Annotated in this window: 46 protein-coding genes (1 of these 46 cut by a window edge); 23 read left to right on the plus strand and 23 right to left on the minus strand. The window is 41.6% G+C overall.

Annotation, left to right across the window (positions count from 1 at the left end; genetic code table 11):
• The 3 genes from AAEY87_RS05775 to AAEY87_RS05785 form a co-directional block, all read right to left on the minus strand.
• Window positions 1-168 carry the 5' end (the start) of an FAD-linked oxidase C-terminal domain-containing protein gene (locus AAEY87_RS05775; protein ID WP_350656316.1) on the minus strand. 1314 nt of this gene lie to the left of the window's left edge, so 168 of the gene's 1482 nt are visible here — the first part of the coding sequence; it begins with the start codon at window positions 166-168; its stop codon lies off the left edge, out of view.
• Window positions 169-220: 52 nt separating this feature from the next.
• On the minus strand, window positions 221-2149 hold the full coding sequence (gene ggt / locus AAEY87_RS05780; protein ID WP_350656449.1) for a gamma-glutamyltransferase: 1929 nt from the start codon (window positions 2147-2149) through the stop codon (window positions 221-223).
• Window positions 2150-2579: 430 nt separating this feature from the next.
• A complete protein-coding gene (locus AAEY87_RS05785) occupies window positions 2580-3104 on the minus strand; it encodes a Spy/CpxP family protein refolding chaperone (protein WP_350656318.1) in 525 nt (174 codons plus the stop codon).
• Between the two features lie 272 nt (window positions 3105-3376).
• Here AAEY87_RS05785 and AAEY87_RS05790 point away from each other — a divergent pair, with 272 nt between their 5' ends.
• The gene (locus AAEY87_RS05790; protein ID WP_350656319.1) at window positions 3377-4063 is read left to right on the plus strand and encodes a response regulator transcription factor; all 687 of its coding nucleotides are present in this window, start codon (window positions 3377-3379) and stop codon (window positions 4061-4063) included.
• Entirely contained in the window at window positions 4063-5751 is a 1689-nt protein-coding gene (locus AAEY87_RS05795) for a sensor histidine kinase (protein WP_350656320.1), read from the plus strand. Before AAEY87_RS05790 ends, AAEY87_RS05795 begins: the two co-directional genes overlap by 1 nt.
• 101 nt (window positions 5752-5852) lie before the next feature.
• On the opposite strand, the gene AAEY87_RS05800 is transcribed toward AAEY87_RS05795, so the two are convergent.
• Window positions 5853-6509: a hypothetical protein gene (locus tag AAEY87_RS05800; RefSeq protein WP_350656321.1), complete on the minus strand. Its 657-nt coding sequence runs from the start codon at window positions 6507-6509 to the stop codon at window positions 5853-5855.
• A 343-nt stretch (window positions 6510-6852) separates the two neighbouring features.
• Between AAEY87_RS05800 and AAEY87_RS05805 the strand changes: the two genes are divergently transcribed.
• The 6 genes from AAEY87_RS05805 (at window position 6853) to ppc (ending at window position 17034) form a co-directional block, all read left to right on the plus strand.
• Entirely contained in the window at window positions 6853-8004 is a 1152-nt protein-coding gene (locus tag AAEY87_RS05805) for an acyl-CoA dehydrogenase family protein (protein WP_350656322.1), read from the plus strand.
• A gap of 83 nt (window positions 8005-8087) precedes the next feature.
• Complete coding sequence (locus AAEY87_RS05810) at window positions 8088-9293, plus strand: acetyl-CoA C-acetyltransferase (RefSeq protein ID WP_264753654.1); 1206 nt, start codon at window positions 8088-8090, stop codon at window positions 9291-9293.
• A 57-nt stretch (window positions 9294-9350) separates the two neighbouring features.
• A complete protein-coding gene (locus AAEY87_RS05815; RefSeq protein WP_350656323.1) occupies window positions 9351-11537 on the plus strand; it encodes a 3-hydroxyacyl-CoA dehydrogenase NAD-binding domain-containing protein in 2187 nt (728 codons plus the stop codon).
• On the plus strand, window positions 11530-12639 hold the full coding sequence (locus AAEY87_RS05820; RefSeq protein ID WP_502945451.1) for a CaiB/BaiF CoA transferase family protein: 1110 nt from the start codon (window positions 11530-11532) through the stop codon (window positions 12637-12639). Before AAEY87_RS05815 ends, AAEY87_RS05820 begins: the two co-directional genes overlap by 8 nt.
• A 166-nt stretch (window positions 12640-12805) precedes the next feature.
• Window positions 12806-13873, plus strand: coding sequence for a maleylacetate reductase (locus tag AAEY87_RS05825; RefSeq protein ID WP_350656324.1), 1068 nt, complete (start codon window positions 12806-12808; stop codon window positions 13871-13873).
• 380 nt (window positions 13874-14253) lie between these two features.
• Window positions 14254-17034: a phosphoenolpyruvate carboxylase gene (gene ppc, locus AAEY87_RS05830; protein WP_350656325.1), complete on the plus strand. Its 2781-nt coding sequence runs from the start codon at window positions 14254-14256 to the stop codon at window positions 17032-17034.
• Between the two features lie 182 nt (window positions 17035-17216).
• On the opposite strand, the gene AAEY87_RS05835 is transcribed toward ppc, so the two are convergent.
• The 3 genes from AAEY87_RS05835 to AAEY87_RS05845 all read right to left on the minus strand — a co-directional run bounded on the left by AAEY87_RS05835 (window position 17217) and on the right by AAEY87_RS05845 (window position 20843).
• Complete coding sequence (locus AAEY87_RS05835; protein WP_068327630.1) at window positions 17217-18062, minus strand: IclR family transcriptional regulator; 846 nt, start codon at window positions 18060-18062, stop codon at window positions 17217-17219.
• A 213-nt stretch (window positions 18063-18275) separates the two neighbouring features.
• The gene (locus tag AAEY87_RS05840; protein ID WP_068035728.1) at window positions 18276-19541 is read right to left on the minus strand and encodes an MFS transporter; all 1266 of its coding nucleotides are present in this window, start codon (window positions 19539-19541) and stop codon (window positions 18276-18278) included.
• A 147-nt stretch (window positions 19542-19688) separates the two neighbouring features.
• Window positions 19689-20843: an acyl-CoA dehydrogenase family protein gene (locus AAEY87_RS05845; RefSeq protein ID WP_068035729.1), complete on the minus strand. Its 1155-nt coding sequence runs from the start codon at window positions 20841-20843 to the stop codon at window positions 19689-19691.
• Window positions 20844-21147: 304 nt separating this feature from the next.
• On the opposite strand from AAEY87_RS05845, the gene AAEY87_RS05850 reads away from it, so the two are divergent.
• The 6 genes from AAEY87_RS05850 (at window position 21148) to AAEY87_RS05875 (ending at window position 28424) form a co-directional block, all read left to right on the plus strand.
• Window positions 21148-21924, plus strand: coding sequence for an enoyl-CoA hydratase (locus tag AAEY87_RS05850; protein WP_350656327.1), 777 nt, complete (start codon window positions 21148-21150; stop codon window positions 21922-21924).
• 105 nt (window positions 21925-22029) lie between these two features.
• The gene (locus tag AAEY87_RS05855) at window positions 22030-23628 is read left to right on the plus strand and encodes a 3-hydroxyacyl-CoA dehydrogenase (RefSeq protein ID WP_350656451.1); all 1599 of its coding nucleotides are present in this window, start codon (window positions 22030-22032) and stop codon (window positions 23626-23628) included.
• Window positions 23629-23710: 82 nt separating this feature from the next.
• Window positions 23711-24913, plus strand: coding sequence for a 3-oxoadipyl-CoA thiolase (locus AAEY87_RS05860; RefSeq protein WP_350656328.1), 1203 nt, complete (start codon window positions 23711-23713; stop codon window positions 24911-24913).
• A 48-nt stretch (window positions 24914-24961) separates the two neighbouring features.
• Complete coding sequence (locus AAEY87_RS05865) at window positions 24962-26686, plus strand: fatty acid--CoA ligase (protein WP_350656329.1); 1725 nt, start codon at window positions 24962-24964, stop codon at window positions 26684-26686.
• A gap of 109 nt (window positions 26687-26795) precedes the next feature.
• Window positions 26796-27266 (plus strand): acyl-CoA thioesterase, encoded by a 471-nt coding sequence (locus AAEY87_RS05870; RefSeq protein WP_350656330.1) that lies wholly within the window; start codon window positions 26796-26798, stop codon window positions 27264-27266.
• Between the two features lie 126 nt (window positions 27267-27392).
• Window positions 27393-28424 (plus strand): DcaP family trimeric outer membrane transporter, encoded by a 1032-nt coding sequence (locus AAEY87_RS05875; RefSeq protein WP_350656331.1) that lies wholly within the window; start codon window positions 27393-27395, stop codon window positions 28422-28424.
• Window positions 28425-28613: 189 nt separating this feature from the next.
• On the opposite strand, the gene AAEY87_RS05880 is transcribed toward AAEY87_RS05875, so the two are convergent.
• From AAEY87_RS05880 to AAEY87_RS05905, 6 genes are all read right to left on the minus strand, one after another.
• A complete protein-coding gene (locus AAEY87_RS05880; RefSeq protein ID WP_350656332.1) occupies window positions 28614-29414 on the minus strand; it encodes a COG4705 family protein in 801 nt (266 codons plus the stop codon).
• Window positions 29415-29553: 139 nt separating this feature from the next.
• The gene (locus AAEY87_RS05885) at window positions 29554-31200 is read right to left on the minus strand and encodes a sensor histidine kinase (protein ID WP_350656333.1); all 1647 of its coding nucleotides are present in this window, start codon (window positions 31198-31200) and stop codon (window positions 29554-29556) included.
• A gap of 52 nt (window positions 31201-31252) precedes the next feature.
• Complete coding sequence (locus tag AAEY87_RS05890; RefSeq protein ID WP_350656334.1) at window positions 31253-31912, minus strand: response regulator; 660 nt, start codon at window positions 31910-31912, stop codon at window positions 31253-31255.
• A 295-nt stretch (window positions 31913-32207) separates the two neighbouring features.
• Complete coding sequence (locus tag AAEY87_RS05895) at window positions 32208-32975, minus strand: PAP2 family lipid A phosphatase (RefSeq protein ID WP_350656336.1); 768 nt, start codon at window positions 32973-32975, stop codon at window positions 32208-32210.
• A gap of 47 nt (window positions 32976-33022) precedes the next feature.
• Complete coding sequence (locus tag AAEY87_RS05900; RefSeq protein ID WP_350656452.1) at window positions 33023-33415, minus strand: diacylglycerol kinase; 393 nt, start codon at window positions 33413-33415, stop codon at window positions 33023-33025.
• A 464-nt stretch (window positions 33416-33879) separates the two neighbouring features.
• Window positions 33880-34473, minus strand: a complete 594-nt coding sequence (locus AAEY87_RS05905; protein WP_350656338.1) for a PepSY domain-containing protein — start codon at window positions 34471-34473, stop codon at window positions 33880-33882.
• Between the two features lie 367 nt (window positions 34474-34840).
• Between AAEY87_RS05905 and AAEY87_RS05910 the strand changes: the two genes are divergently transcribed.
• Both AAEY87_RS05910 and AAEY87_RS05915 read left to right on the plus strand, forming a co-directional pair.
• Complete coding sequence (locus tag AAEY87_RS05910) at window positions 34841-35821, plus strand: CorA family divalent cation transporter (RefSeq protein ID WP_068035747.1); 981 nt, start codon at window positions 34841-34843, stop codon at window positions 35819-35821.
• Window positions 35822-35905: 84 nt separating this feature from the next.
• Window positions 35906-36589 carry a DUF1345 domain-containing protein gene (locus AAEY87_RS05915; protein ID WP_350656339.1) on the plus strand — a complete coding sequence of 228 codons (684 nt, stop codon included), beginning with the start codon at window positions 35906-35908 and terminating at the stop codon, window positions 36587-36589.
• 37 nt (window positions 36590-36626) lie between these two features.
• Here the strand turns inward: AAEY87_RS05915 and AAEY87_RS05920 are convergent, their stop codons facing one another.
• From AAEY87_RS05920 to AAEY87_RS05930, 3 genes are all read right to left on the minus strand, one after another.
• The gene (locus AAEY87_RS05920) at window positions 36627-37973 is read right to left on the minus strand and encodes a sensor histidine kinase (RefSeq protein WP_350656340.1); all 1347 of its coding nucleotides are present in this window, start codon (window positions 37971-37973) and stop codon (window positions 36627-36629) included.
• 99 nt (window positions 37974-38072) lie between these two features.
• Window positions 38073-38759 (minus strand): response regulator transcription factor, encoded by a 687-nt coding sequence (locus tag AAEY87_RS05925; protein WP_068035754.1) that lies wholly within the window; start codon window positions 38757-38759, stop codon window positions 38073-38075.
• A gap of 44 nt (window positions 38760-38803) precedes the next feature.
• Complete coding sequence (locus AAEY87_RS05930) at window positions 38804-40501, minus strand: phosphoethanolamine transferase (RefSeq protein WP_350656341.1); 1698 nt, start codon at window positions 40499-40501, stop codon at window positions 38804-38806.
• 321 nt (window positions 40502-40822) lie between these two features.
• On the opposite strand from AAEY87_RS05930, the gene AAEY87_RS05935 reads away from it, so the two are divergent.
• The 5 genes from AAEY87_RS05935 to AAEY87_RS05955 all read left to right on the plus strand — a co-directional run bounded on the left by AAEY87_RS05935 (window position 40823) and on the right by AAEY87_RS05955 (window position 46646).
• Window positions 40823-41710 (plus strand): ABC transporter ATP-binding protein, encoded by an 888-nt coding sequence (locus tag AAEY87_RS05935; protein WP_350656342.1) that lies wholly within the window; start codon window positions 40823-40825, stop codon window positions 41708-41710.
• A gap of 96 nt (window positions 41711-41806) precedes the next feature.
• A complete protein-coding gene (locus AAEY87_RS05940) occupies window positions 41807-43489 on the plus strand; it encodes an ABC transporter permease subunit (protein WP_350656343.1) in 1683 nt (560 codons plus the stop codon).
• 223 nt (window positions 43490-43712) lie between these two features.
• The gene (locus AAEY87_RS05945; protein ID WP_350656344.1) at window positions 43713-44705 is read left to right on the plus strand and encodes an ABC transporter substrate-binding protein; all 993 of its coding nucleotides are present in this window, start codon (window positions 43713-43715) and stop codon (window positions 44703-44705) included.
• A gap of 64 nt (window positions 44706-44769) precedes the next feature.
• Window positions 44770-45912, plus strand: a complete 1143-nt coding sequence (locus AAEY87_RS05950; RefSeq protein ID WP_350656345.1) for a TIGR03364 family FAD-dependent oxidoreductase — start codon at window positions 44770-44772, stop codon at window positions 45910-45912.
• Window positions 45912-46646: an HAD family hydrolase gene (locus AAEY87_RS05955; protein WP_350656346.1), complete on the plus strand. Its 735-nt coding sequence runs from the start codon at window positions 45912-45914 to the stop codon at window positions 46644-46646. The genes AAEY87_RS05950 and AAEY87_RS05955 overlap by 1 nt, the downstream gene beginning before the upstream one ends.
• Window positions 46647-46933: 287 nt before the next feature.
• Here the strand turns inward: AAEY87_RS05955 and AAEY87_RS05960 are convergent, their stop codons facing one another.
• Complete coding sequence (locus AAEY87_RS05960) at window positions 46934-47818, minus strand: LysR family transcriptional regulator (RefSeq protein WP_350656347.1); 885 nt, start codon at window positions 47816-47818, stop codon at window positions 46934-46936.
• A gap of 100 nt (window positions 47819-47918) precedes the next feature.
• On the opposite strand from AAEY87_RS05960, the gene AAEY87_RS05965 reads away from it, so the two are divergent.
• Together AAEY87_RS05965 and AAEY87_RS05970 are read left to right on the plus strand one after the other, a co-directional pair.
• Window positions 47919-48365, plus strand: a complete 447-nt coding sequence (locus tag AAEY87_RS05965; protein WP_350656348.1) for a PACE efflux transporter — start codon at window positions 47919-47921, stop codon at window positions 48363-48365.
• Window positions 48366-48578: 213 nt separating this feature from the next.
• Window positions 48579-49718 carry a M14 family metallopeptidase gene (locus tag AAEY87_RS05970; protein WP_350656350.1) on the plus strand — a complete coding sequence of 380 codons (1140 nt, stop codon included), beginning with the start codon at window positions 48579-48581 and terminating at the stop codon, window positions 49716-49718.
• 239 nt (window positions 49719-49957) lie between these two features.
• On the opposite strand, the gene AAEY87_RS05975 is transcribed toward AAEY87_RS05970, so the two are convergent.
• From AAEY87_RS05975 to AAEY87_RS06000, 6 genes are all read right to left on the minus strand, one after another.
• Complete coding sequence (locus AAEY87_RS05975; protein ID WP_350656351.1) at window positions 49958-50989, minus strand: Csu type fimbrial protein; 1032 nt, start codon at window positions 50987-50989, stop codon at window positions 49958-49960.
• Window positions 50989-53463, minus strand: coding sequence for a fimbria/pilus outer membrane usher protein (locus tag AAEY87_RS05980; RefSeq protein WP_350656353.1), 2475 nt, complete (start codon window positions 53461-53463; stop codon window positions 50989-50991). Before AAEY87_RS05980 ends, AAEY87_RS05975 begins: the two co-directional genes overlap by 1 nt.
• Window positions 53414-54175: a fimbrial biogenesis chaperone gene (locus tag AAEY87_RS05985; protein ID WP_350656354.1), complete on the minus strand. Its 762-nt coding sequence runs from the start codon at window positions 54173-54175 to the stop codon at window positions 53414-53416. Before AAEY87_RS05985 ends, AAEY87_RS05980 begins: the two co-directional genes overlap by 50 nt.
• Window positions 54176-54180: 5 nt before the next feature.
• Window positions 54181-54891 carry a Csu type fimbrial protein gene (locus tag AAEY87_RS05990; protein WP_350656355.1) on the minus strand — a complete coding sequence of 237 codons (711 nt, stop codon included), beginning with the start codon at window positions 54889-54891 and terminating at the stop codon, window positions 54181-54183.
• A 670-nt stretch (window positions 54892-55561) separates the two neighbouring features.
• Window positions 55562-56617: an enoyl-CoA hydratase/isomerase family protein gene (locus AAEY87_RS05995; RefSeq protein WP_350656356.1), complete on the minus strand. Its 1056-nt coding sequence runs from the start codon at window positions 56615-56617 to the stop codon at window positions 55562-55564.
• 222 nt (window positions 56618-56839) lie between these two features.
• Window positions 56840-57631 (minus strand): enoyl-CoA hydratase-related protein, encoded by a 792-nt coding sequence (locus AAEY87_RS06000; protein WP_350656357.1) that lies wholly within the window; start codon window positions 57629-57631, stop codon window positions 56840-56842.
• Window positions 57632-57671: the final 40 nt, after the last annotated feature.

The following is a 57671-nucleotide window of genomic DNA, read 5'->3' on the forward strand; positions in this document are numbered from 1 at the left end:
GACCGTATCTGGCAAGACGACTAACAGCGGCATATCACAATAGACAGACAGCCCATCACACTCAAAAGGCTTTTGGGTTTCCTCATCACTGATCACATATTCAGGCTCAATAAAAGCGCGAAATATAGTCACCAATGTAGCTTTATCAGGTCTTTTGCTCTCAATCATATGGCTCTCCTTAGCGAAATGAATGGATTTTAATACCTAATCTAATACTCAATCAATATCCAACCACTGCCGCATCGACGATACGCGGATCAGAAGAACCGTAAACACCCTTAGGAGTCAACATAATTGATTGTGTTGAGCCCATTGCTGCTTGCGGGCTAACCGTATGTCCCATTGATTCTAGTTTTTTAATCGTATCGACATTGAGCGCCTTTTCAATACGAATCTCATCAGGCAACCATTGGTCATGGATACGCGGAGCATGAGTGGCCTCAGCGATATTCATATCATGGTCGATGACATTTGAGATGATTTGGGTAACGGTAGTAATAATACGACTACCACCCGGGCTACCAGTGACGATAAAAGGTTTATTGTCTTTAAATACCAAGGTAGGACTCATAGAAGATAATGGACGCTTATTGGCTTCAACGGCATTTGCCTCACCGCCTAATAACCCATAACCATTAGGCACGCCAGGCTTGGCAGAAAAATCATCCATCTCATTATTAAGTAAAATGCCTGTACCTTCAGCGACAAGGCCAGTGCCGTAAGAGAAATTAAGCGTATAAGTATTGGCTATTGCATTGCCGTCTTTATCAACAATGGAGAAATGCGTGGTTTGATCGCTCTCGTAGGGGAGTGGATTATTGGCTTTAATTGTGGCTGCTGGCGTGGCTTGGTTTGGATTAATCAATGTACGCAGCTTATCTGCATACGCTTGAGAGGTTAAGCCGCTGGTCGGCACATCGATGAAGTCCGAATCTCCCAGATACTCAGCACGATCTGCATAGGCCAATTGCATGGCCTCAGCCATCAAATGGATAGTTTGCGCGCTATTTTGTCCGTAGTCTTTAAGCGGATAGCCTTCTAAGATGTTTAAAATCTGCACGATATGAATACCACCAGAAGAAGGCGGCGGCATAGAGACAATCTCATAACCACGGTAGTCCCCTTTGACTGGCTCGCGAGCAATCGCTTCATAATTGGCCAAATCCTGCAAGCTCATGCTACCACCAGCGTCATTAACGGCTTTGACTAATTTAGTCGCGGTTTCACCTTTATAAAAGCCATCAGCACCTTGTGCAGCAATTAATTTCAGCGAGCGAGCCAGTTCCGGCTGTTTTAGGCGTTCACCAGGTTGATAAGCGCTACCGTCAGGTTTAAAAAATATCTTTTTGGTGCTTGGCCATTTTTGCAGGCGATCGGTTAATGCGGTGAGCGACTCAGACAAGCCAGCGGTAACTTCTATACCATCTTCTGCTAATGCTATTGCGGGCGCCATCACTTGCCCGCGACTCATCGTGCCATGATCTTCTAACGCTTTTAACAGTCCTGCCACTGTTCCCGGCACCCCAACGGCTAAGCCGTGATAACGGGATAAGTCACTGACCGCATTGCCTTCCTCATCGAGATACATATCACGTGAGGCACTGCTTGGTGCTTTTTCACGGTAATCAAGTGCCACTGTTTTGCCTTGCTTGGCATCATAAATCATCATAAAACCGCCACCGCCGATGTTGCCAGCGCGAGGTAAGGTAACTGCTAAGGCAAAGCCAACAGCGACCCCAGCATCAACAGCATTACCGCCGTCTTTTAGAATCTTTAAGCCAATATCGGAGGCGAGTGCTTCTTGAGTGGCGACCATGCCGTTCTTAGCCCATACAGGATGGTGAATAGCATCTTCAGAGTAGATGGCTTCATCGACTTTGGCATTGCTAGTCGTTGATGTAAGCGCATTGGTTTTCGCTCGTGTAATGCGCTTGGTTTCAGACAGTACGGTAGGATTATCAGCCATAATTGCTAGATTAATCGCACTGGTATTAATTGAGGTGTTATTTATCGAATTGGCATCAGTTGGGGAAACGGGTTCAAGTGCGTGAGCAGATACGGACAACAACAACGTACTGCTAATCAGCAACATAGTGGATTTTAGTGTTGTTTTTACTAATGTTTTATTCTGAGGGTTTTGAGCGCGCATAACATCGTTACAAAATTGAGAAGATAGTTTTGGCATCGCAAAGTCCTTTTTACGAGTGGGTGAGAAATCATACCGAAGTAAGAAAGAGAATGATTAGATAGCTGTATAGATAGTAACGAATATAGCAGCGAGCGCAAAGCTGTTTATCAACTTTTATTTTTTGATATTACTAGGACGTGTCCTCAGTCTGAACGAGTTAACCTCTAATGGGCTAAAAATGGCTATATTTCCGTACCATTCTTACAGAAAGAATTTTTAAAGTTAATTAAAATATCAGATTGATTTGAACGTAAATGTGGAGAACTAAAAAGCGCACCGTTCATACGATGCGCTTTTTTATATTTTTATACCAAGTTTTATGAGACATTAAATATTAATACAAATCTCTCTATTGATGACAACTCAGATCTCTCTTACATGTACATATCTTTTACATGCCTTGGCGTTGCTGTTTGTCATGTCCTTTACGGTTTTGTGAATGCTGACGACCTTTTTCCTGTTTTTCTGACTTGAGTTGTTCCATCTTGGCACGCTGTTCAGCAGTTAAGACCTGTGAGATGGCATGTTGAGTTTGAACGCGTTCAATAAAAAGCTGCTTTGCTTTAGCCGCTTGTTGATCAGCCAAACGATTGACAGCTGCATTATTTAAGGTACTCGCATTGGTTAATGCTTGCATTTGTTGATGCATTTGCGCACGTTCTGCTTTATTTTTTGTACGTTCAGCTTCACGATCGCCGTGCTTTTCTTGCATGATGGCTTTGATTTGCGCCTGCTGTGTGGCGGTCAAATCTAGCTGCGACATTGGGCCTCTCATGCCGCCTTTTTTCATACCATCTTTATGCTGCATTTTGCTGGTCGTTGGTGCTGTATCAGTGGTTGCGTTGACACTTGTACAAGCTGTAACTGCAAATACGCTAGACATTGCTAGTACTGAGCCCATTAATAATTTTTTCATAAAAATATCCTTTATTTAATTCGGTTTGGTTAAATGAATATTAAATTTTTATCTTGCAAGCATGATGTTTAGAGCGTTATAGATAGGTACTGTCAGCCAATCTATAAGTACGCTGTACAAAAGCAATACTTGCTGTTGATATGCGCTATCTTACGACAGTTAAAGGTTGCGAACATTTATGAAGTATTAAGAAAGGTAACGTTTATAGCGTATTGATAAGCACATGCCTGATAATATGGGTGATAACGCTATTAAGGCTCAAGGAGATAGATGTGCCAAATATATTGCTAGGTGATGATGACGAAGAGTTGACCCAGTTATTACAAGAATACTTGCACAATCATGGTATTCAATGTGATTGCGTTCACGATGGTGAGGCAGTCATCCAGAAACTTAAAACCGCATCTAATGATACTTCTGCTTATGATTTGCTGGTGCTCGATATTATGATGCCAAAAATAGATGGGCTTAGTGTGCTACGTCAATTGCCGAATATTAGTGATATTCCAGTCATTATGTTGACGGCAAAAGGTGAAGAGATCGATCGTATTATTGGGCTTGAGCTTGGCGCTGATGATTACATTACTAAACCCTGCAATCCGCGTGAGTTACTGGCACGCATCAATGCCGTTATCAAGCGCACTAATGCGGCGGCATCAGAGCATACTCCGTTACCAGAGAGTCGTTTGCATCTGGATCAAAATCAGCGGCTTTGTCAGATAGATGGCGTAGAGCTACAAGTGACTGGGACAGAATTTGATTTGTTGGTCGCACTACTCAAACAAAAAGGCGAGGTGGTAAGTAAGGCTTGGCTATCAGAGCATGTGTTGCAGCGTGAACTGCAGCCGTTCGATCGTAGCCTTGATGTACATGTCTCGCGCCTGCGCAAAAAACTCCAACCTTTCCACGATGAGCCTATCAAAGCTATCCGTGGTAAAGGCTATCAGCTGGTGCTGTAATGACGGACTCATCAATGAAACCTGCCAAGAAAGCTATTAACAATAAAACTCTTAATCAAGCGCCTAAATTTAAGGTGCGAATCACGCTGTTTTGGCGTTTGTTTCTGAGCCTGTTATTAACGATTCTGATTACCTCTATTTCATCTATCGTAGTGGAGCGCTGGCTGGTCGAAAAAGCGCTGAATGCTCGCATGGATGTACAAATTGATAGTTTATTAATTAAGCGTCAAGAGATGGTTGAAGCGTTACAAATGGGTGATTTAACTACCGTTAGGCAGATGTATCGTGAAGACCGATGGCTTATGAATCAAATCAGAGTCTATGACGAGCAAGGCGCCATTATATTTCCGCGTTATCGTGATAGAGATGAGCGTAGACAAGAACATAGGCAGGAACGGATGCCAGATGAAAGGCAGACAATGAGGCCTTCATCAATGCCACCAATGCAGTCAATGCCTAAGCCTGATAATAAAATGTCTGATAATGAAATGCCTGGTAGCAACGACGATAGAATATTTGATAATGAGCCATCACTTTTAGATAATATCCTGTCACCGATGATACCGAATCGCGCGAATATAGCTAATCCCGATAGTCGTCCTGAGTTGGCTGACGTGACGATCGTCTTACCAGATGAGCAGGCAGTCATTGTACAATTGCGTCCGCATCTGCGTTTTGCCGACGTTGTAGCGCTGCAACGCGGTAATTTTCCGATACGTTTATTACTGATTATCCTCTTTAGCGTCTTAGTTTGTATTTGGCTGAGTCGTACGCTGACCCAACGTATTCGCCGGGTACAAAACACAGTGCACCGTATGATTGATGGCGATTATCAGGCTAATCCAAATCTATCTAAAATGGGAGATGATGAGCTCGGTTTACTCGCGAAAGACGTAGCCAAGCTATCAACACGCCTGGCTGAGAGCGAGCTGGCACGCAAGCAGATGCTCAGTGATATCTCGCATGAGCTGCGCTCGCCATTGGCACGGCTTGACGTTGCGACTGAGCTGACTCGAGACTTTGCGCCGAATGCCAATCGTTACCTTGATCGTATCGATAAAGAATCTGCGCGGATGAATGAGCTGATTGAGCAGATCATTCATATTCAGTCCCTGCAAATGCAGCAATATACTATCGATAATTTGGAGAATGAAGCAGTTGATATTGCTGAGATTATCAGTGAAATTGGACAAGATGTCTGTTTTGAGTTTCAACAGAAAAACGTACACTGGCAATGGCAGCCGGATGATTCATTATTGACAGATTCTTCATTAGTCATGCCTTTATCAGCTACCTCTCCAGAAACTCCTTGGACAGTACTAGGTAACCAAGAACAGCTACACAGTGCACTTGAGAATATCATTCGTAATGCGTTTATGCATACTGCAGCTGATTCAATGGTTATTGCCGAGATTAAGGAAGTGGAGATAGATGGTAAAAGACCTGCTATTCAAGTCAGCATAATAGACGAGGGCGGCGGTGTTGCGAATGAAGATTTGGAGCGTATTTTTCAGCCCTTTGTACGGCTTGATTCTGCCCGCCATCGCGAAACTGGCGGCTATGGATTAGGATTGGCAATTGTCCATGCGGTGGTGATGGCACACAAGGGTCAGATTCATGTCTACAATCGGCAAGATAATATCCAAGGGTTGGTGGTGCAAATAGTGTTGCCTGCCTATTCTACGTAACTTGCACAGCAGTTACCTGCACAGCAATAAAAATTGTCTTACTAGCAGAACTTATGGCCATTTAATTGAATGGCCGTTTTAGACAAGCTATTTTAAAAAAGCTATTTAAGTGCAATCGTATAGCTCTTCGGCTTGTCTTGCAAATTGTAAGCTTCAATGGCTTGTAATTTGAATTCGTTACGATCGTAAAGGCTAGGATCCTCAGCAGCTCTCGATTCAAGCAGATCCATGATGGAGTAATAATCTTCATCTGAGAAATCACCAAAAAGATTTTTGGCGATATAGTTTAAGTACTTTTTATTGTAGCCCCGTATCTCAAACTCCGTATAGTAGCTGTCTTTTTCACGACTGATGACGAGATTATCGGTTATCTCTAGCCGTGATGGACAGTTAAAACATCCTGGAACAAACTGCACATCTTTGATATCGACTTGACTGAGTAAATCCTGTGTTTTGGTTGTTTGACTATTATAATTCACATTGGACTTAGTCGTATATTTGCAGGCCTCATCATCTATTATTCTAATTCGGTTAATCTGATTCTTCTTATTTGTTTCTACATGAAGACTGCAATCCGCAGATTGTTGATTGCTATAACCGCCTAAACTTTGCTTTTTTAATCCTAAGTTATATTTCTTATTTAGGGTGTTTATGCTTTTACCCAAAGAGCTTGGTTTGATAAAGTTTTGATAATCTGCTGCATGGACAGGTATAGAGATAGTAGCGATTAAGCTGGATATTAATAACGTTTTCTTCATAACTTATACCTAAATTTCGAGAGCATTAACTGACTTAACATGACCATCAAAGACGGTCTCTAAGTCAACTCTGTAAGCTTAACGTAATTATAGTCAACTTATTATCTGAATGCTATAACCATAAAAAAGCCCCAATACGGGGTTTTTGCGTAATTATGGCGTTAGAGAACGGGTTAAGATAATGATTAAAAACATAATAACATAACTTGTGATTAACGATATTGACTAGTAATCAGCAAAGTTAATGACCTAGTAGTTCATGAGCTTTGGTTTGGCAGTCATTGTATAAACAAGTATAGTGAATAATCAAACTACCTAGTAACCAAAGACCAAGGATGGATCAATGACTATTGCATGCTTTAAGCCAAAATGGATGGATGAAGAGATCGAAATGCTGCACGAGAGTGCGCTCAAAGTATTTAAAGATTGGGAGGCCCATGATGAGAAGTGGCGTGAAAACGGTATGCTCGATCGTGAGGCTTGGTTAGAAGCGGGCGAGATGGGTTTTTTGTGTGCTTCAATGCCAGAAGAATATGGCGGGGCAGGTGGTGATTTTCGCCATGAAGCCGCGCTGATTTATGCGCAATCTGAAGCCAATCAAGCGGGCTTCGGTGGCTTTTTGCATTCAGGGATTGTCGCCCCTTATATTTTGCATCATGGTACTGAAGAGCAAAAGCAAAAGTGGCTACCCAAAATGGCAACGGGTGAATTAATCGGCGCGATTGCTATGACTGAGCCGGGCACAGGCTCAGATTTGCAAAACATCAAAACCTACGCAGTCAAAGAAGGTGATGATTATATTATCAATGGCTCAAAGACCTTTATCACTAACGGTCAACTGGGTAATTTAATCATTGTTGCCTGCAAAACTGACCGATCTCTTGGTGCTAAAGGCGTATCGCTTATAGTTGTCGAAACCGATAATGCTCCGGGGTTTGAGCGTGGCAAAAAGCTTAAAAAACTTGGTATGGCATCACAAGATACCTCAGAGCTGTTCTTCAATAACATGCGCGTGCCGCAAGCCAATTTATTGGGTACGGTTGAAGGGTTAGGTTTTGCGCAATTAATGCAAGAATTACCGCAAGAGCGTTTGATTGTAGCACTGGTAGCAATTGGGGCGATGAAATTAGCACTGGACTTGACCATTGACTATACCAAAGAGCGCACCGCTTTTGGCAAACCTGTTTGGAGCTTTCAAAATACCCGCTTTAAGCTAGCAGAATGCAACACGCATTATATTGCCTCAAGTGCCCTGTGTGATGCCGCTATTGAAGCGTTGATCGAAAACAATCTCACGGTGCAGCATGCTGCCCTAATCAAATATTGGGTGACAGAAAAACAATGTATCGTGATGGATGAGTGCGTCCAGTTATTTGGTGGTTATGGCTATATGATGGAATATCCGATTGCACGTTTATACGCTGATGCGCGCGTACAGAAAATCTATGGCGGTACCAACGAGATTATGAAAGAGTTGGCGTCACGCTTTATGTAAGCGACTCGTTTATAGACAATCAAAAATGTTACTAAGAAAATTCCATTAAGACCATTTCATTAAGACTATAAGGATATAGCATGATTCAGACGGCTTATATTTACGACGCCATTCGTACTCCTCGCGGTAAAGGCAAAGCAGGCGGCAGCTTAAATCAAGCGACCCCCATTTGGCTGGTACGCACCTTACTTAATGCCATGCAACAGCGCAATGATTTAGACACTAGCTTGGTCGATGATGTGGTGCTCGGCTGTGTGACCCCAATCGGCGAACAGGGTGCAGATATTGCCCGTATTGCGGTGCTTGATGCGGGCTGGCATGAAACCGTCGCTGGCGTGACATTGTCACGTTTTTGCGCCTCTGGCCTTGAATCAATTAACTTGGCAGCGAGTAAAATCATGTCAGGTATGGAGGATATGGTCGTTGCAGGCGGTGTGGAATCAATGAGCCGTGTAAAAATGGGCGCAGATGGTGGTGCTTGGTTTATGGATCCGCGGGTAAATTCTGTGACTGGCTTTGCCCCGCAAGGCGTTGGAGCAGATACCATTGCGACCCTCGAAGGTTTTAGTCGTACAGATGTTGATGCCTTTGCTACCGAGTCGCATAACCGTGCTGCTAACGCATGGGCTGCTGGTTACTATGATAATGCAGTGATACCTGTGCATGATTTGAATGGTCGGTTATTATTAGATAAAGATGAAACCATCCGTCCCGATACTACGGTCGATACCTTAGCAGGGCTCAAACCTTCATTTGCATCGCTTGGTGCTATGGGCTTTGATAGCGTCTTGCTAGACAAATATACCAGTATTGAGCGTATCAATCATGTGCATCATGCTGGTAATTCCTCTGGTATCGTTGATGGCTCTGCGCTTTGCCTTTTAGGAAGCGAGGCTGCGGGTAAAAAAGCAGGATTGCGTCCGCGTGCGAAAGTCATTATGGCGTCGGTTATCGGCTCTGAGCCCTCTATTATGCTGACCGGACCGACACCTGCTTGCCAAAAAGCGCTCAAAAAAGCCGGTATGACGGCAGCCGATATTGATCTATGGGAAATCAATGAAGCGTTCGCCGCGATACCGATGAAGACAGCGAAAGATTTGGGTGTCTCACTGGATAAAGTTAACGTCAATGGTGGCGCTATTGCCATGGGTCATCCGCTAGGAGCTACCGGAGCCATGTTACTCACCACTGTGCTTGAGGAATTAGAGCGCCGTGACCTAAAAACGGCAATGATTACCTTATGTGTCGGCGGCGGTATGGGCATCGCCACTATTATTGAGCGTGTATAAGCTATCTGTAAGACGATGATTAAATAATAAGTTTGAAATTATAAAAAAGGAATAGTAATGAGCATGGATTGCACCCAAACGATTAATGAGTTGGCAGATTTTTCTGCTGAGCGTGACGTTGACAATATCGTAACAGTCACTATCAACCAAACTGACCGTAAGATGAATGTGATTGATGATACTTTTAATCAATCATTTGCGATATTGGTCGATGCTTTTACAAACGATGAGACGGCTAAAGGGCTTATCTTAACGTCAGGTAAAGAGTCTTTTATCGTTGGCGCTGATATTGATCAGCTTGCGAGTATTCAAACCCACGAGCAAGCGTTTAAATTGGTTGAGTCGCTCAAGGCAAGCCTACGTAAACTTGAAAAATCTGGCAAACCTGTCGTTGCAGCGATGACAGGTTCGGCGCTTGGTGGCGGGCTAGAAGTTGCGTTGGGCTGTCATTATCGACTCGCCATCGATTCAGCTAAAACCAAACTTGGATTGCCCGAGGTGAAGTTAGGCTTGCTACCCGGTGGCGGTGGTACTCAGCGTCTCATGCGCCTACTCGGTATGCAAAAGTCGCTTGAGATGATGACCCAAGGTAAAATTGTCAGTGCTATCGCTGCCAAAGAGATTGGGTTTATTGATGCGATAGCTAGTGACAAAGACGATATGTTAAACAAAGCTAAAGCGTGGATTAAGGCCAATCCTGATGCACAGCAACCGTGGGACAAAAAAGGCTTTAGCATTCCTGGTGGCAATGCGAATCATCCAAAGAATGCGCAAATGCTATCTGTTGCGCCAGCTATGGCGTATCAGAAATCTCACGGCAATTATCCTGCTATTATCCATATCATGTCTTGCGTATTTGAAGGTAGCTTACTTGATATCGATGCTGCGCTTGAGGTCGAATCGAGCTACTTTGCTGCTTGTGTGCTCTCGCCTGAATCTGACAATTTAATCACTTCTATGTGGACGCAGCTCAATCAAATTAAAAAAGGACAATCGCGTCCTAATGGCTTTGATCGACAAAAAGTAAATAATGTTGCGGTACTTGGCGCAGGCATGATGGGTGCTGGGATTGCATATGTCGCCGCCAAAGCGGGCATCAATGTGGTGCTATTAGACACCAGTATTGAAAATGCCAATAAAGGTAAACAGTATTCAGAAAAATTATTAGACAAAGCCATCAATCGCGGACGCTCAAACGTTACCAAAAAAGAAGCGTTATTAAGTAAAATTCAAACCACCACCTCCTACGATGATATTGCAGGTTGTGATTTAGTCATCGAAGCGGTATTCGAAAACCGTGATATCAAAGCCAAGTGTACCGAGCAAGCAGAAGCCGTCATTGCTGAAACGGTCGTCTATGCGTCTAATACGTCGACCATTCCCATTACGAGCTTAGCTATTGCAAGTAAACGTCCGTCTCAATTTATCGGGCTGCACTTTTTCTCACCAGTCGATAAGATGCCTTTGGTTGAGATTATCATGGGCGAGCAGACTGATGATGAAACCTTAGCAAAAGCCTTTGATTTCGTTTTACAAATTGGCAAAACGCCTATCGTCGTCAACGACAGTCGCGGCTTTTATACCTCGCGCGTATTTGGTACGTATGTGTCAGAAGGTATTGCGATGTTAGGTGAGGGCGTGCATCCTCGTCGAATTGAAGTTGCTGGCCTCAAAGCTGGTATGCCGATGCCACCGCTCGCTTTGCAAGATGAAGTGTCGCTTGATTTATCTATGCATATCATGGAGCAATCCATAAAAGATACGCTCAGCGAGGGCAAAGAATGGGTCAGTCATCCATCTGCTGCAGTGCTCACTACGCTGGTCAAAGACCACGAGCGCTTAGGTAAAAAAGTCGGCAAAGGCTTTTATGACTATTCAAAAAATGCAGAGGGTAAGAATGATAAGTACTTATGGCCAAAACTTACTGAGCTATTTCCACCCGTTGCTGAGCAGCCAAACATACAAGAGCTGATAGATCGACTGCTCTATATCCAAGCCAACGAATCGGCTCGCTGTTACGAGGAGAACGTCTTGCGCTCTGTTGCGGAAGGTAATGTGGGATCTATCTTTGGTTGGGGTTTCGCACCGCATCAAGGGGGTACGCTACAATTTATCAATGCGACAGGTATAGAACAGTTCGTTGAGCGTAGTCGTGAGCTGTCCGCTAAGTTTGGCACGCGTTTTGAGCCTGCACAGATTCTGATTGAGATGGCAAAAAAAGGCGAGGTGTTTTCAGATGACTGATGATTCAAGACCGAAGAGTTCGATATCAAATATTGCGAAAGACATGATGGCTGACTGTCTAAACGGGCTCAAGGTTGTCGATCTCACGCGTAATCTCCCTGGTCCATTCGCGACGCGCTTACTCGCCGATCTTGGTGCAGAGATCATTAAAGTTGAACCAGAAAATGGCGACCCAGGACGTGCGTTTGGTGAGTTATTTAAAGCTTTAAACCATGGTAAACACTGCGAAAAAGTAGATTTTCGTAGCGAAGCAGGCATTGAAGCAATAAAAACGCACATCAAGGATGCTGATGTGATGCTTGATAGCTTTCGCCCTGAGGTCCTCGTTGGAATGGGTTTAGATGCCGCTACTTTACATGCTATCAATCCAAAACTGGTGATGGTTTCCATCACAGGCTATGGTATTCCAGAGGCGCTTGATGCATCAGCTAAAGCTTGGGCAGCAAAGGCTGGGCATGATATCAACTTTATGGCAATGAGCGGCACCCTTGATCAACTCAAAACAGCTTCAGGCGATCAAGCTATGCCTAATATGCAATTTGCAGATTTGGCTGGCGGTAGTGATACCGCAGTGATTGCCTTATTGGCAGCGGTATTTGCCGCCAAGAATACTGGTCGCGGTCGACACATTGCCGTGAGTATGACGCATAGCTTGTATCATCATCTGGTCATGCCAAAAGCAACGGCTGATATGATGGAAAACATAAATGGACAACGCCCAGAGCCACATCAGGACTTTTTAGGTGGCATGTTGCCATGCTATCGCTTGTATAAAACGCAAGACGGTCGCCATATGGCAGTCGGCTCATTAGAATTTAAATTTTGGCGATTATTATGCGAGACTTTAGATTTATCTGAGTACGTTGATGCTCATTGGCAGCGTGGATCAATGCCCAATACGAAAGAAAGTCGAGCGGCAGAAAAAGCAATGACAGAAAAATTTGCTAGTCAAACGATGACGCATTGGCAAAAGCTATTCGCAGAGGTTGATGCTTGCGTAACCCCTGTACTTAATTTGACAGAAGCTCAAAATCATCCTCTGTTTGCGCATCAAGACGAGCATCAAGCAACGGCAGCATGGCAGGTTATTGCTAGTGTATAAACTCAATTAAACGTCATTGTTACTCCATTTCAAGCAAACGGTTTTAATTATTGGTGTGAAGAATCTAGATGAATTAGGTGATACTTCTCCGTACTAACGATATTCCAGCATATTTTCAGTGAGACTTGTTCTCAGTGAGAGTTGTTTTCTAAATCAGGATGATATTATGAAAGATTTTCATTACCAAGCTTTACCGCTCGACGTTCATTTTGGGAACGGTAAATCAGCTGAAGCCAAAGATATTTTGATACAGCATGGTTATCATAAAGTTTTGGTAATTACGACACCTGGTCAAAAAGAAGCGGGTAAGAAGTTATCGCAGCAATTACAAGAGATTTCAGTAGGCGTGTATCCGCACGCTGTGATGCATGTTCTGGTAGAAGTCGCGGACAAGGCGGTAGCATTCGTCCAATCAAACGATATTGATTGTTGTCTGGCTTTGGGCGGTGGCTCTACGATTGGGCTTGCCAAAGCCATTGCTTTAAAGACGCATTTGCCGATAGTCGCCATACCAACTACCTATGCAGGTAGCGAGATGACGACTATTTATGGCATCACTGAAAACAATCTAAAAACCACTGGTAAGGACATTCACATCCTACCCAAAGTAGTGATTTATGATCCAGAGCTAAATCTAACCTTGCCTGCGCAGATCTCAGCTTGTTCAGGTATGAACGCCATGGCACATGCGGTAGAAGCGCTATATGCTGAGGATAAAAACCCAATCGTCAGTCTCATGGCGATTGAATCTATCAAAGCATTAAAGTCTGCTTTGCCTGTAATTGTAAAGGACTTGACGAATATTTCAGCACGTCAGAGGGCAACCTATGGCGCTTGGTTGGCAGGGGTTTGTCTAGGTTCGGTTGGTATGGCCATTCATCATAAGATTTGCCATACCTTGGGTGGCACATACAATCTTCCACATGCTGAAGCCCATGCTATTACGCTTGCGTATTCGGTGCATTACAACCGTAATGCTGATATTGAAGCCATGGATCGATTGGCAGAGGCTTTAAGTGTTAGTAGCCGTGAAGAGGTCGGTTTAGAAATCTATCGTTTAAATCAATCTTTAGGGATTCCGTTGGCATTAAAAGACATTGGCTTACCCGAAGAGGGGCCAGCTGAAGTAGCGCAAATTATTTGTGATAGTCCTTACTATAATCCTCGTGATTATGACTATGAGGAATTAAAAGATTTGTTAAATAAAGCGTATCAAGGACTGTCTCCTGCTTAGGAGTTGCGTAAGAGTTGTCATTTAAAAGCGCTGTTCTAATGCTGTCAATATCCATGCAAAAGCATTGAATGATTTCTCAAAATTATATTGACTTAACTGGCTGTTGCATTTTATGGAGATAGTCCGTTAGGTTAGTCCTGCTAGCCTAGAGCCTTTTGTATACCATTAAGGTTCGATAGTTTTGCTATGATTAATGTGGTAAATTGCTTGAGCTGCTAAAATAATGAAAGTGGTTGGTTTATGACAGTAAATAACAATAGGTTAAAAAATTAAAATTGTGATTTTTAACGACGATAAACTGTTATGACAGAAAACTGCAGAAAGATTACCCTCAAAGCAGTGTGACTATTTTGCCAATTAATTCTATGAGAAGGTTAAGGATGATGATAGATAACAACGTATTACGTGAACGCATGAGCTTATTGGGTTCATTCTTAGGGGCTGCGATTTCTCGCCAGTCTGGTGAACAGACAGTACATACCATCGAAACACTGCGTAAAGGTTTTATCCAACAACGCCGCGAGCCTAATGAAGCACAGAAGCAGGAGCTTATTGACTTCATTGCCTCTTTAGATAATCAAACCTTAAAAAACGTCATACGTGGCTTTTCTATCTACTTTTTCTTAGCAAATTTAAGTGAAGAAAATTACTTACGTGAGCAACGTCATACCTTGCGTGTCCAATCTGAACAAAGCTGGGAGGGGTCGTTTCGTCGTACCCTACTTGAGTGTCGTGAACGCAATATTGAACCTGCCCAAATGCAAGAGCTGATTGATCAACTCAAATTTATTCCTGTATTTACCGCGCATCCTACTGAAGCTCGCCGCCGTACGACGATGAATATCTTGCAAAGTCTATTTACTCATAGTGATGCCTTAAATAATCTTAATGAAGACAGTTTCGCCTACGAGCAAGCGAAAGAACAAACGGCGCAAACGATTGATTTGTTATGGTCATCTGATGAAGTACGTACACGTAAGCCTTTGGTTTATGACGAGATAAATAATGGTTTACACTATTTTAACGCCAGTTTATTTAATGCCATTCCAAAGGTTTATCGTAATATTAAAAGAGCGATTATCGATATCTATCCAGAGCTAGCAGACAACCCATTACCAGCGTTTATGAGCTTTGGCTCTTGGATCGGTGGTGACAGAGATGGTAATCCCTTTGTCACTCATGAGACCACAGAGCTTGCTGTACTAATGCATGCTGATACGGTGTTGCGTCACTATCAAGTACTGCTCAAAAAACTGCGCCGCCAGCTCATTCATAGCGATACCACTGTAACAGTCTCAGCTGAGGTCTATACCAAAATCAAAAGTTACGATGAGCTCGACAGACGAGTCTTTGATTATAATCTCGATGATTATGGCAATGAGCCTTATCGTAGATTGCTTTCTTTAATCCTTACTAAAGTCAACGCTACTAATCGCCTTATTCAAAGTAAAGGTGGTGATAGTGACGCTAAGAAAGATGCCTACGCCGACCCACAAGAGCTGTTAGAAGACCTGCGTATCATTCGTCAGAGTGTGAATAGCCATGATACTGCTCATGCAGAAGGATTATTGCTCGATATGATTCGTCTGGTAAAAACCTGCGGCTTTCATTTAGCCGCGCTCGATATCCGTCAAGAGTCTTCTTATCATAGTGAAGTGATTGCCGATATTTTTGCCAGTGCCTCTAATTTGCCAGACTATCAAACCCTGAGTGAAAGCGAGCGCCAAGAGTGGCTAACCCGCTTGCTTGCAAAGCCTGGTACACCGCTCATCTATACCGATAACTTGACTGATAAAACACGTGAACAATTGGCATTGATGAACTCAGTGGCGACATTACGTAAGCTGGTAGGGCAAGAGACTTTTGGCAGTTATGTTATTTCAATGACTAATAACGCTAGTCAATTATTAGAAGTACTACTATTAATGCGGTTTGCTGGCCTGTGTAGGGTTGATGATGCAGGTCAACTGTCTGCTGACTTACCAGTTGCGCCGTTGTTTGAGACGATCGAAGACCTTAAAAATATTGACAAGATATTACCTGCTGTGTTGGATAATCCACTCTATCGAGGACTGCTCCAACACTCAGATAACACCCAAGAAATCATGCTAGGCTATTCAGATTCATCAAAAGATGGCGGCATCATTACCTCTGCATGGCAGCTTTATAGTGCGCAGCAAACCATCAACCGTATCGCTGAGGAATACGGTATCAAAACGCGCTTGTTCCATGGGCGTGGTGGGTCAGTGAGTCGTGGTGGCGGATCAACACATAACGCGATCGCAGCGCAACCAGCAGGTACACTACATGGTCAGATTAAAGTAACTGAACAAGGCGAAGTACTCTATGCCAAATACGCCAATACCGATACCGCTGTATTCGAGCTGACCATGGGTATTACGGGTACCCTGAAAGCCTGCTCTACCAGATTCGTTGTGCAGCCCGCTGAGCTGCCAGATTATGAAGCGCTCTTTGCGCGTTTGGCAGATGCGGGTGAGCAAAGTTATCGTAAACTTACCGATCACACTGAAGGGTTCTATAAATTCTATTCACAGGTGACCCCTGTGCAAGAAATCTCTTTGTTAAATATTGGCTCACGTCCAGCGCATCGTAAAAAAGGCTTGCCAAGCAAAACGACTTTACGGGCAATTCCTTGGGTATTTGGTTGGTCATTGGCGCGATTTACCTTACCTGCTTGGTATGGCGTCGGCAGTGCTCTACATAGCGTTAAAGAAGACGAAGAATTAATGAGGGAGATGAATAAGCATTGGCCATTTTTTAGCGTATTTATCAGCAATATCGAGATGGCTTTTACCAAGTCTGAGATGAATATCGCTCATGCCTATAGTCAGTTATGTGAAGATGAGGCTTTGCGTGAACAGATTATGAAAGCGGTCATCGATGAGCACGATTTGACCTATTCAGGTCTAAATTCTTTGCTTAATCAAACGTCTTTGTTATCTAATCAGCAAAACCTTGCCGCCTCACTACAGTGGCGAAACGCTTATTTAGATCCGATTAACTATATACAAATCGAGCTGTTAAAACGTGCCAGACAAAAAGACGTTACAGGCGTCGTCGATCATGATGAGCTTGACGTTGAAGATCCATTAATCCGTAGTATCAATGCCTTGGCCGCAGGTCTACGCAACACGGGTTAATGGCTAGAGCAGCATATTCGTTGATTAAACATAGTAAAGCGATACAGGAATAATCAAAAAGCCCTTCAAGCTATAATATATTAAGGCTTGAAGGGCTTTTTTATGTTTTAAAATTTTGTTCAATAAATTCGTAAGCGGTTTTTCTGAATTTTTAAGATTGTTTGAGCTAATTAGAAAACGCTTTAGCTTATATAAATGTTGCCCTCGATATTATTCTTCATATGCAGCAACCGAGGAGCGATGTCTTCTTCTAATTTAGTACGGCTAAGAACAAAACTTGGCGCGCCACAATTAAAAGTCAGTAAGCCCTCAGTAGGGTGCATCATTGCAGTGGCGACGGCATTGACGTCTTTTTGCCATTCGCTAATCGAAAAACAATATCCATAATCCTCATAATCTTTAAAGGCTTTATCCAGTCCTCGCCTAATCTTTAACCAATCATCTTTGTACTTACTACGAATGGCATCAAGGATGAATTCTTGCTCAGCAGGTGGCATACTGGCTAAGCAAGCTCGTCCCATGGAACTTAAATGAATGGGTAGGTATGAGCCTACATTGCGTCGCATGGTAGTCGTTCCAGACCCTTGCACTACATTTAGATACACCATCATCAGACGATCACGGGTTGCCATAGCAACTGCACTATTAGCATAATCCGCTAACTCCTCCATGTACGGTGTGACTAAATTGTTGATAGAGATATTCGCCATCATAGTATAACCAAACCCTAACACACCCGCAGAAAGCTGATATTTACTACTGTTGGTCGATTGCTTTAAATATCCTAATTTGACTAAGGTATAAGTAAGACGCGTAATCGTCCCTTTAGGGAGCCCCGTCAATTGACTTAGGTCTTGATTGCCGAGATAAGGACGTTGCGGAGTAAAACAACGCAGCAGCTCTAATCCTCGGGCCAAAGCCGTGACAAACTGCCTGTCGTTTTTATCTCTCATGTCACTAATCGGCTCTAATAGCTCAATATGTGTTGATTCATTAGAGTTTTCGTCAGCAAGGGTATTAGTAGTCATACAAAGTTTATTAGTCTCGATTAAGTTAATGTGAACATTATAAAGAATACACTACTTAGGGTGTTTTATAAAAAACAAAAAAAAGGTTGTATGCTAATAGTAGTTTGCACCTTTAATAAGACTGTCTTAAAGATGCAGTATTAAAAGTGCAGTGAAATTCTTAACACAGCTATTATAAGCTATTTCGCTATGCGGTATATATATTGAATAATATTACGCCTTTTGTGGGTCATACTGTTGCTCTTTGATGAACAAAGTTGGAATAAGACCACATAAGAAGTACGCGCCTGCCATAAGTAATAAACCTGCACCGATAGAGTTTTGCATGGCCATATAACCAATGGCGACAGGTGCAATAACTGAACCAAGCCGGCCGATATTGAATGCGCCGCCAATAGCAGTACCTCGAATAGCGGTAGGGAAGCTTTCGGTTAAATAGGTGGCATTGATTGCATAAGGGATACCATATAAGAAACCAAAGGTTATCATTAACCAACCGATGTTTTCTGGAGTATGCATATAGACCAATATTGGAATAAACAGTGCGGTGCCCATCGTACCGAAGGCAAATACTATTTTACGACCAATTCTATCAGCCACTAGACCTGCCACTACTTTAGCAAACATCATGGTCAAATAGGTACCCGCCATATATAGAGCCATCTCTTTAAACTTAATACCCAGTTCAGTTTCTAGATAAGAAGGTAGCCAGTTGCTTACCCCGAAATAACCAAACAGTAAAAGTCCTGAACTCATTGACCATAAAATGAACATGATGCGATGTTTTGGATTTTCAAATATTGCTTTATAAGGATTTTCAGGTTTTTGCAGCGAGTTTTTCGCGCCACTGAGTTTCAGTGCACGTGCCTCTTTCCAAGAATTTGGTTCAGGTATAAGAAAGTACATTGCTATCGATAGAATAATAGGTAAAAACGTCAACAGGTATAGTGTGCGCCAACCATAACTAGGAATAATCCAAGCAGAAACGCTAGTGATCACTAAAGACCCTAAAGTAAAACCTGTCATCAACATCGCAAGCACAGTCGTTCTATGTTTGGTAGGTACCATTTCAGACATTAAAGTATTAGTGGCAATATATAAACTACCAAGACCCAAACAAGCGGTAAACCGTAATGCTATAAACTGCTCATAGCTCTGCACAAATCCACTAAAACCAGATAGCACAGAGAAGAGCGCTGTCGCAATCACGATAACACGTACTCGTCCAAAACGATCACAGGCCCAACCGCCGAAAAATCCACCGATTGCCATGCCAAACAATGACCAACTGCCTAAAGCACCAGCTTGTACATTGGTCAACCCAAACTCTAGCTTTAGACTTGAGAGTGTAAAGGCGAGAATACCAATATCAGCTCCATCACATAATAGAACTAAAAAACAAAAGAAGAAGGCCAATTTCCAAGGTTGCTTCTGGACAGAGCTTAAGCTTGAATCTGAAGTTATAGCGGCACTTTTCACAATTTATATCCTTATTGTTGTGAGAATGAAAGACTATAGTCATGGTGACGTGACTTAGGTATCTGCGTCCTAGCAAATACCTCAATACGCTTTGAGAATGTAAATATTCTTTAGTAATCAAATAACCAGTAAGCGAATAAACGACAACTACTCGCTAACTTCTTTGATCATATTGCGGGCGATAATAATTTGCTGGATTTGAGTAGTGCCTTCATACAAACGATATAAGCGCACATCACGATAAAAACGTTCAATGCCATAATCCGCAATATAGCCCGCACCGCCATGAATTTGCACGGCTCTATCAGCAACTCGGCCGCACATTTCGGTCGCAAACATCTTGGCACATGATGATTCAGTAACGACATTTTTACCTTCATCGCGCAGACGTGAGGCATCTAGCACCATAGATTTAGCCGCATAAATCTCTGCTTTTGAATCAGCGAGCATGGCTTGAATAAGTTGAAAATTGGCTATCGGTTGACCAAACTGCTTACGCTCAACGGCATAGTGTAAGGCATCATCTAACATTCGACTTGCTGCGCCTGTACTCGCTGCAGCAATATGTAGACGTCCTTTATCTAGTACTTTCATAGCGGTTTTAAATCCTACACCTTCTACACCACCAATCAACGCATCAGCAGGCACTACGCAATTATCAAAGATAACATCACAGGTATGCGCGCCTTTTTGGCCCATTTTTTTATCAATTTTACCCAAAGTAATACCAGGGGTATCGCTCTCAACGATGAAGGCTGAAATACCACCCGATCTTTTATTTTGTGGATCAGTACGTGCCATCACAGTAAATATGCCGGCTTCAGGGGCATTGGTAATATAGCGTTTAGTACCGTTGATAACATAAGTATCGCCATCTTTAATAGCAGTGGTTCTTAATGAGGCAGCATCTGAACCTGATTCTGGTTCGGTCAAACAAAATGAGCCGATAATTTCACCACTGGCGAGCCTTGGTAGGTATTTTTGTTTTTGCTCTTCGGTACCATCAATGACTAGACCAGATGAGCCAATACCATTATTTGTCCCGATTAGTGAGCGAAACGCAGGAGATGTGCGCCCTAATTCAAATGCCAGTGTGACCTCTTCTTCCATAGTAACGCCAAGCCCGCCGTAAGCTTCGGGAATAGTAAGTCCAAACAGCCCTAACTCACGCATTTGATTAATTATATCGTCTGGAAGACGATCGTTTTCTGCTACCCAATGTTCCATTGGTATTAATTGGTTGCTAACAAATTGGCGGATAGTTTCGGTGATTTGGTTAAGAGTTTCCCTATCTCTGATCATGTGATTCTTCCTTGTTTGATTAATACTTAGATTGATAGCGGCTTCATAATTGCCTTGAACAAATAGCATAATTGATAGTTTATTAAATTACAACACTTTTGGTTTAAATAACCGCAATGCGGTATTTATTAAGAAATCATAGTTCAATAAGTTCGTTTATTTTTAAATTTAACTGAATTTCACCCTTCACAAAGGAAAATAAACAGTATATATTGGTCTTAAATATCGCTATGCGGTATTAATTATTAATATATTTTAAAGATTGCGCTATCTTATCTAACGACATTATTTAAAGGACAGCATCATGGAAGATCAAATCATTATTTGTGAAACATTAGAAAATGGCGTTAGTGTAATAAGACTGAATCGTCCCAAAGTTCGCAATGCTTTAAACACTGAACTACGCGAAAAAATGGCAGAGATTTTCATTAAATTAAACGATGACCCAAAGACCAAAGCTATTGTGTTGACTGGTGGCGATAAGGTGTTCGCGGCTGGTGCTGATATCAATGATTTCTTAACCGCAAAAACGGTTGATATCTATCTACGTAATAGCGAGCGTTATTGGGATGCCATCACCAATTGTCGCAAGCCGATTATTGCAGCGGTCAATGGCTATGCGCTTGGCGGCGGCTGTGAGCTCGCTATGCATGCCGACATCATCGTCGCTGGCAAGTCTGCTAAGTTTGGACAACCAGAAATCAAAATCGGATTAATGCCTGGAGCAGGGGGCACGCAGCGGCTATTTCGTGTGATTGGTAAACATAAAGCCATGAAGCTGATATTAACGGGCGATATGATAAGTGCAGATGCAGCTGATCAAATGGGGCTGGTCTCTGAAGTGGTCGAAGATGAGGCGACTATTAAGCGTGCTATTGAAATCGCTGAACAACTAGCAGGTTACTCGCCTATTGCTTTAACCCAAATAAAAGAAGTCGCTAATCTCGGGGTAGATATGCCATTGCAAGGCGCATTGGCTTTGGAGCGTAAAGCCTTTCAGATTTTGTTTGATACCGAAGATCAAAAAGAAGGCGCGAAAGCCTTTTTGGAAAAACGTGACGCGAATTATAAAGGTCAGTAGCTTGTCAAAGCATAGACTTTTCAAAGCATAGAGAGAAAAAGCAACTATAGTTTGAAAACGAGACTATTCAACAAAAGCATATAAATTAACAAGACCATATAAAGGATTATTATGACTGTTAACTCATTGGCCATTATTGGCACCGGTATTATGGGCATGGGTATTGCCCAAATCGCTGCTCAAGCGGGCATTCAAGTGCTGTTATTTGATGCCAAAGCAGGAGCTGCTGAGCAGGGTCGTCAATCCCTTCAAGTGACACTCGAAAAACTATCGGCTAAAGGCAAATTTACCGATGAGCAGCTACAGTCTACTTTATCGAATCTAACCGTGATTGAAGATATAGCCAAAATTGCCAATGTAGATGTCGTTGTTGAAGCCATTATTGAGAATTTAGAAATAAAACAACAGCTTTTTAAACAGTTAGAAAGCATCGTGACAGCCGAGACAATTTTAGCAACTAACACTTCATCGCTAGCGGTGACCGCGATTGCCTCCGATTGTGAGTACCCAGAGCGCGTGGCAGGATTTCATTTTTTTAATCCCGTGCCATTAATGAAAATCGTTGAAGTGATTCCGAGTATCTCTACTAAATCTTCAGTGGTTGAGACGCTTACGGATTTAGCCAAACGCATGGGGCATTTAGGGGTCGTTGCAAAAGATACCCCAGGGTTTATTGTCAATCATGGTGGCAGAGCTTATGGCACAGAAGCCTTAAAAATACTAGGCGAGGGGATCGCTAGTTTTGAGGATATCGATCGTATTTTACGGGAAGGGGCTGGCTTTCGGATGGGACCATTTGAGCTGCTTGATCTCACTGGCATCGATGTGTCGCATCCAGTTATGGAATCGATTTATAACCAATATTACTTTGAGCCTCGCTATCGCCCCCATCCTTTAACCCGTCAAATGCTAACGGGTAAAAAGCTTGGTCGTAAAGTGGGTGAAGGATTTTATCACTATAAAGACGGTCAAAAATTGACAGCGAATACGTCGCAACAGTCATCGCTTGAGACATCAGTGTCCAAAGTAGGGTCTGATATATCAAACGTAACGGTTTGGATTGGCGCAGATTTAGCAGAAGATAAACAACAGCTGGTTGATTATCTAAACGCTAACAGCATCACTATCGATGATAACGATAAGCCAAACCCTGACAGCTTAGCATTGCTGGCAATCTACGGCGAGGATACCACCAATGCGGCTATTCGCTATCAGGTTAACCCTAAACAAGCGGTTGCCATCGATATGCTAACCGATTTATCCAAGCATCGTACTTTGATGCCAAGTATCGTCACGCAAGATAACTTTGTCACGCAAGCTTATGCTCTATTTGGTAGAAATAATAAGTTTGTTACAAGCTCGGATGAGGACTCAAATGTTGCTGTCGATGCCACGCTAATTACCGAAAGCACAGGCTTTGTGGCGCAGCGAGTCGTTGCTATGGTGATTAACTTAGGTTGTGATATTGCGATGCAAGGTATTGCCACACCAAAGGATATCGACAATGCCGTCAAGCTTGGATTGGGCTATCCGTATGGTCCTATCTCATGGGGGGACGAGCTTGGTGCCGAGCGTATCTTACTTATCTTAGAGCGTATTTATGGGTTAACGGGCGATCCGCGTTACCGTCCAAGCCCATGGTTACAGCGCCGTGCCAAGTTAGGTATCTCATTATTTACTCAACAGAGTAATTGTCAACGCTAGATTGCTGATGCTAAGAGCTAGATCAATTTAATAAACTCTATATTTCAATAATGCAAATTCTCAAACACAACAAGGAACAGTTATGTTAGACGCCTATATTTATGATGGATTAAGAAGCCCTTTTGGTCGCCATGGTGGAGCATTAGCAACCGTGCGTCCTGATGACTTAATCGCCACAGTGATGAAGACTCTGGTCGAAAAGCACCAATTACCTAACGATATCTTTGATGAAGTACTGATCGGTAACACCAATCAGGCCGGTGAGGACTCACGCAACATCGCTCGTAATGCTGCATTGCTAGCAGGACTAGATGTCAAAACGCCCGGACAAACCGTCAACCGTCTATGTGCCTCAGGGCTGTCTACCGTCATCGATGCTGCTCGTAGTATCACTTGTAACGAGGGTGACATATTTTTAGCAGGTGGGGTTGAGTCAATGACCCGTGCACCATTTGTCTTTGCTAAGACCGAGCAGCCTTTTAGTCGTGAATTTAAAGTATTTGATACGACTATTGGCAGCCGGTTTCCCAATCCTCTTTTGACTAAAGAATTTGGTAGCGATAGCATGCCGCAGACGGGCGATAATGTCGCTCGCAAATACGGTATCACTCGTGAAGAGGCGGATAAATTCGCAGCAGCCTCGCAAGCTAAATATCAAACCGCCAAACAAGCCGGGTTCTTTGATGAGGAAATAACGCCAATTATGGTATCGCAAGGTAAGAAGTTACCCGAAAAAGCGATAACAGAAGATGAGCATCCTCGCGCCAGCTCTACTGTTGAAGCGTTACAAAAACTGAAACCTTTAAATAACGATGGTGTCGTCACAGCAGGTAATGCGTCAGGTATCAACGATGGCGCAGCTGCGCTTATTATTGGCTCAAAGCAAGCAGAGGAAAAGTTAGGCTTTAAGCCTATTGCCAAAATCCTTTCATCTGGTGCCATGGGTGTTGAGCCCAGTATTATGGGCGTAGGCCCTGTTGAAGCGATTAAACTGGCATTGAAACGTGCCAATTTGACTCTTGATGATATGTCCATCATTGAGATTAATGAAGCATTTGCCTCGCAAGTTCTGGGTTGCCTTAAGGGTTTGGATATAGATTTTGATGACAAGCGCGTCAACCCCAATGGCGGGGCGATTGCCGTCGGGCATCCGCTGGGTGCATCAGGCGCAAGACTTGCGTTGAGTACAGCGCGCGAGCTACAGCGCACGGGCGAAAAATACGCGGTAGTTAGTTTGTGCATTGGTATCGGGCAAGGGCTTGCCATGGTGATTGAACGAGTCTAACTCTATTAATACTCTCGCCATAATATTTTATTATCAAGGACGACAATAATGACTACCATACTCAACCAACATGAAGATTACCAACAAGCCGAAGAAGCGTACGGTTTTCCTTTGATTATCAAACAGCTGCTAAACCGTGCAAAAGTTGCCTCTACTCAGCAAACCATTAGTTATGCCGATAAGGTCACTTATACGTATGCTGAATTTTTTAAGCGGGTTAATCGCTTGGCAAACGTACTTAAAAATATGGAGTTGCAAGCGGGCGATGTAGTTGCGGTCATGGATTGGGATAGTCATCGTTACCTTGAAGCGTATTTTGCCGTGCCGATGTCTGGCATGATTTTGCAAACCGTCAATGTACGCTTGGCTGAAGATAAAGTGCTGTATACCATCAATCATGCTAAGCCTAAAGCCTTATTATTAAATTCTGAATTTGAACCAATGGCGAAAAATTACCGTCATGAAGCCCCTTCTATTGAGAAAATTATCTGGCTTGATGATGCTGGTTTCGAAGGTACTGGTTTTGATAATGCTGAGTATAGTGAAGATAATATAAAAGCTAAGCAAGTTAGCATGCCAGATTATGTCGAAGGTGAATATGAAGCCATGCTAGCTGCGGCCAGTGATGAGTTTGATTTTCCAGATTTCGATGAAAATACCATCGCCACCACATTTTATACCAGTGGCACGACGGGAGACCCAAAAGGCGTCTTTTTTACCCATCGACAGATCGTATTACAGACGCTATCGAGTACCCTTGCATCTGCACTCAGTGCCGAAGGTCAAGGTGCTCGCTACAATGATGTCTACATGCCGATGACGCCATTATTCCATGTGCATGCATGGTGTTGGCCGTATGGGGCAACCATGATAGGGCTAAAACAAGTGTATCCAGGCCGATATGTATCCGAAGTATTGGTTGATTTAATTGAACGCCATAAAGTCACGCTGTCACATGGTGTCCCAACCATTTTACAAATGTTAATTAAAGAGATGGCCACCCGAGGTCGCAAGTTTAACGGCCTTAAGTTATCAGTAGGGGGTTCCAAATTAAACGAAGGCCTGGCTGAAGCCGCTCTTGAAAGTGGAATAGAGTTTATCTCGGGGTTTGGGATGTCAGAGTCATGTCCTGTACTCGCCAGAATGGCATTCGGTGATCAGACAAATGCGATGACAACGACAGAAGAGATCAATTATCGTTGTCTTTCTGGCTCACCAATTATGCTGGTATCGATGGAGATTTGGGATGCAAACGGCAAAGCTTTACCAATGGATGGTGAGTCGACAGGGGAGCTGGTTGTGCGAGCGCCTTGGCTGACCCAAAGCTATTTTAAGAATTTAGATGCTGGCAAGGAGTTATGGCGCGGTGGTTGGATGCATACCCAAGACATTGCCTGTATTGCCCCTGATGGCACGCTAAAGATTACCGATAGACTCAAAGACGTCATCAAGTCAGGTGGCGAATGGGTATCCTCACTTGAAGTCGAAAATATTTTATCCTTTCATCCGAGCGTTGCTGAAGTGGCCGTCATTGGAGTAGCGGATGAAAAATGGGGCGAGCGTCCTTTAGCATTGGTAGTCTTGAAACCTGAGCATGTCGATATCAAAGCGGACGCTATTTTAGCGTTAGGTCATCAAGCGGTTGAAAAAGGCTATTTACCAAAGTATGGCGTGCCAAGTGAGATAAAGTTCTTAATAGAAATGCCAAAAACCAGTGTGGGTAAGCTCGATAAGAAAAAGATGCGCATGATGTACGCAGAAAAATTAATTTAATCCAAAAAATTCTATTGATGATTGCAAAAAACAATTATTTGAGCTTACTGATGATTTTAACGTTTATTAATAATACCTGTGTTAATTGGCATTACTAGAGGAGAAAACTATGAAGGCTTTAGCTATATTACCGGAAATGCAAGAGACACTTAATAAAGACAAACACCATCCCATGCATGGTTTTGCGGTTATCTATTCTCAACAAGTAGAATGGGGCGATATGGATGCTTTTGGTCATGTCAATAATGTGGTCTATTACACTTATGCCCAAAACGCTCGTATTTACTATAACAGTCAATTAAATCTATTCAATGAAAAGACTTTTTCAGTCATGGCAGCGTCATCCTGTCAATATTTCAAACCAGTGACTTATCCCGATACCTTATGGATTGGGGTTCGAGTTAAGAAAATTGGTAATGCCAGCGTGATTCATGAATATACCTATTATAGTACGGCTATGAATACTATCGTCGCTAGCGGTGAATCAGTACTGGTATATCTTGATAAAGCCAGTGGACAAAAGAAAAATATCGATGAGTCAAAAAAAGCCGCGATTACTGCTTTTGAAAGTTTTAACTAAATTAGGAGGCAAGTTTCTTTATATAAGGAGATGGTGCTGGTATTTATAAGATTAAAAAATACGGTAGCAATAGAAATTCAAAGGGATTTAAATGGATTTTAAATTAACACAAGGAATGTATAGATCATGCTTTATATAAAAAAGTTGTCTTTTGGTTTGGCGGTTCTGGGGGCATGTGTACAGGCACAAGCAATAGATCTTGTCACCAATGGAGATACTACTTTAAGTATCGGTGGGTATGTTAAAGCGGAGGGTATCTTTTATTCTCCAGATGAAGGGGAGTCTGAGTTCAAAGGAAGTGGACGACAATCTCGGATTAATCTTAAAACCACGAAGAACGTAAATGATAAAAAATTAACGGGTTTTATTGAAGGGGATTTTTATGGCAATGCCGCGAATGGCGGTTCAGACTTGCGGCTTCGTCATGCTTATGCTCAAGTCGATGATTTGACCGTAGGTAAGACATGGAATGGTCAGTTCTTAGCGGTCTACCCACTTTTGACTGATCAGCTTGACTTTCGGGGCACGGGTTTGGGCACCATCTCTGGTGGTGGCGCTTATATTCGTCCAGATTTGACTGTGCATTACGTTCATAAAGGGCTTCGTTTTACGGCTCAAGAACCTGTTGATGAGGAAGCTAACTTGCCTGATATGGTTGTTAGCTATAAGGATAATATATCTGATCTTAGCTATAACTTGGCTGTTACTGCTCGTGAGGCTAAAAATGGAGAAGATTCGGATATAGGCGTCGGTGTCTCTTTGGCTGGTAAACTAAATCTGGGTAATGCTTCGCTACATGCGAGCGTATACAATGGTAAAGGTATGGGTGCCTATTCCACAGTATGTGTTGGAAGAGTCCTTGGTGCGACTAGCGATTTAGATTGTGATGCCGAAGACGGTAAGCTTGTGTCGCAAACTGGCTTCACTGTAGGGTATAGGCATAAGTTTACAGAGAAACTGATGAGTAACATGCGTTATGGTGAGATTAACGTAGATGATGAGGTAGATACCTCTGTGAACGTAAAAAGCATCAACCTTGTCTATGAGTATTTACCAGATCTAGATGTTGGTATTGAGTGGAGAGATCGAAGCGATAAGACCACTTTAGAAGTAAGAAAAGGTCAGCAAGTTGAAATAATGGCTAAATATAACTTCTAAGCTGAATAGTTAAGTTTAGAATTGACAGTATAATTTATGAAGCTATTCTAGATAGGTAAAATAATCTAGGATAGCTCTTAACTGATTCTATTTGGTTGGTAAGTTGTGAAAGTAAATTAAAGGCTTTTATTGAATTACGGCTCATATAGTTCAGTACTGGTAAATTGCAATTAAATAGACTTACATTTATCAATGCGCTTTAGTACTAGCCCGCTGTTTAAACACTAATAAACAGACAATGATAAAGCCTAATAGTGCTGCGGAAGCGCCAAAGCGACTCAATGCAAGACCACCATGATCAATAGGCTTATCTAAGAAGTCACCTAATACCGCTCCTAAAGGGCGAGTCAAAACGAAGGCACTCCAAAATAAAAGCGTTTTTGATATTCTAGTGCCAAAATGCATCAAAGCAATAAGCACCAATAAAGAGCCAAAGATGATAGCACTCGTTGTGTAGCCCATGCCTTTGGTATCTGCGACCCAGTCGCCTAATGCGGTACCAAGCGTCTGCGAAAACATAATAGTCGTCCAGTAAAACACCTCCGCTTTGGGTTTACTAATACTGTCGACGGCAATGCTCCCCATCGTTTTTTGCCATATAACTAAACACATCACAAGTAGAGCGACTAGTAACGCTGAGCCACCAGCGTAGCCAATTCCTAATGATCTCGTCACATAATCTGCTATCGTTGTTCCTAAAGTCGTTGTCGCGATAATCGTCGTCCAATATAACCATTTATTAAACGATTTCGCTTTAATTTGGGTGGCAACCGCTATGCCAAATAGGACAGCGAATATACCAGTACTGACGATGTAGCCTAAATTTAGTGACATTGATAAGGCGTCGCCTGCGGTCTCACCAAGTGTCGTAGCAGCAACTTTGATTATCCAAAAAAGTAAGGTAACCTCTGGAACTTTGGATAAAGCATTTAATACTGGATCATTATTTGAAACGCTGGATGAGTATTGAGCTTTTAAGGTTGTATTCATGGATGGATTCACTCTATCGATAAGCAAATTTAGTGTCCTGTTGTAGACATTACTAAACTATCAATAGAGGTGTTAAGAAAGTGTCAAGATACAACTATTTAGATCTGGAAAGCTTCCATGAAAAGTTCAAATTATTGATTTAGAAAACCAGCGTCATACAAAGCCCTCGATTACTATTCTGACTTGAAGTTGCCGAAGTGGAGTCGTTCATAAAGACATCTATACCTGCCTGCTCGCAAATTGACTTGACGATAGAGAGGCCTAGTCCAGTGCCTGCTATTTCTTGTGATTTCTTGCTGGCACTATCTGATCTTGATGCGCTTATATTATCGCTGAATTGATCAGCTGTACTTGGTACTTGATTAAGCCTTACAAAGGGCTCAAAAACATTCTCATAATCACTAGGATGAATACCTGCGCCTGAATCTATTATCTGCAACACCAATCTGCCACTTAAGGTTTTGGATAAATTATTTAATTTTCCAGAGTGAATCACATGTGAGCCAAAATTGTACTGAGCATTTAAAGCCGATTTATCCAAACTGCCTGAGTTTTGCTTAAGTTGATAGAGTTTAACCATGACTTGACCATTATCTGGTGTATAAATAATGGCGTTTTGAATAAGGTTTTTGATGAGCATTAATAACGAAGTCTCATCTATATCTACTTTGCTATTAGGTTGCAAGTCAACGGTCAGCTCGATGCTTTTATTATCAGCAATGGGAATGAGTAAGCCAATGACTTGTTCGATAATGAAGTTAACGCTGGTTGGTGTTTCTTCAGGATCGAGCGCTGTATTGATATTGCCAGCTCTAGCGAGCGTTAATAACTGCTCAACCAAACTTTGATTGCGTTTCAAGCGAATAGCCAGTTTATCAAGACCTTCTGACATAACGGTGTCATTACTAATACGCTGTAGTCGTTGTAGCTGTAATGAGATAGCAGTGAGCGGCGAGCGCAGTTCATGGGCAGCATCAGCGATAAAGCGTTGCTGACGTTCAATACTAATTTTTACTAAAGCCAATAGTCTATTTAAAGATGCTGCTAGTGGCAGCAATTCAGAGGGCAGTCTACCAATCGATAAAGGACTTAGGTCATTCTCATTACGTGCGCTTATCTCATAGTGTAATTGGCGCACAGGTTTCATCATTCGCCACATGATAAAAGGGAGTAAAAGCAGTAATAATGCTATACCGATAATAAGGGGTAAAAAAGACTGTAAGGCACTGGCTTTGGCTAAATCGTCTTGTAGATCCGTTTGTTGGCGTAAGATTAGGGCTACTTTTTCATTAGTATTCAAAGACTCAATCTTGACATTACTTCTATAAGTTCGCCAAGTATGGTCATCAATGTCTTGATCACTTATTCCTATTGGAATATTAGTTAATAATGCCATCGGTATAGGTTCTGAGTAATCATGCTCGTCATCACTTTGATCGTTCTGATAATCTTCTACCCCGTTACCGTTACCGAGTGAGGCAGAGAGTATGACTATATCAACGGTGATAGCACCATCATCGTCATCGGTATCAAAGTGAATGTTGCTGCGGGCATGCTCGTCACTGTATGAATAAGCAGCATTATTATTTAAACCACTAATATTAAGCGACTGCTCTAACAATGCCGCAGTATTTTTTAAGTTATCATCTTGAAAGTCATTTATCTCGTTATAGCTGTACCAAAATCCATAACCACCAGCGACTATTGCCAATAGCAATAATGACAAAACAGACCAAAAGATAAGTTGGAACTGTAGTGAGTTAAAGAGGTTATGGAATTTAGGCATAGCAGTTAACTTTTATAGGTGATAGCGAGTGTTTTGAGTTATTCATTTAAAGTTAGGCATTGCTGATGTACCACCCAAGCCCACGAACATTCTTGATTCTATCTTGCCCGACCTTTTTGCGTAAGTTATGAATCAAAAACTCAATGGCGTTACTCTCAACTTCACCGCCCCAACCATATAACGAATCCTCAAGTTCACTTTTGGACATGACTTTTTCAGGTGACAACATAAAGGTAATGATGAGCATATACTCTTTTGCGGTTAAATCGATAGGATTGCCATCTATCATGACTCGTTTGTGCGCGGTATCTAGACTGAGATTACCAACCGTCACTTGATTGTCAGCCTTGCCTTGAGCTCGGCGAATAAGCACTCTCATGCGTGCAAAGACTTCTCCTAACTCAAAAGGCTTGACGACATAATCATCAGCCCCTGAGTCTAATCCTGCAATTCTGTCTTTTAATTGATCACGCGCGGTGAGTATCAACACTGGTGTTTCAATCTTGGCATCGCGAATAGCAGTCAACACGCCCATGCCATCAACCTCTGGTAAGCCTAAATCTAATAAGATGATGTCATAAGGTTGCACCCTTAATGTCAGTATGGCTTGACGACCGTCTTTGACCCAATCAACCGTATAAGCCTCATCTTGTAAGGCTTCACTCAGACTCTCGCCAATCATCAAGTCATCTTCGACTACCAATACTCGCATGGGATATCCTTATAGATGTGGTTCAATGCCGCTATTTTAGTCATCGTCGTCTAACTGACTACTGATAACTTGACCTGTCATGCTATCTATAATTAAACCATAGTTCTGTGTGCCCTTGGCAATTTCAATTTCGCAAAAACGGTTGTCAGCGGTTTCGATATGAGTCCATCATACAAAATAAGATATAGGAGAAGCTTAGCGCAGATTAAGCATTTGATTAGAAGTTCAAATTCACTGGCAAAAAAAGACCCTATAATTTATAGGGCAGAAGCATTAGGTAGGTTAGTGCTAATAGCTATTTAACTGAGTCTACTGTACTGTTTAAAATAAGATTACGTTCTTTGATAATAGCTGCGCTTTTAAAAAATACGCTGGCAAGCGCACAAGCTATCGTTAGTGAGAGTAACATCGATACTAGTGTATGACTAAAGAAATGATCCCCAAACAGCATCTTGTACATTCCCATTGTCCATCCTAAGGCAGTAACTATTGCAAGTATTTTATAGCGATACTTATGCAAAGTGGGTAAAAATGCTAATCCATATAAGGAAAAACCTGCGCTAGCATGTGCCGCTGGGAAGCATTTGGCTGGCATTTGGGCGACTATATTTTGCCAGAGATTAAGATAAGGAAGATCACCATTAAATAATGTTAAGTGATTGGGGCAACTAACATGGGTGACACCTTTTAATAGTGCAATAGAGCTTGGCACTGCAATCAAAATAATAAGTAAGTAACCTATTTCACGAACTGATAAAGGAATAATAAATCTATCGAGCTTACTACGGTTAATGGTAGAAGCAGTATTCGAAGGTTGTCTGTATTTGATCATTAACACGGTTATCAAATACATTGCCACTAGGATCAAGAGTGCTTTAGGTCCATCATAAAAGATAAAAGCGTAAGGCTGAGCGCCTTTTTCTAGAAACCATTGCCCATTGGTATAAAAAAGCTCACTAATACCAACATCAAACCGACTATGCTCAAAAGTTAGACTCGCAATGACAGTTAAGCACAAAAGCTTAAGCCACGTCCAATTAGCTGAGTTATTTTCTAAAGTCATCAAGACACCCTACTCAATTTATTAGGTTGTAAAAGCTTAAGTGTTGTTCAATGTAAAAGGCTTAATAACGCCATTATCCATAAAACAAATAACATTAATAACGCCAAAAACTGTGCAGCAGAACCGACATCTTTCGCTATTTTAGCTAATGGATGTTGCTCCATCGAAGTATGATCGACACTCGCTTCAATACCAGTATTAATGAGCTCAACGATAAGGGATAAGAAGGAAGCGATCACAAGCATCATTTTGATACTGATGCCAAAAGGCATAAATATAATGACCATGAACAATATTAGATTGAGCCAAAAAACCTGCCTGAATGCCGCTTCGAACTTATAAGCCGCTTTAAAACCGTCTATAGAATACCCCGTGGCTTTTAAAATACGAGCTAGACCTTTTTTACCCTTAACATTATTTGCAAAGTTATCCGCTACCATTAACGTATCAAGTGCTTTTTGGTTGTCAGGATGGGAGTTTGTGTGGTCGTTGTCGAGAGTAAGGGGTTCGATATGGTTCATATTGATTGCTTAATAGTTATTAATATTCGGGTATGTAGCAGGTTTTAAGAAGCATGTTAAATACTTAGTAAAATCAGCAGACTTTGAGTATATGACAGAAGGGGTTAAGAAAGCGTTAAGGTAAAACTAATATCTGTTTTTATACATAGCAAAAAGCAGTAGCTGACACCTTGTTTTATTATGGTATCGGCTACTGCTGCCTATTAACGTTGAAGTTAAAATATAATGTAAGTGCAATCATCGATATAATTATTTTTCTAATGATCTCAGCTAGGAGAAGGTCACTGGTTAGCACTTAAATCTTAGTATGGGCTTAGCGCTGTTAAGAAAACGTTAAGATAGGATAATAGCTAAATTTGAAACTCATTCTTTTGGCTCGTTCTTTAGTCATCATCCTCCACGTCAACTTGACTACTTAACACCTTACCAGTATTGGCATCTATGCTCACATCATATATCTGATTGCCTTTGACGACTTCAACGTCGTAAACAGATTGACCTTTTTCTAGCTCGAACTCAGCACTAATTACTTTACCATTCACACTTTGTGCTGCTTTTTGCATGGCACTAGTCAGCGTAACTTTGGCCTGCTTCATAGCACTGTATTCAGCCATGTCCTCTTTATCTAGTTTTTCTTGCTCAGTCTTGAGAACTTTACCCGTATTGGCATCAATCTTGACTTCATAAGCCGTACCGTTTGATACGAACTCAACTTCATACTCGCCCGTTACGGCACCCTTGCCATTATCATCATCGTCATAATCGAATTCTGCGTTGACCAGATCACCTTTAGCATTCTGTTTAGCTATCTCAATTGCCTGCGTTAAGCTGATTTTACTTTGCATGGCGCTAACGGCTTCACTTGAACCAGTTACCGCTTTGGTATTGGCGGCAGGGGCTGCTATAGCGGTTGCACCTACACCTGCAATAGTAAGGGCGACAATCATTGATTTGGTTAACACTGATAAGTTTTTCATAAGATTCATCCTTTTTATTAAGTCAATTTCTGACACACCGTTAACGGTTTTGTCAGCTACCTTGTGGGTATGAATCTATAATACGAGAAACGACATAGGAGAAACTTAGCGGGAATTAAGGGTTTAATTAGCGAGTGAATATAATAAACATTGCTTACTTATCTGAGTTAAATCACTATCTAAATAGTATTAGCTACACTCGAAAGGGCATCTATCTGTTAACTTAATCATTGTTGTAGCGTATTTTGGAATAAAGAAGTCATTGAATATCAAATATCAAATATCAAATATTTAACCACTCTCATTTTTGGCTTGAATAGCAACCTTGTTAAGCTTTTGATCAAAGGTGTTTCTATAGGGGGAAGTGATGTCAGAAAAATTCTTACAAAACACGACACTCATCGCGTATTCATCCTCACGAGTATCAAAACTACCTTGTGATGACATTACCAAGTTGAACTTTGAGACACAGGGTGACGAGGTTTTTTGGCTCAATACCTATGGGCTGAGCGAATTAGACGAGATGAGACAAATTGTCATCCAAAATCAGTTTGATGACTTTTTAATTAAATTACTCCAAGATGATGACCATGCCAACAAGGTTATCGAGCTGGATAACGTATTGTTCATCGCTTTAAAAGTATTGAAAACTGATGATAAAAATTTAGATAATGAACAACTGATTTTTGTTGTATCGTCAAATATGTTATGGAGTTTGCAAGAGAATATTGGCGACCATTTTCAGTGGATTCGTGATCGCTTGATTCAAGGTAAAGGGCAAGTACGAAGCAAAAGAGTCGATTACCTAATCTTTCTTTTGATTGAATCACTGATAGCAAACTATGAGGAGACGTTTGAAAAATTATTGAATGCTGACAGTGACTCTATAAAGGTGACGAATATTAATCCAACACCTTATTTTACTGAAAAGGTTGAGGAGCAAAAACGTCGCATGTTAAATTTTAAGAAAGCGACGCTAAGCTTGCGTAATACGATTGTAAAACTAGAAACAATTAACATTATCGCTATGGAAAGCAAATATTTCATAGAGCTCAAAGAGCAAGCAAACAATTTAATTGATGAAATTGATTTTGAGTTGTTTGAACTTGACAGTAAAATCAACCTAATATTCTCAATTCAGGGACATCGTTTGAATGAAATCATGCGTACCTTGACTTTGGTGTCAGTGGTATTTATACCATTAACATTTTTGGTAGGCGTTTACGGCATGAATTTTGAGTACATACCTGAGCTAAAGTGGCACTATGGTTATTTTATTTTACTTAGTTTGATGGTAACGATAACAGTGAGCATTATTATGTATTTTAAGAATAAAAAATGGTTTTGAAACATTCCTATTGATGATGTAAGTTAATACCACTCAGTATAGTTGTATAATCTGAATCCTCATTGATAAAGTATGATTAAAATTATGGCACTATCATCAGATACGTTTCTTAGTCATTGGCGTTTGCTAGGTAGTCTGTTGATGGGGCTTATCGTTGGGATATTAGCAACCAGTATTTGGTCGTTGTCTTTTAGTACCAGCTTTATTATAGGATGGGACTGCGCCATTCTTGTTTTTCTGAGTACTATCATAATCATGCTACGAAAAGATACGATGCACGAGCACTTAAATAGTGCTAAGCAAAGCAAGTTTTCGATTTTAAGCTTGATTATAGTTTCAAGTTTCATTTGCGTTTATGCCATCGCTAAACAAACTCGAATTGGTAAGAACTATCAAGACCTTATGTTTGCTCTAAGTATTAGTCTGACTATTGGGACGATATTCATTACTTGGCTGATGATTCAAATTATTTTTGCCATGCAGTATGCCTATTTATATTTTTCTGAGGCGCAAAAAGGTCATATTTTACCCTTAGCTTTCCCTGAAACAATGATGGAGACTAACGCTGATCGGAGGACACCAATTGACGTCAGTTTTGAAGATTTTTTTTATTGTGCAGTTGCTATCGGTACTTCAGGTCAGACCGCTGATATTGTCTTTACCTCTAAAATAGGTCGGAATCTGGCTACTCTTCACAGTATCATCGCCTTTGTCTTTAATTTAGTCATTATTGCCTTACTGATTAACATCATTGCCACTTACTTGTAATACATTAGGACTTTTAAAGGCAGTCTCTTAGTAGACGTTATGTATAATAAATACTAAAGGTACTGCCGCCTGAATCATTGGCTTGATGGGTAAGTTGCCAGCCCATATGCGCCATGATGCGCTGCACGATGCTAAGACCCAATCCTGTGCCTTCAACCTTATAACTAGAATATCCTGTTGACAATACCTCTGTATCCAACTGCGTATCATTATGCGGTTGCTCTAGACGTTCAAATCTCTCATAAAGCAGGGGCATCAAAGCTTCAGGAATGCCCAGACCTGTATCAGTAACGGTGATTTTTTTATCATCAATAGTAATCATTACTTCACCATCGTCCGTGTATTGAAAGGCATTTTTTATTAGATTCCCCAGTGCCATTTTTAGCAGTTCAGGTCGTACATAGGCGAAATACTCTTGTTCAGCCACGACTGTGCAAGTCACCGTCTTATAGCGCAGCAAGTACTTTAAGCGCTCTACTTCATTTGAAGCAATATTGTTGATAGAGGTTTGCGGCGTGTCTAGTTTTTCAGGCGCACGAGAGAGCAATAATAAAGCGCTGATAATCTCAGAGGTTTCTTTGGCAGTATTGCTAATGCGATTGGTAAATTCGTTCAAATGGCTGTCGCTTGCTAATTGTGAGGCCAACACTTCTGACGCACCCATGATAATCGTTAATGGCGTGCGCAGCTCATGGCTAACATCACCGGTAAACAACTGCTCGCGCTTTAGATACTGCTCAAGCTTATGGTTTTTCTCATCAATGGCTCGCGCTAATACGCCAACCTCCGATGGCAAATGAGTCAATTCGGTTAAATTTTGATGATCGGTTTCTACTGCTTTTTTTAAGTCTAATAAAGGTTTAGTAATTTGCCTAGAGGACAACTGAGAGAATATTGCGGCAATTAATAAACTTAGAATAACGGCGACTCTTAAGGCATTGGCAAATATATCTTCTAAGTGTTCAAATATCGCCAAGACAGGGTAGTTACCTATCACCATCTCGGTGCCTTCTAAGTAGGTCAAAATATATTTCTGTTTATCTTGTTGATGGATAAAGAAATGAAGGTTACTTGCATGTGAACCCGATTCCGTATTTATCGTGATAGAAGTTTCCTGCACCGTTTCGGTCGCTATAGCTTTCAAACTTTCAGGCGCACTGCCATAGCGATAAATTTTTATGCCTGGATCTGCGACATAGATAGTTTGCTCACCCTCTTTTTCTCGACTAAGCTCTAACTGTTGTAGCAAGCGAGCTTTGACCAAATCTTGCTCTATTCTGACTTCAGCATACATAAAAATACTGACGAAAGTTGCGCAAAGCAATATTGCGAATAAGAAATATGATATTCGAAACTTGTTAACGATAGAGTCAAGACTAAACATGGCATTTACTTCGTAGGGAAAGACAGTAAGAAGAGTGATAATAATTACGAAAAATACTACTTATAATAAGAATAAGCAGCTAAAGCCTATTATCGGATTTTATACCTTGTCTGGGTCAATAATCTGATAACCAACACCGGGTACGGTGATTAGCATGGTTTTAGCAAACGGTTTATCGACTTGTGCACGCACACTATGCATATGGGTACGCAATGCATCGCTACTTGGAATATCCTCACCCCATACCTTTTCCTCTAATTCATTCTTGCTGACGACTCTAGGTGCAGCGCACATCAATGTATTTAATATTTTAAACCCTGTTGGTGTGAGCTTTAATGATTGGCCTTCTCGGCTAATCGTATGCTCCTCAGTATTCAAAGACAGTTTGCCAATCTCTATACTGTGCCCAAAGTGGTCATCTTGATGTCGACGTATGAGGGCTTTGATACGTGATTCTAGTTCAACGAGTGAGAAGGGCTTAACCAAATAATCATCGGCACCACTATCGAAGCCTGCGACTTTATCCAAAATAGTATCGCGAGCTGTCAGCATCAATACTGGGGTTTTATTATGCAATTCTTCTCTCAGCTTTTTACACAGTTTTGTACCATCCATACCAGGTAGCATCACATCTAGTAGAATAACGTCATAATAATTATTTGAGGCCAGCGTTAAGCCACTAATCCCGTTATGAGCGTTATCCAGCTCAAAGCCTTTTGGCTCAAAAAAAGCATAAATATTGGCCACGATATCGGGATTGTCTTCAATAATAAGTATCTTATACATAGGTGTCTCGTGCATAAATGCTAGCAGTGCTTGGGTTAAAAAGATTAATTAACAGTTTTAAAAAAGGTTGGTGCTGCTTTTACTTCATCGGCAGTAATACCGAAGAAGCCTAGTAAGGTAGGGGTAATAAAGTCGTGTGATACGGGCTGGTCAATCATGCTGGCGAGACTGCTTTTATCCATACTGTTGCCATCAATACCATTGCCAGTAGGCGACCAGACAATCACAGGCACCTGTTTTTGGGCGTCTGGCGCAATACTATATGGTAGACCATGCAGGTAGATATTATTTTCGCCCAAACTTTCTCCATGATCGCTGATGTATACCATCACCACATCATAATCCTGCTCATAAGCTTTTAGCGTATTGATAACGTTATTCAAGAAGTAATCAGTATAGCGAATGGCATTATCATAGCCGTTGATGACGGACTGATCGTCGCACTTAGATAGCTCATTGGTCATACATACCGGCTGATACTCTTCAAACTCTTTAGGGTAACGTTGGTAGTAAGCAGGGCCATGATTGCCCATTTGATGCAATAAAATAAGCGTATCTTTAGCAGGTACGTCTGATTTTACCAGTTTATCAAAGCCATTGAGCATGCCGATATCACGACATTCGCCGTCACAACTAGGATTAACATCTGACGTTTTATAATCCTCAAAAGTGACTCTATCCGCAACCCCTTTAGAGCTTGAGTTGTTGTCTCGCCAAACGACGTTGACGCCTTGTTTATGAAGAGTATCAAGCACGTTTTCATTATAATCCGCACTACTGGCATCATAATCCTTTCTATCAGCATAGCTGAACATACAGGGTACGGAATAAGCGGTAGAGGTGCCACAAGAGGTCGCATTTTTGAAACTATAAATATCTGGCTGGCTGGCCAGTAGCGGCATAGTATCGCGCTTATAGCCGTTAAGGCCGATGTGATCAGCGCGGACCGTTTCACCGACGACAAATACCATCAATTTGGGTTTTACTTTACTAGTGCTAGTGACGGGTGTTATACGTTTGGCATCTGTCGCATGAAGTATTAGGGTATCAGGACGGCGCAATTCATCGACGTAATTGGTACCCAGTTTGATGACAGAGTAGATAGGAGTAATGGGGTTGGTATAACTACGAACCACTTTATGCTGGCGAAAAAAAGTGGCGTATTGGTCGCCAAAGGGCAGTAGGCAGATGGCTATTAATACGATAGAGAGTATCAAAGTAACCGCTCGTTGCCATAATGCTCGACGTAAAGGAAAGCGTTTTATACGAATTTTAGCAATAATAACAGCAGGTATAACGCCTAGTAAAATGACACGAATAAAAAAACTTGGCGCCATTAGTCCCATTGCTTCTGCTTGGTCGGTTTGCAAGCTATTGATCAGCATACTACTATCGAATATTGTCCCATACCCATCAGTAAAATAACTACACACGGCAGCTATCATTACCATAGCAATTAGGACTGGTTTGGCGATTGGTCGATAACACAATAACTGAAAGAGTAGCCACATCAAGCCGAACAGTAAGCCTGTGATAGAAACTATAAAGCCAATATTTGTGCTAAAAGGATAAATACTTAGCACTTGCGCAAAAAAACCAATATTCGCGGTGGCTACTAAATAAAGGGTAACAATGATAATCAGATAATTAAGATTAATCTCGTAATTAAAGATTTTACTTATATGGCCTTTTTTAGTATTAGCTTTAGTATCATCAGTGCTAAGTGCTTGAGATATCGACATAACTAGGCTTCTCAAAAGAATTATAAGGAACGTAATTCTTTACGATAGCAATTAGCCTGTTAAGAAGACGTTAAGGTAGCTAAGCTAACAATATGACGAGTATTAGATTAAAATTATCTCGTGCTGTGCTGCTAGTTAGCAAAAAACCTTTGTATCGCTTGGCATACAAAGGTTTATTACACATGAGGAGGTCTAACCTTACGTCAAGCTGACTTCGTATTGTCATATTTTTTCATCGAAATGTCATATCTGCTAGATACACTGCTGACCTATCCAAGATAAATAATAAAATTTTAATCATAAGCGATTAGGTGAGTGGATATGTTAGAGCTAAGACACGTTACAAAGAGATATGATGACAAGGTGATATTCGAGGATCTTTCACTCAAAATTAACAAAGGTGAGATAGTTTCAATCTTAGGGCCATCCGGCTGCGGTAAGACTACTTTACTGCATATGATTCTAGGTTTAACTGATATCAATGGTGGTCGAATTGCCTATAACGGGGAAGATATTACCCGTGTCTCTATGAGACAAAGAGGCTTTAATATTGTCTTTCAAGATTATGCGTTATTCCCTAATCTCAATGTCAAACAAAATATCGAATACGGTCTGCGTAATAATCCTAGTGTGAGTACACAACAAGAAGTCGATGAACTGGTCGATTTGCTCGATATTAAGGCGCATCTAAGTAAGCGCATTCATCAATTATCAGGTGGTCAAAAACAGCGTGTCGCGCTGGCGCGTACGCTAGTCATGAAACCCAAAATACTACTGTTAGATGAGCCTTTATCTGCATTAGATGGGGTAATTAAGGAAACCGTCAAAGAGCGCATTCGTGAGATTGCCGTGCGCTATCAGCTCACTACCTTAATTGTCACCCATGACCCAGAAGAGGCGATGACGTTATCTGATCGCATCCTACTGCTATCAGATGGCAAAGTGGCGCAATTCGCTGAACCCGCTGAAATCATACACAACCCTGCCAATGATTTCGTCACCAACTTCATTCTTAACCAGCTCAATATCAAACGTCGCAATATCTTAAGTTTATTTGCAGACGGTATCTCTGAAGTTGATCCGCTAAGTAAATACACTCAAACCCAAAACTATGGACAGTATGAGGCTGATATTAGCCCTCGTCATGCTGATTCTAAAGCCATCACTGTCCATGATAAGCAAAAGTCAAAAGACACTGTACAAGGCTGATGTTGTAGAAGCTTACAGTGACTGAATCGGTAACTGAAATACTGACTATAGCTGTCATTCAGTAAAAACCTGACCATTTGATTGTTTTGGACGTTTATGAAGCTTAGTAACCCACCCCAAGCGAAAGCCATTTGGCTATTTGTGACGATTTTATTCATCGCCTTTCTATTTATACCTTTAGGTAAAATGCTGGCGTTATCATTAAATGTCGGCGATGGCATTGGTTTAGATAATTATACCGCTATCGCAAGTAGTGATAGCTTTAAACAGGTGATGTTTAATAGTTTTCTTGTGGCGACGGTAAGTGCTCTGAGCGCCACCATGCTCGCTTTCATTTTAGCTTATACCGTGCATTGGACCAACTTACCGAAGGGCTTTAAAAAGGTCATTAAAGTTGCCGCCTTATTGCCCATGTTATTGCCAACGGTGACCTATGGCTTTGCCATTATTTATACCTTTGGTAAGCAAGGTTTATTGACTCAAATACTCGGCTTTCAGCTGTTTGAAAATATATACGGCTTTCAAGGAATGTGGCTTGGCTATACCATTTACACCTTACCCATTGCCTTTTTATTACTCAATAATACCTTTCAGTATTTAGACAAAAAGTTCGTGATCGTCTCAGAATTAATGGGCGACTCGTCTTTGCGCCAGTTCGATATGACGGTCATTCGTCCGTTAATTGGCACCTTTGCCGCGGCAATGATTCAATGTTTCTTTTTAGCCTTTACTGATTTTGGTATCCCAGCGTCCATTGGTGGGCAATATAAAGTCATCGCCATTGAACTTTATACGCAAATACTAGGTGCGTCGCCTTCGTTTGAAAAAGGTGCAGTGGTCGCATTATTTATGCTCATTCCATCGTTATTGAGCATTGCCATACTATGGTATGTCGCGCGCTTTAATATCCGCTACGATTCGGTTGAAAATATCGACTTGCCTTCTTCCAAAATCAAAGACCGAGTATTAGCCGTATTATCGAGCGCTATCTTGTTCTGCTTACTGATGGTTTTTGCGGTGATATTTATCATTCCGTGGATAAAAACATGGCCTTATCAAATGCAGTTCAGTACGGAAACCGTCAGCAAGGTTTTAGAATCTGCCAATTTAATGCGGGTCTATAAAAACTCACTCATCGTAGCAGTATTGACGGCTATCTTTGGCACCTTAATTACTTACTTTTCAGCGTTATTGTGCGAGCGCTCAAGTTTATTCAGAATCGGTAAATTCAGTATCCAGAGTTCAGCATTGGTCACTAACACGGTGCCAGGTATGGTTGTGGGTATTGCCTATCTTATGATTTTTTCAGGCTCTGCTGTCGCTAATACTATTTTTATTATCGTGATAAGTAACATCATTCACTACTTCGCTACCCCTTATCTGATGAGTAAAAATGCACTGGCTAAAATGAACTTAGGCTGGGAGACGACGGCTAGCTTATTAGGTGATTCATGGTTTACGACACTGCGACGCATTGTGATTCCCAATTCATTCTTTACCTTAATTGAAGTGGCATCCTTCTACTTTATCAGTGCCATGGTAACGATTAGCGCGGTTATCTTTATCTCTGGTGCCAAAACCATGGTGCTCACCACCAAAATCGTAGAGTTACAGCATTTTGCGCGCTTTGATGAGATTTTTATCTTATCGCTGATGATATTGCTGACCAATATCTGCGCCTTGATACTATTTGCCATCATTCGTCACTTACATAGCAGACGACTCTACGGGACACCGAAAGCAACGGACGAAACGCTTATTGCGCCTACGACGACTTAAGTATGGTTATAGGCAGTTCAAAATAAAAGGGATACGTTGAAAATTGCATTCTGCTGGTATAAATTTTTCTCGCTTGCTGTGCGCTTTGCACTCCAGAGGCTTCAAAAAATTCATCCCAGCAGTACTATGTTCTTTTTAAATTGAAACGACTATAGCTATTTAGCTATCGAAAATATACCCAAACTTTAATAATTAAAACTCAACAAAATCTATAGGATAAAAAATGTTTTCATTTAAAACGTTAATAATAGGTCTCACGTGCGGAATTATTTTGAGCGGTTGTAGCTCAGCTTCTTCAGAGGGAAATAACGCAGAAGAAGTCATTATCTATAGCAATGCCGACGAAGAAGCGGTAGAGGTTATTCAGGAAGTATTAGATAAAGCTGGGTATGAAGGTCAATATATATTTCAATCGTTTGGTACGGGTGAGCTTGGTGGGCGTTTATTGGCCGAAGGTAAGAATATAGAAGCAGATTTAGTCACCATGAGCTCATTTTATTTAGAGAGCGCGCAGGCAAAACATTCGATGTTTAAGGATGTCAGCTTTGAGGTCAATCCCCAAGTAGCGGTTCCTAGTTACTATGCACCCATTCTAAGCTTTACTGGGGCAATTATTTTAAACACCAAAGAGATGGCCGCGCAAAATTTGCCTAGACCAACCAGTGCCAAAGATTTGGCAAAACCCATTTACAGAAACAAAATTGCGATGGTTGATCCCAATGGCTCATCGACCGGTTGGTTGTTTGTGCAGAATATCACTGCTGCCTATGGCATGGGTACCGAGGGGCAAACCATCATGAATCGTATTCGTGAAAACGCGGGGCCAAATTTAGAATTATCAGGGTCAGGTCCATTGAAGAAAGTAATGGCAGGTGAAGTGCCTATTGGCTTTGGCATGCGTCATCAAGCAGTTGTTAATAAAGCAGAAGGATTGCCCATTGATTACATCGATCCTAGCGAAGGTAACTATACGCTGAGTGAGTCGGTGGCTGTCATCGATAAAGGCGATAAAACCAATAAAAATGCGATGAAAATGGCCGAAATCATCGTCAAAAATGCGCGACCACAGCTGTTAGAGATATATCCAAATATCATCTATGACGGTGAAACTGTTGCATCTGAGAATCAAATCAAAAATGTAAAAACGTATGCTGAGCCACTCACCGCTGAGTTATTAGATAAGCACAGGGCATTTTTCCACGGTCAAAAGCTATAAGTTAGACGGTGCTCGCTGAATATTAAATCTTAAGGTCAAATTATTAAAAATAGAGAAAGGCGCAATGGAATCAATAAAAAAGCTATCTGAAAAAAAATACGATGTGGTAATCGTCGGTGGTGGCATTGTCGGTCTTGCCAGCGCTTATGCCGCGGTTAGAAAGGGGCTGAGTGTGGCACTGGTCGAGCGTGAGTCACAAAATAAAGATGCCTCAGTGCGTAACTTTGGTTTTGTCACCGTGAGTGGGCAGCAAAGTGGCGAGCATTGGCAGCGAGCCATGCATACGCGTAATGTCTGGGCAGACATTGCACCCAAAGCAGGTATCGAGGTGGAGCATAGCGGTCTGCATATGCTCATTCAGCGCCCAGAAGCAATGGATGTGGCTGAAGCATTTTTACAAACAGAGATGGGCGTATCTTGTCGATTACTGACGCAAGCTGAAATAGCAGAAAATACGCCTTATCTTAAAAACGGTTTGGGGGTGTTATATAGTCCTCATGAGCTCAGAGTCGAATCAAAAACTGCCATTGGCAAACTGGCGAATTGGCTAAGTCGAGCGCATGGCGTAGATTTTTATAATAAAACCACTGTGCATTCCATCGAGCTACCTATGGTGCATACCAGCCGTGGTACGCTGCAAGCAGAGCATTGTGTCGTCTGTCCCGGTACAGATTTGCATAGCTTATATCCAGAGACTTTAGCGCAGGCTAAGGCCAAACTTTGCACGCTCAATATGATGCGTGTCATGCCAAAAAAAGCATTTAAGCTAAATGCAGCGGTGATGTCGGATTTAAGCTTTGCTCGTTATGATGGATTTGCCCAATTACCTGAAGCCCAAAGGTTAATCTCATTGCTGGATAATATTCAGTCAGCCGAGCGCAAAGCAGGCGTTCATCTAATCGTGGTGCAATCCGCCGATGGCTCTCTCATTATTGGTGATAGCCATGATTATAGCGATAAGGAGCTGCCATTTAGGGATGTGCGATTTGATGATTTAATCATTAACGAGTTTCATCAAGTGATGGATATTGGCGAGATTGATATCGTGCAGCATTGGTTAGGTGTTTATCCCAGCGGTGATAACGTAGTTTTTAAAGCCTCACCAGAAAAAGGGGTGGTTGTCGGCTCTGTCACTAGCGGCACTGGCGCATCGACAGGCTTTGCATTTGGTGAAGAGTTAATTCATTTAGTATTGGAGTCAAAATAATGAGTACAGATATTAATAGTATTAAAGAACCATTCAATCATATTAAATTATGTGTTTTTGATATGGCAGGCACGACTGTCAATGAAGACAATCTCGTCTATAAAACGGTACGTGATGCGATCAATCAAGCGCTTAGCGATGACGATAAAGTGGATAAAGAAGTTGATTTGGATATCTGCTTAGAGTTTGGCGCTGGCAAGGAAAAACGCCAAGCGATCAATGACATACTGAATGAATTGGATATCGCTGAGAATGATATTAAGTCACTTACCGATACAGCATTTACGATTTTTAAAACCAGTTTAGCGAAGGCTTATACAGCAGATACTTTGGCTACCTTTGATGGCATGTTGGCTTTCTTTGATAAGCTAAAAGCCAGTGGTAGAACAGTGGTTTTAAATACGGGCTATGACGCAAAGACTGCCAATAAGATATTAACTATTTTAGGGTGGTCAGTGGGTCGCGAGATTGATGCACTAATTACAGCTGATGATGTGGTGAATGGTCGCCCAGCGCCAGATATGATTACGCTTGCCATGGATAAGTTTGATATTGAAAATGCACAGCAAGTGTTAAAAGCGGGGGATAGTGGCATCGATATTGAAGAAGGGAAAAATGCCAATTGCGGCTTATGTATAGGCGTATTAACTGGCGCGCAGACCAAAGCACAGCTTGAAAAGTCCTCGCCAGATATAGTATTGGATAAGTTGACTGATTTGGCTCAGTTGATTTAAAACCAATCTATAAGGCAAACCTATAAAGTAATGCTCTGCTTAAAGCCCTTTACGTTATATACAAAATAGCGAAGAGGGCTTTTTACGATTTTAACGAACGAATAGTTGATAACTATAGTCAGGTCAATATAAAAGAGATACAGCGTGGCTGGGATGCTTAGTTTTTTAATGTTGGTTTTGCAGCCTCTATCGGTGTAGGTACAGCAAGCAAGGAAAATTTGTACCAGTCACGCATCATAGTGTCGTGTATCCATTTTATTCAGTATCGACTATATAAAGAAACGCTATTACGCTTGCTGGTCTAAAGTAATAACCGCCTGCTTTAACCACGTGCCTGCCTTACCTAACGGTTTTTCTTTATGCCAAATCAGCTCAACCGCAACGGGCCAACTGTGCTTATCAAAATCCAGCTTTGGTGATACCAAAGAGCCATCCTTTAACGCATCAACGATAATATGCTCAGGCACTAATGCCCAACCAAGGTTACGTTGCACCAGCTCAATAATCACCCACTGACTCTCAACCCACCATACATCGGCCGCAACCCGTAGGCGTGATTTTTCTTTACTCTCACTGCGCGTTGCAACAATGAGCTGACGATATCTTTTTAAGTCCTCCCAGCTGACCACTCGGTTTGCTATTTCATGCTCAGGCGCACAAACCATCTTAAGCGGAATCCAGCCTAAGGTATGAAAACTAATAGCCGATGGCAAATCCTCTTGGCTCCACATAATGCCCAAATCCGCGCGCTTTTCTAAAATCAAACGACTGACATCTTCCATAATGGGCAGCAGCAATTCTAACTCCACAGTAGGAAACAAGTTATCAAACTCATCGAGCAATCGCGCCAGCCACTCTGACGGATAAAGGTCATCGACTGCCAGCACCAAGCGGCTTTCGACACCTTCACTTAAGCTTTGGGCCACCCCAAAGAAATGCTCGCAGCGCTCCAGTATTAAATACGCTTCAGCTAGCAGCCGTTTACCTTCCGCCGTCAATTCAGGATAGCGACTATTTCGAGTAAATAACACGTTGCCCAAGTCGATTTCTAAATTTGCCACCGCCGCACTAATCGATGATTGCGCTTTGCCAAGTCGCCGTCCTGCTGCTGAAAACGACCCAGTTTCTACTGTTGCCACAAATGCTTGCAGTTGCTCTAAAGAAAAGTTCATGTATCGGTTTTTCCTATAGACAGTAACTTTGATCTATTAGTTTAACAGATACAATAGAGTCAACTAAATAATATGAATTTATATTCTATAAGGATTAATCATGCGAACTCATAGAGATCGTATACGTCACGCTGTTGGATTTGAAATAATTGCATTAATACTATCCATTCCCATTATGAGCTTCTTTTTTGATTTTGATATCAAAGATATCGGTGTTATTGCCATTGTAGGTTCTATCATAGCGACTATATGGAACTACGGTTTCAATATTGTCTTTGATAAAGGCATGGTAAAGTTTAAACGCAGCACATTTAAGACCCCAGCGATTCGAGTGCTTCATGTACTGCTATTTGAGGGTGGTCTGCTGCTTCTATATCTGCCCATGGTCTCATGGTATCTTGGCATTAGTTTATGGCAAGCCTTTATTATGGATGCGTCATTGGTTGGATTTTATCTGGCTTACACCTTCTCTTATAACTGGGCGTATGACAAGGTTTTCCCGATACAGTATTTTAAATATGTAAAAAATAGAGCGGTTTCCATATAAGTCGAGCTAACAATACTTTAAGTTATATCTGATGTTGATGGGTGCTAGAATAGACTCTAAATTTAAATTTTTCACCTAGATAAAATTGGTGATTGAGCCTTTTAGACTATAAAATATATAGTTTAAAAGGCTTTACTGTATTTTAAAGCCGATGAAACACTTCTGTATTTAGAATTAATTTTGAGATTCTTAGAAACTTATTAAGGAAAGGTTATGCATATCACTGCTAATTTCGATGCAGGTAATATTGACGTTATTAATTTAGACGATAAAAAGGATATCCAGTTGGCTATTCGTCCAGACGTTGGTGGCAAGTTTTTCCAGTGGTTTAACTTTCGTTTATCAGGTCAGGTTGGCGAGCAATATGTCCTCGATATTGTCAATGCAGGGGAGGCGTCCTACGTTAAAGGGTGGGAAAATTACCAAGCGGTTGCTTCGTACGATCGGGAGTATTGGTTCCGTTTGCCAACCACTTATAAAGATGGTAAGTTAACCATCGTGGCAGATTTAGAATGTGAAACCATTCAAATTGCTTATTTTGCCCCTTACAGTTATGAGCGTCATCAAGATTTATTAGCCGCCGTACAAACGCATCCATTAGTGACTCTAGAACATCTAGGTGAAACGCTTGATAAGCGTGACTTAACCTTAGTAAAAATCAGTAATGGCGATAGCAATAGTGATGCGAATAAACGCAACATTTGGATCACTGCGCGTCAGCATCCTGGTGAGACGATGGCTGAATGGTTGGTTGAAGGATTGTTATATAGCCTATTAGATAGTGACAACGCCACTGCTAGGTTGTTGTTAGAGAAAGCGAACTTCTATATTGTGCCGAATATGAACCCCGACGGTAGTGTGCGCGGACATCTGCGTACCAACGCTGTCGGTACTAACTTGAACCGTGAATGGTCAAATCCAAGCTTAGAAAAAAGCCCTGAAGTGTTCCATGTGATTAACAAAATGGAGGCGACAGGCGTTGACCTGTTTTATGATGTGCACGGCGATGAAGCGCTGCCTTATGTGTTTCTTGCCGGCTCTCAAGGGACGCCAAGTTATAACGATCGCCTCGCACGTCTGCGTGATAAATTTTCAGACGTGTTGAAATTAGCCAGCGCTGATTTTCAGTCACAATTTGGTTATGACGTTGATGCGCCAGGTACAGCAAACATGACTGTCGCAACTAACTGGGTGGCAGAACGTTTTGATTGCCTTGCCAATACCTTAGAGATGCCTTTTAAAGATAACGATAATCTACCTGATGCAGACATGGGCTGGTCACCAGAGCGTTCTATCAAACTAGGAGAGGCATCGTTGATTGCGATGTTGGCGGTGGTTGATGATTTGCGTTAGTGAATGATTCAGACCGATGTGTAAAGCTAATAACCAGTTTATGTTGGTTTTATGGTGAATATGTATCACTTTCCTGCTTACACATTCGCAAAATAAATACTTTCTTTCAATGTTCTTATCGATAGCAATCGGCAAACACAATTTTTCTCGCTCTAATCTAATGAGCACTATAACCATAGGAATGAGATTTAAATATCTAAAACCACAAAGTTTTATTATTCTCAAAGGAGCAGCTGCTATCAATAATTGACGTTTATGCTTACGATGTCGGAGTAGTTATCAGGTTTAAAATCGGCACTGGGAACAGTAACATAGACGGTCTTTAGTTGAGAGGTTCCATCGCCAGTACCTACTACGCCGTTCCCTACGTTATTCGAGGTGGCGGTATTTCCCCATATATTTCCACTTGCACCATCAGTTGAACGCAGTTGATAAGGTATCTTATCGGTATTGTTACCAGTACCACTCATGACACCAGCACCATCTATACTGTTATTGGAGGGCATCAAGCCGATAGTATAGGGTGCGCTATTTGTGCAGGTCACGCCAATCGCGCTAGAGTTATTACTCATGATATTGTTTCTATTTGCAGAATGAGAACCTAAATTGACATCAGTGGTAGAGGTAACTGAGCAGCTTGGAATTACGGTCGCTTGAACGGTAAATGGGAATTGATCTACTCCTAAATTACCTGTTGAGCAGTCAAGGCCAGATGATATTTCGTTAGCCCTAAACGTTAATGCGGTATGACTGCCATTGAAATCGTTGATGTAGGTTCCGGATGTTGCGAGAGCGTTGTCATAGTTTGAGAGCAGAGAGATATCAATAGCCACGTTGCCTGAGATAAATGAGTTTTCGGCAATAGCGAGTGAGCCTGAGTTGAATTCAGAACCACTAGAATTGCGGGTGCCCCAATTAATACTTCCTGGCAATGTCATGGTAAAAGCCAAGCTTGAATCGACAGCCCCATTCTTCATGTAACGCGGAGGGTAAGTGCTGTTATTGTTGCCACCATCTACCGCAAGGCAGACCGATACATATCCTGCGGAGCCGCTATTGGTGCATCTGTAGTTCAATGTAGCACTAATCCTTGCGTCATCGGCGTTGGCGGGGGTGACACCATCGCTAATGTTCACGTTACCGGTACTTCCCACTGCTGTATTCATACCTGCTTCACAAGTAACATTGGGTGCGGCATAAGCATTCCCTGATGGTAACCACCATGCACCTACTATCAAAAATAGACTATATTTCCATCTTAACAATTTCATTATTCTTCTACCTTTTGACAGATGAGAGGACCGATTAGTGGAATATCATCGCCTTGTTTATGATAATCAAAGCTGACCGTACAACTATCATTAGAGGGCATTATCACTGTTAGGATATTGTGCTCATCTAATGTATCCAAATAGACTTCGCCATCAAATCCAATAACTGCTGAAGGTGCATTTTTGTTCGTAAGTAACTGTACTTGACTGCCTAACGGTAGTGGCTGGTTATCGCTGTCTGTGAGGATAACAGAGGCAGAGCGCACCGGTGTGATACCAAAGCTTACTAATACTCCTGCGCGGTCAGTCGGCGTGGCTTCAATATTCACCTTGTCAATCCGCAGGTCAGCGGGCAAATCCATAGGGTCAATAGCTATCTTATTGTCTTGATAAGCGTTCAATGGTGTTACCAATAATAGACCCCGTTTATTCGTTGTACCGATGGGGCTGTTTTGTAGCAGCACTGGTACATCGGCGATACCATCAGTGGAGACCACGGCAAAACCACTGTTGATTTGGCGTGCGGCAAACAATCCTCCACCCATCATAACTAGCGCGCCTGTACCGCTAGCATAGGTAGAATAGTTATCATTGTTACTACTGATACCAGCTTGTAGTCGTCCGTATGGACCAAGATAATTCAATTCGGCTAAGCCATCGGTACTGCTATTATTACCCGTACTATTATTACTTGTACTGTGCCTTGCTTGCGCGCGCCAACCTATGCCGCGCGCACTTGGTGTTGATTGCGATATATCTGTTACCAAGTCATGACGATCGTTGGTGCTCTGCACACTACTATTCAGCGAGATATTACGATCTAAGGATAGCGAGGCGCCAAAAGAGACACTATTATTATCAGAGTTATGGATATCATGATTGTAGTTAGCGTTCAGGCTCAGCCGTCGCCCAAAGGACTTCCGCCAAGAGGCGCTGGCAAACTGTGAGGTCTCTTGCTGCGCAAAAGCGATCTGATTATAACTCACACTAAAACTGCCCAGAGATTGTGTGCTATAACCTGTTGAGAGTTGTTCACTTCGGCGGTTGGGAGCATCTCCGTAACGTGTGGCGACGTCACGGTAGTCACCATGAGTACCAGTGGCATTGAGACCGATATGGAAGCGACTGTTATTCCAAGAGTAGTCTGCACTGTATTGCAATCCACCTTCACCTTGGCTGTCGCTGCCCGCTAGCGAGGCAAATAAGACACCACCTTTACTACCCAATAACCAAGTGCCACCGACACCAACATTACTAAGACCTTCAGTCACTTCAGCATGGGTTTCGGCAGTAAAGCGATCACTGACCCCATAACGCCAAGTGCCAAAGCCCGCAATATCGCTGCCGTAATCAAAAGATTTAACACCATAATTTTCGCGCACGGCACCAAGCTCTACTGACCAATCAGACAGCCCTGGTTGCAGTAAACGATGGGCATCATAAAGTGAAAAATTAAGCGCGGTATTTTGTCCTAATGCATCGGTCAATACGAGTTGGGCATTGCCCGCACCACTGAAGCTAGGCGCTGTATGTAGCTCAAACGGACCGGCGGGTACGTCACCGCTATATTGTTTGAGACCATTCACATACAGCTCTACCGCTGAGGGCAAGGTGGCAGAACCAAAAAACGATGGCAAAGGCGTGGTGGTCATATAGGGTTGCAGGTCAAAATTAGTGCCAAATTGCAGACCGCCTAAGCGTGTCGACCTGGTCCATGACAGTGCCCCTGTGAGTATGTCGCCAGCGCTGACGGTGAGCAGCTTATCAGGGAAAGACTTGCTCCAACTGCTATCCAAACGCACCGTACGGCTGTCCCAATCATTACTATTAGTATTGCTACCAGCAAAGCGATTTCCAGTTGTCAAGGCAGTAGAGCTTAATACACCGAGGTCATTAAACGCACGCAGTTCTGTATAAGCACTTAGGCTGGTCGCGTTGTCCTCTGTTTGCGTGCCATAGAGGTTGTAATTTAACAGAAAACCAGGCGAGGCGGTCGGTTGTGGGCGTTTACTATTGCGGGTATTAACGACGGTCGTGGCAAGGTTGAGCATGTTTAGCGGTGCAATAATATCGACCGTTTGCTGGCGGGCGTCATAATCGATCTTGATATCAGGTAAAGTGTTTAGCGGTATTGGTTCGAGGGTGTCAGGCGGCACTATAAAGCCGAGTTGCTGCAATACGTTGGTACTGGCCCATAACTGGTCATTATAGTATTCGAAGGACGCTAAGCCCTTATCAGCGCCGTTAAGCTTAACCTCCAAATAGAGATCAAGCTTGTCTGGATGGTTGTTTTCGTCACGATTGTCACGGTCTAAATCAAGCTGTGCGAAACTGTCGTTGGGAAGGTCTGTAGAGGTAGCTATGATATCGTTTGGTTCGATAGCATGGCTGATAGGTATCATTAAGGTTTGCAATAAGGCTATTTTAGCGATCGGAAGTGTCCAGCGTAACGTCTTGTATCGTCTCAGTTCCATTGATCATTGCCTTGAATTTACCACCTGTCGTTAGTGCCGAGGGCGGTGTTTTCAGTGTCCAGTACATGGTAGCGCCTGGTAAAACATAACCCAGCAAACCTTTATGGACATCAATGCTAGTACCAGTCGTATCTACAAAGCTTAGGCTTGCCAGTTGGGCATGACCATTGCCGCTATTGTGGACCCGTAACTTTATCTGCTTACCCTCTGGCTGCACATGCGTGCTCCATTGCAGTTTTGGGGCGGTCTTGACAACTCCAACAGGTTGTACAAATACGGGTAGGGAATAGCTCAATGCAAACTGTAAGCCACTTTTTTGGTCAGGGGATTTAATCGGTAACTCATTAACCAAAATCCGGTAGCTATCTTCTACAGCGCCACTGCCTTGCGGCGGTGCTTTGGCACGGATAATTCGAATTAATTGCTTGTCGTTTGGGTCAAGCTCAATCATTGGCGGACTGGCCAATAATCCTCGTGATAGTGTGAGCTGATCGCCTGTTTCATCCTGTGACCAGTGGTACACACGCACTTGCGCATGTACCACATTGTCACCAGTATTACTTAAGGTCAGACCACTGGCATTTTCTCGAGCTTGCAAGTTTAAGGAGATGGGAGAGACTTGCAGCCCACTCGCCATCGCCCAATTGCTACACAGTAGCAAGCTTGAGATCACACTATATTTTGCAACACGGTGTAACCAGAGATTTAACATGGATATTAGTAGGCTACAGAAACGGTAATGGTTTCTGTATAAGTGTCTGGTTTAACAACGTTGAGGTTGGTAGCTGTGACGTTTGCATATACTTCATGTGGTATATTAGTTCCCATACCTGTTCCTGTTCCACCCTGACTACCATCAGTCCAAGGAGTGAGGCCTGCTGAGTCAGAAGTCATTTGATACTCAATAGTATCTTCGTTTAGCTCCGTCCCTTTCATTGTGCCAAGACCAGCAGAGTTTACAGCGCTTGGTAACATCGAAATAGTATAAGGCGTACCTGTGGAGCAGGCTACATTAAGTGTACTAGTTCCAATTGCTGGAGTTACGCCTGCATCAACAGTTCCTAGGCTAATATCACTGCCTGCTACTACTTTACAGTTAGATTCAACTGTCATAGTTACATCAAATGTGTCACTAGCTGTACCAGCAGCATTCGCACTAGACATAGCGGTAAAACCACCAACAGTAAGTAGCGTAGCGGTCATTAGGTGTTTTTTAAATTGCATGGTAAATCTCCAAAGGTTTAGATCTTTTAGGGTTTCAGTAATGGAATGCACCGTAATCAGTTGAATACGATGTGCTTGCCGAGCTAGATAGCAGAAATCACGTCTTTTTGGCAATCTAGAACCCACTGGCATAAGATAGTTACCTAAGACGAACTGACTCTTTTGGTTACAGTAACTACGACTATCGTCAATATTTGTTGCCATATTATTACATAGTTAATATAAATGTTGGTGAGAAAAATTCACTCACAATTAAATCCAATTTTATGCATATATTATTGACCAGTTAGTCACTGTAAAAAATCTAATTTAATACGTCAAAATCCTATCGGATAAATATTCATAAATCAATATACCTAGCACCATCTGAATGGGTAGCTAAGTCCGCAATAGACTCAGCTTTATATGTACCAAAACTTAATGGTGTTAGATGTAATTCAACAAGCCTCGGTTGAATGTAATAAGTTCAAAAATGAGAGTAATCGAAATGATAAATGATAAAGGAGTTCAATACTTATCTATTCACTACGCGGAGAGAATGACAGAGTTGGAGGTTAAAGGTTCTTTGGTTTAATAAGATCCGTTTAATTTGGTTTAATAAGATCCGTTTAAATAGTGCGGTTGGTTATGTTTTATCATTTTGAATATGAAAAACGAAATGATGATAATTTTAAAATATCAGTTTTGGCTGGCTGACTCAAGCAAGTCAACCTCCGATAAAACGGGGCAGTTCAAACAGAGTTATGAGTATATAACACACCCTAATACCTCCTAATTTTTTTAAAGATTTGAAAGCACTCATCGCATAAAAAAATTGAATAACCTAGAGAAAATTTTGGTAGTTTATACTCAAGTATCTGTTTTTATTTTAGATTTATAGTGTTTTGACAGGTGTTGAAAAATAGTGCTCAATATCCGACTCAGTTAGATCTTCTAGTTCGCTCGGAGCCCATTTTGGAGAACCGTCTTTATCAACTAAAACGGCACGAATACCTTCATAAAAGTCAGCTGTATCCATGAAGTGAATGGCCATGTCCTTTTCCATCTCAAGGCATTCCTTAAGCGATTTATCTTTTCCATTTATTAATTGCTGCAATGTAACTTTTAATGAGGTAGGCGACTTTGAAAGAATGTTATTTAATTCTTGTGTGACCCACTCATCACCATTAATTGACTCACTTCGTAAAGACGCTACTATTTCTTCTACTGTATCATATTGAAAATGTTGGTTTATTAATTCTTGATGTACCTTCAGTTCTGAAATATCTAATGCACTTTTACCGGTTGCGGTAAGTAATTCCCCTAGATCTTTAAGAATTGATGCAGATGACCAATCCTTAGTTAGTAATTTTTCTTGCATAGTTTCCCACTCACTGCTTTCTATATAGTAATCAGCTGTACCAATATAGATAGCATCATTTGCTTTTATAACCTTTGCGGTCAATGCAAGATAACGACCTATATATCCCGGTAGTTGATTGAGAAAAAAGCTTGCTCCAACATCTGGAAAAAATCCAATGTTCATTTCAGGCATCGCCCATTTTGTTTTTTCTGTTACGATTCGGTGAGATGCTCCGACGGAAAGTCCGACTCCACCTCCCATAACAATGCCATTCATATAGGCCAAAATAGGTTTTGAATAGTTATGTATAAGTGCATCTAGGCGGTATTCTGTTGAAAAGAACTTCTCTGCATAAGGTATGACATCTTCAGCTTCCAAATCATAGAATTTGCGCATGTCTCCTCCTGCACAAAATCCTTTTTGACCCTCACCGTACAAACAAACAAACACTACGTTAGAGTCTTTTTCCCATTTTTCTAAAGCATTCGTTAACAGTTCAACTACTTCAGTATTAATAGCGTTTAGGACTTCAGGTCGATTTATTTTTAGCCAGCCAATACCGTTTTTTACTTCTGACGTAACAACCATTGATGTGAACTCCTAAATTTTGTAATTTAAAATTATATAAGTTTATGGATTTTTTATAAAAATATGAGTGATTGCGGTTAACTATCATAAATAACAGCTTGATAGTAAGTTCCAAAAAATAAATTTAATAAAATTATTAGAGGGTAGTATAAGTATGAATATAGTCGTTTAATAAAAAATATGACTATATTCATGCTGTTCTCATGTATTATGCTATGAAAGTTAATCTTTAAAAGTAGGTTTGCGTTTTTCCATAAAGGCATTAACGCCTTCGATCATGTTTTCTGTCTTAAATAATTGAGCCCATTGTTCTGACTCTATTTCTAAACCTTTTTCTAAGGTTGTTGCCATACCTTCATTAACAGCTGTAATAGTTGCTTTGATAGATTCTGAGCTTTTATTGAGAGCAATTGATTCAGCCAGTTTTTTCGTTTCATCCATTAATTCTGTAAGTGGCACTGATTTATTAACGAGACCTATTTTTTCTGCCTCTTCTCCACTTAAAAACTGTCCAGTTAATATGAGTTCTAATGCTTTTGCTTTATTTGTTATACGCGGAAGTCTTTGAGTCCCGCCGAACCCAGGTATCAAACCTAAATTTAACTCTGGTTGACCCAATTTAGCTTCATTGGCTGCAATCCGTAAATGACAGCTCATGGCAAGCTCTAACCCTCCACCTAAACAAGCGCCATTAATTGATGCAATAACGAGTTTTTTAGAAGACTCAATTGTATTCATAACGGCTTGTGCATCTTGGGATAACTTCTTTCCTTTTTCTTCATCATGAAAAGCGTCAGTAAACTCTTTTATATCTGCCCCAGCAACGAACATTTTCCCTTTACCGGTTATAACAATTACCTTGATACTTTGATCTGCTTCCACATAGTTAAAACATTCAGATAATCCGCTGATTGTTGTAGTACTTAATGTATTAGCAGGCGGGCTATCAATAGTTATGTAGCCAATTCTGTTTTCTGTACTTAAATTTATGTTAGAAAATTCTTTAGTTTCCATTGCTCTTTCTACTCCGTTCAGATTATTTTTAATAGCGTGT

Source organism: Psychrobacter sp. S1-30-MNA-CIBAN-0213, from assembly GCF_040309845.1.
Classification (GTDB): Bacteria; Pseudomonadota; Gammaproteobacteria; order Pseudomonadales; family Moraxellaceae; genus Psychrobacter.

Coding starts and splice junctions, on each gene's coding strand:
- AAEY87_RS05955 (WP_350656346.1), top strand. CDS start 45,912: ATGAGTACAGATATTAATAGTATTAAAGAACCATTCAATCATATTAAA.
- AAEY87_RS05930 (WP_350656341.1), bottom strand. CDS start 40,501: ATGTCGATATCTCAAGCACTTAGCACTGATGATACTAAAGCTAATACT.
- AAEY87_RS05945 (WP_350656344.1), top strand. CDS start 43,713: ATGTTTTCATTTAAAACGTTAATAATAGGTCTCACGTGCGGAATTATT.
- AAEY87_RS05965 (WP_350656348.1), top strand. CDS start 47,919: ATGCGAACTCATAGAGATCGTATACGTCACGCTGTTGGATTTGAAATA.
- AAEY87_RS05795 (WP_350656320.1), top strand. CDS start 4,063: ATGACGGACTCATCAATGAAACCTGCCAAGAAAGCTATTAACAATAAA.
- AAEY87_RS05960 (WP_350656347.1), bottom strand. CDS start 47,818: ATGAACTTTTCTTTAGAGCAACTGCAAGCATTTGTGGCAACAGTAGAA.
- AAEY87_RS05995 (WP_350656356.1), bottom strand. CDS start 56,617: ATGGTTGTTACGTCAGAAGTAAAAAACGGTATTGGCTGGCTAAAAATA.
- AAEY87_RS05910 (WP_068035747.1), top strand. CDS start 34,841: ATGTCAGAAAAATTCTTACAAAACACGACACTCATCGCGTATTCATCC.
- AAEY87_RS05805 (WP_350656322.1), top strand. CDS start 6,853: ATGACTATTGCATGCTTTAAGCCAAAATGGATGGATGAAGAGATCGAA.
- ppc (WP_350656325.1), top strand. CDS start 14,254: ATGATGATAGATAACAACGTATTACGTGAACGCATGAGCTTATTGGGT.
- AAEY87_RS05890 (WP_350656334.1), bottom strand. CDS start 31,912: ATGCGAGTATTGGTAGTCGAAGATGACTTGATGATTGGCGAGAGTCTG.
- AAEY87_RS05895 (WP_350656336.1), bottom strand. CDS start 32,975: ATGACTTTAGAAAATAACTCAGCTAATTGGACGTGGCTTAAGCTTTTG.
- AAEY87_RS05980 (WP_350656353.1), bottom strand. CDS start 53,463: ATGGAACTGAGACGATACAAGACGTTACGCTGGACACTTCCGATCGCT.
- AAEY87_RS05985 (WP_350656354.1), bottom strand. CDS start 54,175: ATGTTAAATCTCTGGTTACACCGTGTTGCAAAATATAGTGTGATCTCA.
- AAEY87_RS06000 (WP_350656357.1), bottom strand. CDS start 57,631: ATGGAAACTAAAGAATTTTCTAACATAAATTTAAGTACAGAAAACAGA.
- AAEY87_RS05835 (WP_068327630.1), bottom strand. CDS start 18,062: ATGACTACTAATACCCTTGCTGACGAAAACTCTAATGAATCAACACAT.
- AAEY87_RS05940 (WP_350656343.1), top strand. CDS start 41,807: ATGAAGCTTAGTAACCCACCCCAAGCGAAAGCCATTTGGCTATTTGTG.
- AAEY87_RS05970 (WP_350656350.1), top strand. CDS start 48,579: ATGCATATCACTGCTAATTTCGATGCAGGTAATATTGACGTTATTAAT.
- AAEY87_RS05975 (WP_350656351.1), bottom strand. CDS start 50,989: ATGAAATTGTTAAGATGGAAATATAGTCTATTTTTGATAGTAGGTGCA.
- AAEY87_RS05885 (WP_350656333.1), bottom strand. CDS start 31,200: ATGCCTAAATTCCATAACCTCTTTAACTCACTACAGTTCCAACTTATC.
- ggt (WP_350656449.1), bottom strand. CDS start 2,149: ATGCGCGCTCAAAACCCTCAGAATAAAACATTAGTAAAAACAACACTA.
- AAEY87_RS05990 (WP_350656355.1), bottom strand. CDS start 54,891: ATGGCAACAAATATTGACGATAGTCGTAGTTACTGTAACCAAAAGAGT.
- AAEY87_RS05905 (WP_350656338.1), bottom strand. CDS start 34,473: ATGAAAAACTTATCAGTGTTAACCAAATCAATGATTGTCGCCCTTACT.
- AAEY87_RS05860 (WP_350656328.1), top strand. CDS start 23,711: ATGTTAGACGCCTATATTTATGATGGATTAAGAAGCCCTTTTGGTCGC.
- AAEY87_RS05850 (WP_350656327.1), top strand. CDS start 21,148: ATGGAAGATCAAATCATTATTTGTGAAACATTAGAAAATGGCGTTAGT.
- AAEY87_RS05785 (WP_350656318.1), bottom strand. CDS start 3,104: ATGAAAAAATTATTAATGGGCTCAGTACTAGCAATGTCTAGCGTATTT.
- AAEY87_RS05820 (WP_502945451.1), top strand. CDS start 11,530: ATGACTGATGATTCAAGACCGAAGAGTTCGATATCAAATATTGCGAAA.
- AAEY87_RS05925 (WP_068035754.1), bottom strand. CDS start 38,759: ATGTATAAGATACTTATTATTGAAGACAATCCCGATATCGTGGCCAAT.
- AAEY87_RS05880 (WP_350656332.1), bottom strand. CDS start 29,414: ATGAATACAACCTTAAAAGCTCAATACTCATCCAGCGTTTCAAATAAT.
- AAEY87_RS05935 (WP_350656342.1), top strand. CDS start 40,823: ATGTTAGAGCTAAGACACGTTACAAAGAGATATGATGACAAGGTGATA.
- AAEY87_RS05875 (WP_350656331.1), top strand. CDS start 27,393: ATGCTTTATATAAAAAAGTTGTCTTTTGGTTTGGCGGTTCTGGGGGCA.
- AAEY87_RS05920 (WP_350656340.1), bottom strand. CDS start 37,973: ATGTTTAGTCTTGACTCTATCGTTAACAAGTTTCGAATATCATATTTC.
- AAEY87_RS05865 (WP_350656329.1), top strand. CDS start 24,962: ATGACTACCATACTCAACCAACATGAAGATTACCAACAAGCCGAAGAA.
- AAEY87_RS05845 (WP_068035729.1), bottom strand. CDS start 20,843: ATGATCAGAGATAGGGAAACTCTTAACCAAATCACCGAAACTATCCGC.
- AAEY87_RS05900 (WP_350656452.1), bottom strand. CDS start 33,415: ATGGTAGCGGATAACTTTGCAAATAATGTTAAGGGTAAAAAAGGTCTA.
- AAEY87_RS05800 (WP_350656321.1), bottom strand. CDS start 6,509: ATGAAGAAAACGTTATTAATATCCAGCTTAATCGCTACTATCTCTATA.
- AAEY87_RS05825 (WP_350656324.1), top strand. CDS start 12,806: ATGAAAGATTTTCATTACCAAGCTTTACCGCTCGACGTTCATTTTGGG.
- AAEY87_RS05870 (WP_350656330.1), top strand. CDS start 26,796: ATGAAGGCTTTAGCTATATTACCGGAAATGCAAGAGACACTTAATAAA.
- AAEY87_RS05950 (WP_350656345.1), top strand. CDS start 44,770: ATGGAATCAATAAAAAAGCTATCTGAAAAAAAATACGATGTGGTAATC.
- AAEY87_RS05915 (WP_350656339.1), top strand. CDS start 35,906: ATGGCACTATCATCAGATACGTTTCTTAGTCATTGGCGTTTGCTAGGT.
- AAEY87_RS05815 (WP_350656323.1), top strand. CDS start 9,351: ATGAGCATGGATTGCACCCAAACGATTAATGAGTTGGCAGATTTTTCT.